44 protein-coding genes and 1 pseudogene (1 of these 45 running past the window's edge) are annotated in these 57671 nt (G+C 71.5%); 18 read left to right on the forward strand and 27 right to left on the reverse strand.

All coding sequences use genetic code 11. From position 1 onward, the window contains the following. Positions 1-167: 167 nt before the first annotated feature. Both ABH940_RS13350 and ABH940_RS13355 read left to right on the forward strand, forming a co-directional pair. On the forward strand, positions 168-1643 hold the full coding sequence (locus ABH940_RS13350) for a hypothetical protein (RefSeq protein ID WP_370070984.1): 1476 nt from the start codon (positions 168-170) through the stop codon (positions 1641-1643). Between the two features lie 10 nt (positions 1644-1653). Further along, positions 1654-3255 carry a hypothetical protein gene (locus ABH940_RS13355; protein ID WP_370070986.1) on the forward strand — a complete coding sequence of 534 codons (1602 nt, stop codon included), beginning with the start codon at positions 1654-1656 and terminating at the stop codon, positions 3253-3255. Here ABH940_RS13355 and ABH940_RS13360 read toward each other — a convergent pair. Both ABH940_RS13360 and trpS read right to left on the reverse strand, forming a co-directional pair. Then, positions 3245-3814, reverse strand: coding sequence for a 2'-5' RNA ligase family protein (locus ABH940_RS13360; RefSeq protein ID WP_370105342.1), 570 nt, complete (start codon positions 3812-3814; stop codon positions 3245-3247). The genes ABH940_RS13355 and ABH940_RS13360 overlap by 11 nt on opposite strands. An 8-nt stretch (positions 3815-3822) precedes the next feature. Then, positions 3823-4845 (reverse strand): tryptophan--tRNA ligase, encoded by a 1023-nt coding sequence (gene trpS / locus ABH940_RS13365; RefSeq protein ID WP_370105343.1) that lies wholly within the window; start codon positions 4843-4845, stop codon positions 3823-3825. A gap of 142 nt (positions 4846-4987) precedes the next feature. Here trpS and ABH940_RS13370 point away from each other — a divergent pair, with 142 nt between their 5' ends. Together ABH940_RS13370 and ABH940_RS13375 are read left to right on the forward strand one after the other, a co-directional pair. Beyond that, the gene (locus tag ABH940_RS13370; RefSeq protein WP_370070992.1) at positions 4988-6469 is read left to right on the forward strand and encodes a glycosyltransferase family 2 protein; all 1482 of its coding nucleotides are present in this window, start codon (positions 4988-4990) and stop codon (positions 6467-6469) included. Positions 6470-6848: 379 nt separating this feature from the next. Further along, positions 6849-9971 (forward strand): BTAD domain-containing putative transcriptional regulator, encoded by a 3123-nt coding sequence (locus ABH940_RS13375; RefSeq protein ID WP_370105344.1) that lies wholly within the window; start codon positions 6849-6851, stop codon positions 9969-9971. 69 nt (positions 9972-10040) lie between these two features. On the opposite strand, the gene ABH940_RS13380 is transcribed toward ABH940_RS13375, so the two are convergent. From ABH940_RS13380 to ABH940_RS13400, 5 genes are all read right to left on the reverse strand, one after another. Continuing rightward, positions 10041-11366 (reverse strand): hemolysin family protein, encoded by a 1326-nt coding sequence (locus tag ABH940_RS13380; protein ID WP_370070996.1) that lies wholly within the window; start codon positions 11364-11366, stop codon positions 10041-10043. A gap of 42 nt (positions 11367-11408) precedes the next feature. Beyond that, a complete protein-coding gene (gene glyA / locus ABH940_RS13385) occupies positions 11409-12662 on the reverse strand; it encodes a serine hydroxymethyltransferase (RefSeq protein ID WP_370070998.1) in 1254 nt (417 codons plus the stop codon). A gap of 210 nt (positions 12663-12872) precedes the next feature. Beyond that, on the reverse strand, positions 12873-13862 hold the full coding sequence (locus tag ABH940_RS13390; RefSeq protein ID WP_370071000.1) for a malate dehydrogenase: 990 nt from the start codon (positions 13860-13862) through the stop codon (positions 12873-12875). 205 nt (positions 13863-14067) lie between these two features. Next, positions 14068-14490 (reverse strand): DUF3017 domain-containing protein, encoded by a 423-nt coding sequence (locus ABH940_RS13395; protein ID WP_370071002.1) that lies wholly within the window; start codon positions 14488-14490, stop codon positions 14068-14070. A 112-nt stretch (positions 14491-14602) separates the two neighbouring features. After that, positions 14603-15481 (reverse strand): bifunctional methylenetetrahydrofolate dehydrogenase/methenyltetrahydrofolate cyclohydrolase, encoded by an 879-nt coding sequence (locus tag ABH940_RS13400; protein ID WP_370105345.1) that lies wholly within the window; start codon positions 15479-15481, stop codon positions 14603-14605. A gap of 255 nt (positions 15482-15736) precedes the next feature. Between ABH940_RS13400 and ABH940_RS13405 the strand changes: the two genes are divergently transcribed. Both ABH940_RS13405 and ABH940_RS13410 read left to right on the forward strand, forming a co-directional pair. Then, on the forward strand, positions 15737-16261 hold the full coding sequence (locus ABH940_RS13405) for a DUF2752 domain-containing protein (RefSeq protein ID WP_370071006.1): 525 nt from the start codon (positions 15737-15739) through the stop codon (positions 16259-16261). 87 nt (positions 16262-16348) lie between these two features. Beyond that, entirely contained in the window at positions 16349-17098 is a 750-nt protein-coding gene (locus ABH940_RS13410; RefSeq protein WP_370105346.1) for an RDD family protein, read from the forward strand. Between the two features lie 86 nt (positions 17099-17184). Here ABH940_RS13410 and purH read toward each other — a convergent pair whose 3' ends face one another. Continuing rightward, complete coding sequence (purH, locus tag ABH940_RS13415) at positions 17185-18768, reverse strand: bifunctional phosphoribosylaminoimidazolecarboxamide formyltransferase/IMP cyclohydrolase (protein WP_370071010.1); 1584 nt, start codon at positions 18766-18768, stop codon at positions 17185-17187. 78 nt (positions 18769-18846) lie between these two features. Further along, the gene (gene purN, locus ABH940_RS13420; RefSeq protein ID WP_370105347.1) at positions 18847-19533 is read right to left on the reverse strand and encodes a phosphoribosylglycinamide formyltransferase; all 687 of its coding nucleotides are present in this window, start codon (positions 19531-19533) and stop codon (positions 18847-18849) included. A 318-nt stretch (positions 19534-19851) separates the two neighbouring features. Here purN and ABH940_RS13425 point away from each other — a divergent pair, with 318 nt between their 5' ends. Beyond that, positions 19852-20820: a hypothetical protein gene (locus ABH940_RS13425; protein WP_370105348.1), complete on the forward strand. Its 969-nt coding sequence runs from the start codon at positions 19852-19854 to the stop codon at positions 20818-20820. On the opposite strand, the gene ABH940_RS13430 is transcribed toward ABH940_RS13425, so the two are convergent. Further along, the gene (locus tag ABH940_RS13430) at positions 20774-22267 is read right to left on the reverse strand and encodes a DUF6350 family protein (RefSeq protein WP_370071016.1); all 1494 of its coding nucleotides are present in this window, start codon (positions 22265-22267) and stop codon (positions 20774-20776) included. The two genes, ABH940_RS13425 and ABH940_RS13430, sit on opposite strands and share 47 nt — an antisense overlap. A gap of 409 nt (positions 22268-22676) precedes the next feature. On the opposite strand from ABH940_RS13430, the gene ABH940_RS13435 reads away from it, so the two are divergent. Beyond that, a complete protein-coding gene (locus ABH940_RS13435) occupies positions 22677-24110 on the forward strand; it encodes a hypothetical protein (RefSeq protein ID WP_370105349.1) in 1434 nt (477 codons plus the stop codon). Positions 24111-24220: 110 nt separating this feature from the next. Here the strand turns inward: ABH940_RS13435 and sucD are convergent, their stop codons facing one another. Next, positions 24221-25102: a succinate--CoA ligase subunit alpha gene (gene sucD / locus ABH940_RS13440; protein WP_370105350.1), complete on the reverse strand. Its 882-nt coding sequence runs from the start codon at positions 25100-25102 to the stop codon at positions 24221-24223. Between the two features lie 17 nt (positions 25103-25119). Next, positions 25120-26295, reverse strand: coding sequence for an ADP-forming succinate--CoA ligase subunit beta (gene sucC / locus ABH940_RS13445; protein WP_370071022.1), 1176 nt, complete (start codon positions 26293-26295; stop codon positions 25120-25122). 508 nt (positions 26296-26803) lie between these two features. Between sucC and ABH940_RS13450 the strand changes: the two genes are divergently transcribed. After that, positions 26804-27427, forward strand: coding sequence for an ATP-binding protein (locus ABH940_RS13450; protein WP_370071024.1), 624 nt, complete (start codon positions 26804-26806; stop codon positions 27425-27427). Between the two features lie 28 nt (positions 27428-27455). Here ABH940_RS13450 and ABH940_RS13455 read toward each other — a convergent pair whose 3' ends face one another. The 3 genes from ABH940_RS13455 to ABH940_RS13465 form a co-directional block, all read right to left on the reverse strand. Further along, the gene (locus tag ABH940_RS13455; RefSeq protein WP_370071059.1) at positions 27456-28577 is read right to left on the reverse strand and encodes a VWA domain-containing protein; all 1122 of its coding nucleotides are present in this window, start codon (positions 28575-28577) and stop codon (positions 27456-27458) included. Between the two features lie 170 nt (positions 28578-28747). Beyond that, complete coding sequence (locus ABH940_RS13460; protein WP_370105351.1) at positions 28748-31255, reverse strand: DUF5682 family protein; 2508 nt, start codon at positions 31253-31255, stop codon at positions 28748-28750. Between the two features lie 10 nt (positions 31256-31265). Next, on the reverse strand, positions 31266-32426 hold the full coding sequence (locus ABH940_RS13465; protein WP_370071028.1) for an AAA family ATPase: 1161 nt from the start codon (positions 32424-32426) through the stop codon (positions 31266-31268). Between the two features lie 262 nt (positions 32427-32688). Here ABH940_RS13465 and ABH940_RS13470 point away from each other — a divergent pair, with 262 nt between their 5' ends. Together ABH940_RS13470 and ABH940_RS13475 are read left to right on the forward strand one after the other, a co-directional pair. Then, positions 32689-33987: an SWIM zinc finger family protein gene (locus ABH940_RS13470; protein ID WP_370071030.1), complete on the forward strand. Its 1299-nt coding sequence runs from the start codon at positions 32689-32691 to the stop codon at positions 33985-33987. Positions 33988-34050: 63 nt separating this feature from the next. After that, positions 34051-35568 (forward strand): DUF5691 domain-containing protein, encoded by a 1518-nt coding sequence (locus ABH940_RS13475; RefSeq protein WP_370105352.1) that lies wholly within the window; start codon positions 34051-34053, stop codon positions 35566-35568. Between the two features lie 59 nt (positions 35569-35627). Here ABH940_RS13475 and ABH940_RS13480 read toward each other — a convergent pair whose 3' ends face one another. Further along, positions 35628-36041, reverse strand: a complete 414-nt coding sequence (locus tag ABH940_RS13480) for a cobalamin B12-binding domain-containing protein (protein WP_370071034.1) — start codon at positions 36039-36041, stop codon at positions 35628-35630. Between the two features lie 482 nt (positions 36042-36523). Between ABH940_RS13480 and ABH940_RS13485 the strand changes: the two genes are divergently transcribed. After that, on the forward strand, positions 36524-37453 hold the full coding sequence (locus ABH940_RS13485) for an esterase/lipase family protein (RefSeq protein ID WP_370071036.1): 930 nt from the start codon (positions 36524-36526) through the stop codon (positions 37451-37453). Positions 37454-37563: 110 nt separating this feature from the next. Beyond that, positions 37564-38628 (forward strand): M23 family metallopeptidase, encoded by a 1065-nt coding sequence (locus tag ABH940_RS13490; protein WP_370105353.1) that lies wholly within the window; start codon positions 37564-37566, stop codon positions 38626-38628. A gap of 22 nt (positions 38629-38650) precedes the next feature. Here ABH940_RS13490 and pcrA read toward each other — a convergent pair whose 3' ends face one another. Together pcrA and ABH940_RS13500 are read right to left on the reverse strand one after the other, a co-directional pair. Next, positions 38651-41278, reverse strand: coding sequence for a DNA helicase PcrA (pcrA, locus tag ABH940_RS13495; RefSeq protein WP_370071040.1), 2628 nt, complete (start codon positions 41276-41278; stop codon positions 38651-38653). A 43-nt stretch (positions 41279-41321) separates the two neighbouring features. After that, entirely contained in the window at positions 41322-41828 is a 507-nt protein-coding gene (locus ABH940_RS13500; protein WP_370071042.1) for a low molecular weight protein-tyrosine-phosphatase, read from the reverse strand. A gap of 91 nt (positions 41829-41919) precedes the next feature. Here ABH940_RS13500 and ABH940_RS13505 point away from each other — a divergent pair. Continuing rightward, a pseudogene (locus tag ABH940_RS13505) lies at positions 41920-42456 on the forward strand (RNA 2'-phosphotransferase); the annotation flags it as partial. A 336-nt stretch (positions 42457-42792) separates the two neighbouring features. After that, a complete protein-coding gene (locus ABH940_RS13510; RefSeq protein ID WP_370068697.1) occupies positions 42793-43827 on the forward strand; it encodes an NlpC/P60 family protein in 1035 nt (344 codons plus the stop codon). A gap of 20 nt (positions 43828-43847) precedes the next feature. Here ABH940_RS13510 and ABH940_RS13515 read toward each other — a convergent pair whose 3' ends face one another. After that, the gene (locus ABH940_RS13515; RefSeq protein WP_370068699.1) at positions 43848-44519 is read right to left on the reverse strand and encodes a LuxR C-terminal-related transcriptional regulator; all 672 of its coding nucleotides are present in this window, start codon (positions 44517-44519) and stop codon (positions 43848-43850) included. Then, the gene (locus ABH940_RS13520) at positions 44516-45946 is read right to left on the reverse strand and encodes a PspC domain-containing protein (RefSeq protein WP_370068701.1); all 1431 of its coding nucleotides are present in this window, start codon (positions 45944-45946) and stop codon (positions 44516-44518) included. Before ABH940_RS13520 ends, ABH940_RS13515 begins: the two co-directional genes overlap by 4 nt. Before the next feature lie 155 nt (positions 45947-46101). Between ABH940_RS13520 and ABH940_RS13525 the strand changes: the two genes are divergently transcribed. Next, entirely contained in the window at positions 46102-47430 is a 1329-nt protein-coding gene (locus ABH940_RS13525) for a PspC domain-containing protein (protein ID WP_370068703.1), read from the forward strand. Further along, the gene (locus ABH940_RS13530; RefSeq protein WP_370068705.1) at positions 47427-47696 is read left to right on the forward strand and encodes a hypothetical protein; all 270 of its coding nucleotides are present in this window, start codon (positions 47427-47429) and stop codon (positions 47694-47696) included. The genes ABH940_RS13525 and ABH940_RS13530 overlap by 4 nt, the downstream gene beginning before the upstream one ends. Here ABH940_RS13530 and ABH940_RS13535 read toward each other — a convergent pair. The 7 genes from ABH940_RS13535 to ABH940_RS13565 all read right to left on the reverse strand — a co-directional run bounded on the left by ABH940_RS13535 (position 47618) and on the right by ABH940_RS13565 (position 56619). Beyond that, on the reverse strand, positions 47618-48136 hold the full coding sequence (locus ABH940_RS13535) for a TQO small subunit DoxD (protein WP_370105354.1): 519 nt from the start codon (positions 48134-48136) through the stop codon (positions 47618-47620). The genes ABH940_RS13530 and ABH940_RS13535 overlap by 79 nt on opposite strands. Positions 48137-48209: 73 nt before the next feature. Beyond that, on the reverse strand, positions 48210-49007 hold the full coding sequence (locus tag ABH940_RS13540; RefSeq protein WP_370068709.1) for a class II aldolase/adducin family protein: 798 nt from the start codon (positions 49005-49007) through the stop codon (positions 48210-48212). A gap of 139 nt (positions 49008-49146) precedes the next feature. Next, on the reverse strand, positions 49147-50742 hold the full coding sequence (guaA, locus tag ABH940_RS13545; RefSeq protein WP_370068711.1) for a glutamine-hydrolyzing GMP synthase: 1596 nt from the start codon (positions 50740-50742) through the stop codon (positions 49147-49149). A 99-nt stretch (positions 50743-50841) separates the two neighbouring features. Beyond that, the gene (locus ABH940_RS13550; protein ID WP_370068713.1) at positions 50842-51213 is read right to left on the reverse strand and encodes a chorismate mutase; all 372 of its coding nucleotides are present in this window, start codon (positions 51211-51213) and stop codon (positions 50842-50844) included. 1083 nt (positions 51214-52296) lie between these two features. Continuing rightward, positions 52297-52962 (reverse strand): TMEM175 family protein, encoded by a 666-nt coding sequence (locus ABH940_RS13555; RefSeq protein WP_370068715.1) that lies wholly within the window; start codon positions 52960-52962, stop codon positions 52297-52299. An 89-nt stretch (positions 52963-53051) separates the two neighbouring features. Then, positions 53052-54875 carry a GMC family oxidoreductase N-terminal domain-containing protein gene (locus ABH940_RS13560; protein WP_370105355.1) on the reverse strand — a complete coding sequence of 608 codons (1824 nt, stop codon included), beginning with the start codon at positions 54873-54875 and terminating at the stop codon, positions 53052-53054. A gap of 121 nt (positions 54876-54996) precedes the next feature. Further along, on the reverse strand, positions 54997-56619 hold the full coding sequence (locus ABH940_RS13565) for a succinic semialdehyde dehydrogenase (RefSeq protein ID WP_370068719.1): 1623 nt from the start codon (positions 56617-56619) through the stop codon (positions 54997-54999). Between the two features lie 204 nt (positions 56620-56823). On the opposite strand from ABH940_RS13565, the gene ABH940_RS13570 reads away from it, so the two are divergent. Continuing rightward, positions 56824-57671: the 5' portion of a hypothetical protein gene (locus ABH940_RS13570; RefSeq protein WP_370105356.1), read on the forward strand. 145 nt of this gene lie beyond the right edge of the window; the window shows 848 of its 993 coding nt (coding positions 1-848); its start codon is at positions 56824-56826; its stop codon lies beyond the right edge, outside the window.

Consider the following 57671-nt stretch of genomic DNA (forward strand, 5'->3'; position numbering starts at 1 on the left):
GCCCGCCCCGCCCCCCCGCGGGTGGCCCCCGGGTGGGTGGAGTTTGGCGGGTGGGGGGCCCCCCCGCCCCCCGCCCCCCCCCCCCCCCGCCCGCGCGCCCCGGGGGCCCGGGGGTCGGGGGGCTGACCGACCGGATCCGACCGTGGGTTGCGCGCATCCCCCCGCGGATGCGGTTCCCGCTGGCCGCGGCCGGGCTCGCTTTCCTCATCTCCCTGGTCTGGTGGGCGGCGTTCTACCCGGGGCTGATGAGCTTCGACAGCTACACGTACACGTGGGAGTCGACGACCGGTCACTGGATAAACGACCACTCGATCCCGTACATCGGCTCCGTCTGGCTGTCGCTCCAGCTGACCGGCACGTACGCACTGCTGACCTTCGGGCAGATCGTGGCGCAGGCCGCGATCACCGGCTACCTCGCCGCCGGGCTGCGGAAGTTCTCCATCCGCAGGCGCTGGATCCTGGGCGCGGTCGCGCTCTGCGGCATCCTGCCGCCGACCGGTGACTTCTTCATCTTCGTGTGGAAGGACGTCCCCTTCGTCCTGGGCGCGATGCTCGCCGCGGCGGCCGTGCTGCACGTGGTCGGCGACGCGCTGAAGCTGCCGCGCGAGGCGCGTCGCGGCTTGGGCCGCGGACTGATCGGCCGACGCGAGGACTGGCTGGGCTTCGGCGGGGCCATCGGCCAGCGCCGTGACTGGCTGGCCTTCGGCGGCGGCATGCTGCTGCTGGTCCTGGCCCGCAACAACGGCTTCCTGACGGTGGTGCTCGTCGCCGTCGTGCTGGTGGCCTGCCTGCCGTGGCTGTGGCGTCGGATCGTGCCGCTGACCGTGATCCCGGTGATCTTCTACTTCTTCCTCACCAGCGTGGTCTACCCGGTGGTCGGGGTGCAGGCGCAGACCAACAACTCGGCCTACACCTTCTTCTACGCCGACGTCGCCTACGGGTACAGCAAGGACCCGTCGATGTTCAGCCAGGCGCAGCTGCAGGCCATGGCCGCGGTGTCGCCGCTGGAGCACTGGAAGTCGGCCGGCGCGCAGTGCTACGACACCGACCCGCTGACGATAGACGGACCGTTCGACATGACCGCCGCGGCGGCCAACCAGACCGAGCTGATGTCCGCCTTCACCACCGTGCTGAAGAAGGCCCCGCAGTACGTCGCCGACGCGCAGTTCTGCCGCTCGCACAACGCCTGGGCGGTCTTCCCCGACTCGCACGGCATCTTCATGGCGCCGGTCAACTACACCGGCCCGTACAAGTCCGCGCTGATCTCGCACCCGGACCTGAAGACGAGCCCGTTCAAGAGCGCGTTCCACGCCGCTCCGCTGTCGAAGACGCTCAACCACCTGGGCTCCTGGTGGTTCGCGGTGTCCCGCGCGCCGCAGCTGCAGTGGATCCTCTGGGGTGGCGCGGTCTGGTGCTACATCTGCTACGCCATCGTGGTCCGGCTGACCCGCCGGGTGTGGCGCAGGGAGGTGCTGGCCGCGGCAGCCGTCATGGCGGGCCTGCAGCTGACGGTGCTCGCCGCGACGCCGGCCCCGCTCTACCGCTACATGGCCGGCCCGACGGTCCTGGGCGTGCTGCTCCTTCCGCTCGCCTTCTCCCGGCTCCGGCGCGACGACCCCGCGACTGACGCCGCGAATGACTGAGGAATCCCCCATGACCCTGTCGCCCGTCCGGGAGCGCTCGACCGGCCCGCAGGCCGCCGGGAGCCTCGGGGCCCTCGCCTCGGTGCGTGCGCGCTACGACGCGCTCGTCGACCGGATACCGCCCAGGCTGCGCATGCCGGTCGGGATCGCCGTCCTGGTCTTCGTCGGCTACCTGCTGTGGTGGGCGGCGTTCTACCCGGGGCTGATGACGTACGACAGCTTCAACTACACCTGGGAGTCGACGACCGGGCACTGGATCGACGACCACTCGATCTTCTACATCTCCTGTGTCTGGCTGTCGCTGAAGATCACCGGTGACTACGCGCTGCTGACCTTCGGTCAGATCGTGGGCGCCGCGCTGTCCATCGGCTACCTGGCGGCGGGGCTGCGCAAGTTCAGGATCCGCACCGGCTGGATCGTGGCCTCGGTGGTGCTGTTGGTGGCGCTGCCGTCCAGCGGCGACTTCGTGGTCTACATCTGGAAGGACGTCCCCTACGTCATCGGGGGCGTGCTCGCCTTCGCCGCGATCACCCACATCGTCGGGGACGCGCTGCGGGTGCCGCGGGCGCTGCGCAAGGACAAGGCGCACCGGACCACCCCGGTCTGGGGCCAGCGCCGCGACTGGCTGCTGATGGGCGCCGGTTTCACGCTCTCCTGCCTGTCCCGGAACAACGGCTTCCTCGCGGTCTTCCTCTCCGGTGCCGTCTTCGTGCTCTGCATGCCGTGGCTGTGGCGTCGGATCGCCATCGCCACGCTGATCCCGATCATGATCTTCGTAGTGCTGGACAAGGGCGTCTACCCGGCGCTCGGCGTGACCCAGCCGACGGACTACGCGGGCAACACCTTCATCTACGCGGACATCGCCTACGCGTACTCGAAGTCGCCGCAGAGCTTCAACGCGGCGGACAAGGCGCTGCTGAGCGAACTCGCCCCGCTGAGCCACTGGAAGAAGGCCGGCGCCGACTGCTACGGCACCGACGCGCTGACCAGCGGCCTGAACAAGACGGCGGCAGCGGCGCACAACTCGCAGCTGATGAGCCTGTTCGTCAAGTCCCTGCAGAAGGCGCCGGACGACTTCATCGACGCCACGATCTGCCGCGGCACCCCTGCCTGGGCGATCAACCCGGCGCAGGACCGCACCTTCATCATGGGCATCCAGTCCTCGCCCAACGGCTACACGTTCATGTACGCCCACCCGGAGCTCTACCAGAGCCCGTACTACGGCTCGATGCACGTCCGGCCGCTGTCGACGAGCCTGCACAAGGCGCTCAACTGGTGGTACAACCTGGGCAAGACGCCCGAGTTGAACTGGATCCTGTGGAACGGCGCCACCTGGTGCTGGATCGCGTACCTGATCCTGGCCCGGCTGACCCGCAAGGTCTGGCGACGCGAGGTGCTGGCGATCGGGGCGGTCTGCGCAGGCATGCAGCTGAACGTCTTCATCGCCACGCCCGGCCCGCTGTTCCGCTACATGGCCACGCCGTTCTTCATCGGCGTGCTGGCGCTGCCGCTGGCGTTCAGCCGGCTCAAGCGTGAGGACGCACCGCAGGAGCAGCAGACGCTGCCCGCTGCGGAGTCGCAGGCCGATTCGCGGGCAGCGCTCAACGCGTAGCGCGCGCCGCCGTCGTGAACGCGAAGGTGCGGACGGGTCGCCAGACCTCGTCCGCACCGAAGCGGTAGAGGCTGAACCCGTCCACCGTGAACTCCGCGTCGAATCCCCGCAGTTCGGCCTGGGCCCGGTCCAGCTCGGCAGGCGGCAGATCGTGGGCCACGGTCACGTGCGGGTGGTAGGGGAACCCCAACTCCCGGGCCAGCGGCCCGGAACGCACCGACGCCTCCAGCGCCCGGCACTCCGCGATGCCCTCGTCCAGTCGGACGTAGACCACCTGCGAGACCGGCCGGAAGGTCTCCGTCCCGTGCAGCCGGACCCGGAACGGCCGGTGCTGCTCCGCCGCCCGCACCAGGTGCCCGTCGATCGCGTCGAGCGCGCCTGTGGGCACGGACGTGGGCGGCAGCAGCGTGATGTGCGTCGGGATCCCGGCCGCGCGCCGATCGCCGTAACCCGTGCGCGCGTTCTGGACCAGCGACGCGTACGGCTCGGGCACAGCCAGCGAGACCCCGATGAGCACGCCCTCGGGGATGCCCTCGGGTATGTGGTGACTGTCGCCCATCCGGCCGCTCAGCTCTGCGCCGGACGCAGGAAGCCGATCCGGTCGTACGTCTCGGCCAGGGTCGGGGAGGCGACCGCACGGGCCTTCTCCGCGCCGCGCGCCAGCACCCGGTCCAGCTCGGCCGGGTCGTCCAGGTAGCCGCGGGTGCGCTCCTGGATCGGGGCGACCCACTCGGAGTAGTAGTCGGCCAGCTCGGTCTTGAGCGCGCCGTACATCTTGCCCTCGAAGTGCTCGACCAGCTCCGGGATCGAACGGCCACTGATGGCCGAGTAGATGGAGAGCAGGTTGGAGACGCCCGGCTTCTCCTTCTCCTCGAAGGCGATGACCGTGTCGGTGTCGGTGACCGCGCTCTTGAACTTCTTGGCGCTGCCCTTGATGTCGTCCAACAGGCTGATCAGGCCCTTGGGCGAGGAGGCCGACTTGCTCATCTTCGCCGACGGGTCCTGCAGGTCGAAGATCTTGGCCGTCTCCTTGGGGATGTAGGCCTTCGGCACCGTGAACGTCTTCCCGTAGCGGCTGTTGAAGCGCTCGGCCAGGTCACGGGTCAGCTCGACGTGCTGACGCTGGTCCTCGCCGACCGGGACCTGGTCGGCCTGGTACAGCAGGATGTCGGCGACCTGCAGGATCGGGTAGGTGAAGAGGCCGACCGTGGTGCCCTCGGAGCCCTGCTTGGCGGACTTGTCCTTGAACTGGGTCATCCGCGACGCCTCGCCGAAGCCGGTGAGGCAGTTCATCACCCAGGCCAGCTGCGCGTGCTCGGGCACGTGCGACTGCACGAAGAGCGTGCACCGCTCCGGGTCGAGCCCGACGCCGAGCAGCTGCGCGACCGAGACGCGGGTGTTCTCCCTCAGCACCGCCGGGTCCTGCGGCACGGTGATCGCGTGGAGGTCGACCACCATGTAGAACGCGTCGTGCGTCTCCTGCAGGTCCACCCACTGGCGCACCGCGCCGAGGTAGTTGCCGAGGTGGAACGAGCCGGACGTGGGCTGGATGCCCGAGAGCACGCGAGGACGGTCGATGGCCATGGCCACATTCTCTCAGGTGCGCACAGGTTCTTTCGCGCGCCCCGAGGACGCGCGCGGGCCGCCGTTCCTTCGAACAACCGCCACCTCCGGCCGACCGCAGCGTTGTTCACCGCGCGGACCAGTAGCGGAGCCCGGGAGGAGCGAGGACGTGACCACTCCCTTGGTGACGGTGATCACACCCGTCCACGACACACGCCCCTATCTGGAGCCGTGGTTCGACTCGCTCCGGGAGCAGACGCTGGACCCCGGCGAGTTGGAGGTGCTGGCCGTGGACGACGCCTCCACCGACGGCAGCCGCGAGGAGCTGCACCGGCTCGCGGCGTCCTGGCCCGAGGTGGTCCGGGTGGTGCCGCTCGAACAGCGCGGCGGTCCCGGCCGGGCCAGGAACGAGGGGCTGCGCCGGGCACGCGGACGCCATCTCTTCTTCCTCGACTCGGACGACCGGCTGGGCCCGGAGGCCCTGCGCCGGATGACGCTGACCGCGGAGCGCTGTGGTTCGGACGTCGTCGTCGGCAGGGTGGCCGGGGTGAACGGCCGCTGGGTCCCCGCGTTCGCCTGCCGCGAGACCGACGACGACGTGCGGTTCCCCGGCGGCGACCTGGCCTGGACGCTGACCCCGTCCAAGCTGTTCCGCACCGAGCTCGTCCACCGCCACGGCATGCGGTTCCGCGAGGACCTGCCCGCGTACAGCGACGGCCCGTTCGTGCTGGAGGCGTTCTTCCGCGCCCGGCGGATCTCGGTCCTGGCCGACTACGACTACTACCACCTGGTGGCCAGGGACGACCGGAGCAACATCACCTACCGGTCCCGGCCCGCCGACCGGCTGCGCGGGATCGCGGCGGGGATCGAGGTCACCGTCCGGTTCGCCGCGCCGGGCGCGATCCGGGACGAGGTCAACGACCGGCATCTGCGCGGCGATCTGGTCAACCTGTTCCGGGCGGACTTCCTGGCGCTGGCCCGCCCCGAGCAGGAGGCACTGGTCGCGTCGGCCGCGGAGCTGGTCCGCGCCCACCTGACCGATCCGATCCGCGCCCGGTGCAGCGAGGCGCAGCGGCTCCGGCTGCACTGCCTGCAACACGGGCTGGTGGGCGAACTGACGGACCTGGTCCGGCACGAGACGGAGACCGGCGGCCTGCCGGAGCCGATGTCGGCGAGCGTGTCCTGGTCGCCGCAGGGCCTGCGGGTCCGGACCTCACGGCCGTTGCCCCAGCTGACCAGCGCTCCGGTGACGTGGGTCCGCGGCCAGGGTCGGGACGGGCAGGGTGGTCGGCGCGGCGGTGGCCGCGGTGGCCGGGGCAGCCGGGGCGGCCAGGTCCGGGCGGGTGACGAGACCGCGCGGGTGGCGACGGACGACGAGACGGTGATCCCGCTGACCTCGCTGCTGCCGCACCAACGCGTCGCCCTGCGCGTCGAGTCGAGCCTTGCCGGTCGGGAGGTGACCGCGGCGCTCACGCCGGAGGCCGGGCTGGGCCAGCGCCGGGTCTGGCACGGCGGACGTCTCTACCGGGTGACGCCCATGCCGGGTCCGCGCGGCGAGTTGGTGGTCTGGGTGGCGGTGATCCGTCCCGGCCGGGTGCTGAAGCTGCGGCTGCGGCAGTTGTCGCGCCGCCACCGCGCGGTCCGGGCCTGACCCGTGTGGGGCGGGGCGGGGCTGGCCTGTGCGGGGAGGGGCCGTGCGGGGAGGGGCCGTGCGGGGAGGGGCCGTGCGGGGAGAGCACGACGAGGAGGACCGCCCCTCCGATGCGGTCCTCCTGCGCGCTGTGGGCCGCCTGACGGGCGTGCTCCCGGTTCCCCCGTCGGCCTCGAACGGCCCTGGGCCGCGCCCGGAAAGGCGCGGGACCGCTCGGAGCGGAGACCGGCGACGGGAACCGGAGGCACTCACCCCGGCTTCAGCCACGATCATCGTCGCTGGGGCCGGTCTCACCGGGCTAACATCCCGATAACACGCTCCTGGAGGGCGACAGACGATCGGCCGGGAGACACGCGTGCGCTTCACCATCCTCGGACGTGTGAGCGTGAGCGACGACTCCCCGGGCGCCGGGCCGCTGGTCCTGGAGCCCGGCATCCCCTGCACCGTGCTGACCGCGTTGTTGCTCAACGCCAACAACAGCACCAGCAGGGAGCAGTTGGCGACCGTCGTCTGGGGCGAGGACCGGCCCGCGACCGCCATCGCCTCGCTCCGCAACCACGTGCTGCGGCTGCGTCGCCGGCTCGGGCCGGAGGCGGGGGCGCGGATCCGTACCGTCGGCGGCGGCTACCTGGTCGACGTCGGTGACGGCGAACTCGACGTGCAGGAGTTCACCGACCGCTGCCGACAGGGCCGTCAGGCGCTGCGCGACGAGGACTGGGCGCGCGCCGCCCAGTTGCTCTCCGGCGCGGTGACACTGTGGGGCGGTGCGCCGTTCGCCGGGCTGCCGCCGACACCGGAGATCGGCGCGCAGGTCCACCACCTGGAGGAGACCCGGCTGCTGGCCCTGGAGAGCCGCCTCGACGCCGACCTGCGGCTCGGTCGTCACCAGGAACTCGTCGCCGAACTCCGCACGCTGGTCGCCGACCATCCGCTGCGCGAGGCGTTCCACAGCCGGCTGATGCTGGCCCTCTACCGGGCCGACCGCCGGGCGGAGGCACTGGAGGTGTTCCACCGGCTGCGCCGCACGCTCGTCGACGAGCTGGGCGTGGAGCCCTCGGCCGCGGCGCGGGACCTGCAGCAGCGCATCCTGGCCGGCGCCGCCGACCTCGCCCCACCTGTTGCGCCGACCGGGCCGACCACACCGACCGCGCTGAGCGCGCTGACCGGGCCGCAGACGGTTCGGGCACCTCGGACCTCGTCGTCGCCCTCCGCCTCACGAAGCGGGCCGCGTCACCAACTCCCGGCCGACACCCGGACGTTCACCGGCCGCTCGGAGGAGCTCGCACAGCTTCTCGACCTCCCCTCCTCGGACATCGACACCGCCGACCCGGCCACCGTCGTGATCTCGGCGATCGACGGGATGGGCGGCATCGGCAAGTCCGCCCTCGCCGTCCACGCCGCACACCGGCTGCGCGACCGGTTCCCCGACGGGCAGTTCTTCCTCGACCTGCACGGCCACACCAAGGGCGTGGACCCGATGGCGCCCGGGGACGCGCTCGAATGGCTACTCAACTCCCTTGGGGTGCCTGCCCCGCAGATACCGGACGAGCTCGACCGGCGCGCCGCCCTCTACCGGGACCGGCTCGCGGGCAGGCGCACGCTGATCCTGCTCGACAACGCGGAGAGCACCGCCCAGGTCCAGCCGCTGCTGCCGGGCGCCGGCGGCTGCCTGGTGCTGGTGACCAGCCGAAGACGGCTGAGCGGTCTCGACGACGCCCACCTGATCACCCTGGGCACGCTGACCACCGCCGAGGCGGTCGTCCTGCTCCGTCGGATCGCGGGCGAGGACCGCATCCCGGCCGACGCCGGGCCAGAGGCGGCGGAGGCTGCGGATTCGCAAGAGGCGGCGGCCGAACTGGTCGCCCTCTGCGGCCATCTCCCGCTGGCGGTCCGGATCGCCGCCGCGCGGCTGCGGCACGAGCGGTCGCTGACCGTCGCCGACCTCACCCGTCAACTCCGCGACGAGCAGGCGCGCTTCGACCATCTGGCCGACGAGGACCGCAGCACGGCCGCGGTCTTCGAGCTCTCCTACGCCGCACTCCCCGAGCCCGAGCAGCGGCTCTTCCGCAGACTGGGACTGATCCCCGGCACCGAGATCGACGCGGTCGCCGCCGCCCGGCTGATCGCCGAGGACAGACGCACCGCCGCACGGCTGCTGGCATCGCTGCTCGACCACAACCTGCTGCTCGAACCGGCTCCCGGCCGCTACCGCTTCCACGACCTGGTCCGGCTCTTCGCCCGCACGCTCGGCGCCACCGAGCCGCTCGCCGTGCAGCAGGAGGCCGTCGGGCAGCTGACCGCGCACTACCTGGACGCGGCGCGCGCCGCCGACCGGCTGCTGGCCCGGACCCCACGTCCGGGCGACCCGGCCTCCACGATCGACGACGGGCCCACCGCACCGCAGCCCGACGACCGCACCAGCGCCCTCGCCTGGATGCGCCGGGAGCGCGACAACCTGGTCGCCTGCGCCACCCACGCCGCCGAACACGGCAGGCCCGCACGGGCGGTGGCGCTGACGGCCGCCATGGCCGCCTTCCTGCACACCGAGGGCCCGTGGGCGCAGGCCGCCGTTCTGCACCGGAACGCCGCCGAGCTGGCCCGGGGCGACGGCGACGGTCTGGCCGAGGCCAACGCGCTGGTGGACCTGGCCCGGGTGCTGCTCACCTCCGGCGAGGTCTCCGGCGCCCGGCGCGAGCTGGAGCAGGCGCTGACGGTCTATCAGCAGGTGGGCGACCGGCTCGGCCGGGCCACCGCGCGGTGGGAGCTGGGCCGGATCGAGCACATGGCCGCCGACTACACCGCCGCGAGCGCGCACCACGAGGCGGCGCTCGCCCTCTACCGCGAGCTAGACGCGCCGACCGGCGTGGCCAGCGCGCTCTACGGTCTGGCGCGCGCCCGCCGTCAGCAGGGCGACCTGACCGCGTCGGCCGCGCTCTGCGCCGAGGCGCTCACGCTGTTCCGGCAGGGCGGCGACACGCTGGGCCAGGCCAACGCCACCTTCGAGGGCGGCCTGGCCCACCGCGAGGCCGAGGGCCGGCCCACGGCGATGCGACTGACCGAACAGGCCCTCGCGCTCTACCGGCAGGCCGGGAGCCCGATGGGCGAGGGCAACGCGCTCAACGAACTCGGTCGGCTCTGCCTGCTCGCCGGGGACCACGACGCCGCCGACGGTCATCTGCGGCAGGGTCTTACGATCTTCCACCGGCTCGACCAGCCCCACGGTCAGGCCATCGCGCTCAACGACCTGGCCCTGGTGCGGGACGCGGTCGGCGACCACGCCTCCGCCGTCGACCTGCTGGAGCAGGCGCTCGACATCTATCTGCAGCTCGGCGCCCGACTGCGTCAGGCCGAGGCCCGACGGCAACTGGGCCGGGCACTCGCCGCGCTCGGCAAGGTCCCCGAGGCCGCCGCCCAACTGCGGCTCTCCGCCGAGCTGTTCGACACCCTCGGCGACCCGGACCGGGCCGCCGAGGTCCGGGCCGAGCTCGCTTCGGTGGGCTGAGCCCGGTTCACAGCACCGACGCCGGTCACTGCGGTGGAGACCGCTCCGGGGTCGACCACTGCGTGGCGACTACTCCGGGGTCCCCTGATCCGACGGGGGCTGCTCGGGCGGGGACTGCTCCGGCGGCGCGGTGACGCGGACCCGGTCCACGCGGCGGCCGTCCAGGCGGGCCACCTCGAGCTGGTAGCCGTCCGCGGTGGTGATCCGGTCGCCGACCAGCGGCAACCGGCCCAGCTCCGCGACCACGTACCCGGCCACGGTCTCGTACGGGCCCTCCGGCAGCTCGACCCCGGTCTCCTCCTCGAAGTCCGGCAGGTTGAGCAGCCCGTCCACCTCGATCGACCCGCTCGCCAACCGCCGTGTGGTGGACAGCTCCTGCGAGTCGTACTCGTCGCGGATCTCGCCGATGACCTCCTCGACCAGGTCCTCCAGCGTGACGATCCCTGCCGTGCCGCCGTACTCGTCGACGACGATGGCCAGGTGGTGGCCCTCGTGCCGCATCTCCGACATCGACGGCAGCACCCGCTTGGTCGCGGGCAGCAGCTTCACCGGCCGGGCGATGTCGCGGACCGTGCCGACCGCGTCCGCCCCGTACAGGTCGCGGACGTGGACGAAGCCCACGACCAGATCGTAGGAGCCGTCCACCACCGGGTAGCGACTGTGCGGGTAGTCCCGCACCTCCTCGCGGACCGCGGCGAGCTCCTGCGAGGCGTCGAGGAAGGTGACCTCGGTGCGCGGCACCATCACCTCGCGCAGCTGCCGCTCCCCCGCCGCGAAGACCTCGCCGATCAGCTGCCGCTCGTCGATGCCGAGTTCGGTGTTGGCGGCCACCAGCCCGCGCAGCTCCTCGGAGCTCATCGCGTTGCGTCCGGCGCTCGGGTCGCCGCCGAGCAGCCGGACCATCAGGTTGGTCGACGCCGACAGCAGCCAGATGACCGGCCGCAGCACCCGCGAGATGGACTCGACCAGCGGCGCGGCCATCAGCACGATCGACTCGGAGCGCTGCAGGCCGATCCGCTTGGGCGTGAGCTCGCCGAGGACCAGGGAGACGTAGGAGATCACCAGGGTCAGGCCGACCAGGGCGAGGGTGTCGGCGAGGCCCTGGCTCACGCCCCAGCCGACGAAGATCGGCGACAGCTTCTTGGCCAGCGTGTCCGCGCCGAACGCCGCCGACAGGAAGCCCATGCAGGTCACACCGACCTGCACCGAGGCCAGGAACCGGTTCGGGTCCGCGGCCAGATGCGCCGCCCGGGTGGCCCGCCGGGTGCCGCGCTCGGCCAGCGCGCGGATCTGGCCCTCCCGCAGGGAGATCAGCGAGATCTCCGCGACATTGAAGATGCCGCCGATCACGATGAAGAGAAGGACCAGCCCGGCGTCGCGCAACGTCTCGCTCACCGGGCCAGTCTAGGGACCCTGCCCGTCCGGTTACCGTTCCGGTTACCGGACGGGCAGCCCGGGCGCGGGGTAGGCGTCCATCAGCGCCTTGACCTCGGCGCGGACCTTGGCGACGGTCTCCTCGTCCCCGGTCTTCGCCGCCGCGACGACGCGGTCGATCCACTCGGCGACCGTGCCCATCTCGGACGCCGGGATGCCGCGCGAGGTCAGCGCCGGGGTACCGATCCGGATGCCGGAGGGGTCGAAGGGCTTGCGGGTGTCGTAGGGGACGGTGTTGTAGTTCACCACGATGCCCGCCCGGTCCAGCGCCTTGGCGGCGACCTTGCCGGGGACGTCCTTGCCGCTGAGGTCGATCAGCAGCAGGTGGTTGTCGGTGCCGCCCGAGACCAGGTCGAAGCCGCGCGCGGCCAACTGCTCGCCCAGCGCCTGCGCGTTGGCGACGACCTGGTGGGCGTAGGCGCGGAACTCAGCGCCCGAGGCCTCCTTGAGCGCGACCGCGATCGCCGCGGTGGTGTGGTTGTGCGGGCCGCCCTGCAGACCGGGGAAGACCGCACGGTCGATCGCCTTGGCGTGCTCCTCGGTGGAGAGCAGCATCGCGCCGCGCGGACCGCGCAGGGTCTTGTGGGTGGTGGTGGAGACGACGTCGGCGTGCCCGGTCGGCGAGGGGTGCACGCCGCCCGCGATCAGTCCGGCGATGTGCGCGACGTCCGCGACCAGGACCGCGCCCACCTCGCGGGCGATCTCGGCGTACCCCGCGAAGTCGATGGTCCGCGGCACGGCGGTGCCGCCGCAGAAGATCACCTTGGGCCGCTCGGCGAGCGCCAGATCCCGCACCTTGTCCAGGTCGACCCGGCCGGTCTCGCGCTCCACGCCGTACTGCACGCCGCGGAACCAGGTCCCGGTGGCCGAGACGCCCCAGCCATGGGTGAGGTGACCGCCCATCGGCAGCGCCATGCCCATCACGGTGTCGCCGGGCTTCAGAAAGGCCAGGTAGACGGCGAGGTTGGCGGGCGAGCCCGAGTACGGCTGGACGTTGGCGTGGTCCATGGCGAACAGCGCCTTGGCCCGCTCGATCGCCAGGGTCTCGACCTGGTCGATGTTTTGCTGGCCCTCGTAGTAGCGCTTGCCGGGGTAGCCCTCGGAGTACTTGTTCTGCAGAACGGTGCCGGTCGCCTCCAGCACCGCGTGCGAGACGTAGTTCTCACTGGGGATCAACCGCAGTGTGTCCGCCTGGAGTTGCTCCTCGGCGACGACGAGTGCGGCGATCTCGGGATCGGTGGCGGCGAGATGGGACACAGGGCGTCCTCCGGGTCCGTTGCTCCGTCACGGCCATCGTGGCGGAGTCCGACCCGGCTGCCCAGGCGTACGGCAGTCCGGCGGTGGTGCGCTGTGCCGCTCCCTCGGGGTTCCCTCCCCGTGCGCCAGTCGCGGCGCGCTCAGGATAGCCGGACGGCCCGGTCGACGAGGCGACCGGGCCGCTCAGTGAGACAGCGGAGAACGCGGCGCTCAGATGAGGCCGAGCTGCTTGACCGCGTCGCGCTCCTCGACGAGCTCCTTGACGGAGGCGTCGATGCGGGCGCGGGAGAACTCGTTGATGTCCAGGCCCTGGACGATCTCGAACTTGCCGTTCTTCGCGGTGACCGGGAAGGAGGAGATGATGCCCTCCGGCACGCCGTAGGAGCCGTCGGAGATGACGCCGGCGGAGGTCCAGTCGCCCTCGGCGGTGCCGTTGGTCCACGTGAAGACGTGGTCGATGGCGGCGTTGGCGGCCGAGGCGGCGGAGGAGGCGCCACGGGCGTCGATGATGGCGGCGCCACGCTTGGCGACGGTCGGGATGAACTCGTCGGCCAGCCACTTCTCGTCGGAGACGGCCTCGGCGGCGTTCTTGCCACCCACCTCGGCGTGGAAGATGTCCGGGTACTGGGTGGCGGAGTGGTTGCCCCAGATGGTCAGCCGCTTGACGTCGTCGACGCCCACGCCGAGCTTCTTGGACAGCTGCGCCACAGCGCGGTTGTGGTCCAGGCGGGTCATCGCGGTGAAGCGGTCGGCCGGGACGTCCGGAGCGTGGTTCTGGGCGATCAGGGCGTTGGTGTTGGCCGGGTTGCCGACAACCAGGATGCGGATGTCGTCCGCGGCGTTGTCGTTGATGGCCTTGCCCTGCGGGCCGAAGATGCCGCCGTTGGCCGAGAGCAGGTCCCCGCGCTCCATGCCCGCGGTGCGCGGACGGGCGCCGACCAGCAGGCCCACGTTGGCGCCGGCGAAGGCGGCGTTCGGGTCGTCGAAGATGTCGATGCCCTTGAGCAGCGGGAAGGCGCAGTCGTCGAGCTCCATCGCGGTGCCCTCGGCGGCCTTGACACCCTGCGGGATCTCCAGCAGGCGCAGCTTGACCGGCACGTCCGCGCCCAGCAGGTGGCCGGAGGCGATACGGAAGAGCAGCGCGTAGCCGATCTGGCCGGCCGCGCCGGTCACGGTGACATTGACGGGGGTGCGGGTCATTTCTACCTTCTCCAGCAGTCGCCGACGCGTCTCTCGACATCGAGAGAACCAGCGTCAGGCTATCGCAACCCGACCGGACGGAGGGCGCGGCGTCACCACGCCCTCGGGAGTCCTTCGTCACGTTTCCGCAGCGCCCATGCCGGACCGGCATCACCCCAGGTCAAAGCGGCATTACCGGGTTCGCGGGAAACCGTGGAACGCGCCGTCAGTCACCACTCGTGCTGTGCACGAAATCGCCCAGGGTGTGCATCAGCGGCAGGTTGATCACGGGATCGGGTTGCGCGGCCAGGGCCAGCACGATGATGAGCACGCCCATCAGACCCATCACCACGATGTCGGTGAACCGGCTGCGCACCGCCAGCATCCCGACCTCCGGCAGCACAGCCCGCAGCACCGCCCCGACCAGCATCCCGACGCCGACCGTGACGATGCCCGCCCGCCACGCGTCCAGCGCGGTGACCAGCAGGCCGACGCCGACGACCGCCAGCACCACCACGATCGGCCACTGCCGCACCGGCACCGGCTTGTCGTTCCCGGCCGCAGCGGAGCCGCCCTCGGGACGGAACGTCCCGGTGGTCTTCACCGGCGGCCTGCGCGGCGCCTTGTGCTTGTGCTCGGCGGCGGCCATGTCACTCACGCCTGCGCGGCCCGAGCCCGGCGCGCTTCCGCCCGACGCGCTTCCGCTTGTTGCTCGCACTTGCCCTCGCCTCCGCTCCGGGCGGGTACCGGCCGCTCGTTCCTCACGCCCGATCCCCACCCTCCACTGCGCCTCGGGCTCGCCGCTCGGCCGCCTCGACCACGTTCTGGAGAAGCATCGCCCGCGTCATCGGCCCGACACCACCCGGGTTCGGGGAGATCCAGCCGGCCACCTCGGCGACCTGCGGGTCGACGTCGCCGGTGTAGACGCCGTCGACACGGCTGACGCCGACGTCGAGGACGGTCGCGCCGGGACGGACGTCCTCGGGCTTGATCAGGTGAGCCACGCCCGCCGCGGCGACGATGATGTCGGCCCGGCGCAGGTGGCCGGCGAGATCACGGGTACCGGTGTGGCAGAGGGTCACCGTCGCGTTCTCGCTCTTTCGGGTGAGCAGCAGACCGATCGAGCGCCCGACCGTGATGCCGCGGCCGACGACGCAGACGTCCGCGCCGTTGATCTCGATCTTGTGCCGGCGCAGCAGCTCGACGATGCCGTACGGGGTGCAGGGCAGCGGGCCGTCGATGCCGAGCACCAGGCGGCCCAGGCTCATCGGGTGCAGGCCGTCGGCGTCCTTGTCCGGGTCGATCAGCTCCAGTACCCGCTTCTCGTCCAGGTGCTTGGGGAGCGGGAGCTGGACGATGTAGCCGGTGCACTCCGGGTTGGCGTTCAGCTCGCGGACGACGTCCTCGACCTGCTCCTGGGTCGCGTCGGCGGGGAGCTCGCGCTGGATGGAGGCGATGCCGACCTGCGCGCAGTCGCGGTGCTTGCCACGGACGTAGGAGTGGCTGCCGGGGTCGTCGCCGACCAGGACGGTGCCGAGGCCGGGGGTGATCCCCTGGGCCTTCAGCGCCTCGACCCTGGTGACGAGCTCGGACTTGATCGCTGCGGCGGTGGCCTTGCCATCGAGAATCTGGGCGGTCATGAGGACATTCTCCAGGATCGCCGAAGCCGGTGTGCACGCCGGTGCTCCCGTTGTTGTACGCAGGACTGGAATGGCGTCTCCCAGTAGCACACGGACCGTGCTGGTCCGGTTGCAAATCTGCCACAACTCCGTGCCCGTCCGCTTTCGAGGTGGACAGCGGACGGGCGGATCGCAACGATGGTCCGGTACGGAACGACGGCGACACGAATTCGGGGGATGAGATGAGTATGTCGAGCGCCTTGCGGTGACCGTCTGATGAGCGTTCATGAGATCGGTCATCAGCCCGTCACGTTTCAGGGGATCAGCCACCAGGACGTCAACCGGCCCGATACGGGCACGGGTACGGGTACGGACATGGCTCGGGGTCTGCGCGCCGCGTGGAAGACCCGCTGGTCCAGGATCACCGCGAGCCGCTGGGGCGGCCCGGTGCGCGTGCTGCTGCGAGGCAGCGGCGCAGGCGTCCTGGCAGTGGCGGCCGCGGAGGTCCACGCGACGCACGACCCCGGCGTGCTCTGCCCGTTCCGCCGGTTCACCGGCATACCGTGCCCGGTCTGCGGCAGCACCACGGTGTTCATGGAATTGGGCGCCGGGCATCCGGTGGCGGCAGTGGCGGCCAATCCGGTCACCGTGCTGATCGGCCTGGGCCTGCTCTTCGCGCCACTCGGCGGTGGAGCATGGTGGTGGCGTCTGCCCGCGCGGAAGAAAAACATCGTCATCTTCTCCGCGCTGGGGGTCTCCTGGCTCTGGCAGTTGCACCGGTACGGCTTTCTGCCCTCCTGAGTGTCATCGGACTCCGATAATCTCGCCGACTGTTCTTCGTTCTTCGTGTTTCACCGTCATCACCACTCCCTGCCCGGAGGCATGAGCATGAGTTACCCGCCCGACCCGAACAACCCTTACGGCCAGCAGCAGCAGAACCCTTACGGCCAGCAGCCGCAGCAGCCGCAGCAGCCGGGCTATGGGTACCCGCAGCAGCAGGCGCCGCAGCAGCAACAGCAGCAGGCCTACGGCTTCCCGCAGCAGCAGCAGCCGCAGGCGGACGCGTACGGCCAGCAGCAGGCGTACGGCTACCAGCAGCAGCCGCAGGCGGGCTACCAGGGCTACGGCACCGACCCGTACGCGGGCTACGCGCCGCAGGGCCAGTACGCCAACTGGGGCCAGCGCGTGGGTGCTTACTTCATCGACGGCCTTATCGCCGGTCTGGTGCCGTTCATCCTCTACATCATCGCCGGGGTGGCTTTCGCCACCTCGTACACCCCGGGCACCGTCGACCCGACCACCGGCGCGTACACCCCCGGCACCACCAGCGGCGGCTCCGCCGGCCTGGCCGTCGTCTTCTACCTGCTGGCCTTCGTCATCGGCCTGGGCGCGACGCTGTGGCTGTGCCACCAGGAAGGCACCACCGGCCAGACGCCCGGCAAGAAGCTCCTGAAGATCCGTCTGGTCCGCGAGTCCGACGGCCAGGTCGTCGGCTTCGGCGCCGCCTTCGTCCGCAAGCTCGCGCACTTCCTCGACGGCCTGGCGTGCTACCTCGGCTTCCTGTGGCCGATCTGGGACGCCAAGTCGCAGACCTTCGCCGACAAGGTCATGAACACCGTCGTCATCACCAGCAACTGACACGGCTGTTGCAACGGGTGAAGGCCCGCAGCTCCGAGGAGGAGCCGCGGGCCTTCGTCATGCCGCCGTTACGGCATCAGCCGTGCTCAGTGGAAGAAGTGCCGCGTACCCGAAAGGTACATGGTGATCCCGGCCTTCTTGGCGGCCTCGGCCACCAGGTCGTCGCGGACCGAACCACCGGGCTGGACCACGGCCTTGACGCCGGCCTCGATCAGCACCTCCAGTCCGTCCGGGAACGGGAAGAAGGCGTCCGACGCGGCGAAGGAACCCTCGGCCCGCTCGCCGGCGCGGGTGACCGCGAGCTTCGCCGAGTCGACGCGGTTGACCTGGCCCATGCCGACGCCGACCGAGGCGCCGTCCTTGGCCAGCAGGATCGCGTTGGACTTGACGGCCCGGCAGGCCCGCCAGGCGAAGGCCAGCTCGGCCAGTTCCGCCTCGGAGAGGGCCTCGCCGCAGGCGAGGGTCCAGGTCGACGGGTCGTCACCGGCCGCGTCGATCCGGTCGGCCTGCTGCAGCAGCACGCCACCGGTCACCGCGCGGGTCTCCACGGTCGGCAGCGCGGGGGTACCGCGCAGCACGCGGATGTTCTTCTTCCGCGCCAGCACCTCGACCGCGCCCGGCTCGAAGTCCGGGGCGAAGACGACCTCGGTGAAGATCGGCGCGATCTGCTCCGCCAGCGCCACCGTCACCGGGCGGTTGACGGCGATGACGCCGCCGAACGCCGAGACCGGGTCGCAGGCGTGCGCCTTGGCGTGGGCCTCGACGACGTCCGCGCCGACGGCGATGCCGCACGGGTTGGCGTGCTTGATGATCGCCACGCACGGCTCGGTGTGGTCGAACGCGGCACGGATCGCGGCGTCCGTGTCGGCGTAGTTGTTGTACGACATCTCCTTGCCGTGCAGCTGCTCGGCGGCGGCGATGCCCTTTCCGCTGCCGTCCACGTAGAGCGCGGCGGCCTGGTGCGGGTTCTCGCCGTAGCGCAGCACGTTCTCGCGCTGCCAGGTCGCGCCGAGGAACTTCGGGAAGCGCTCCTCGTCGGCCGGGGCGTAGCCGTCGGCGAACCAGGAGGCCACCGCCACGTCGTAGGCGGCGGTGTGCGCGAAGGCCTCACCGGCCAGACGCTTGCGGGTGGCCAGGTCGAAACCGCCTCCGGCGACGGCCTTCAGCACGTCCGCGTAGCGGGCGGGCGAGGTGACCACGGCCACCGACGGGTGGTTCTTGGCGGCGGCGCGGACCATCGACGGGCCGCCGATGTCGATCTGCTCGACGCACTCGTCCGGGGTGGCCCCCGACGCGACGGTTGCCTCGAACGGGTAGAGGTTCACGATGACCAGGTCGAACGGCGCGACGCCCAGCTCCTCCAACTGCGCGCGGTGCGACGCGAGGCGCAGGTCGGCCAGGATGCCGGCGTGCACGCGCGGGTGCAGGGTCTTGACGCGACCGTCGAGGCACTCGGGGAAGCCGGTCAGTTCCTCGACCGGGGTGACCGGCACGCCCGCGCCGGAGATCTTCGCCGCGGTCGAGCCGGTGGAGACCAGCTCGACTCCGGCCGCGTGCAGGCCCTGGGCCAGCTCTTCCAGGCCGGTCTTGTCGTAGACGCTGACGAGCGCCCGACGGATGGGACGAACGTTCTCGGAGGTGGGCTGCGGCTGGTTGCTGCCTGAGCTCATTACCGAATCCTTCTGCAATGCCCCGGCGAGATGACCACCCCGCCGGCGCGGTTTATGTGGTGTGGTGCCCGCGTGTGGTTACTCGGCGGCTCCGGCCGAGGGCACCGGGATCAGCACCCGGCGTCCGTCGATCCGGTGGCCCAGTCGGGCCAGCCGTCCCACCGCGTCGACGAGCAGTTTGCGCTCGACGTCCTTGATGCGCTCGTGGAGCGCCTCGCCCTCGTCCAGGTAGTCCGAGTCGGCGACCTCGACCACGCCCTGGGCGATGATCGGTCCGGTGTCCACGCCCTCGTCCACCAGGTGCACGGTGCAGCCGGTGACCTTGACCCCGTACGCCAGCGCTTCACGCACGCCGTGCGCGCCGGGGAAGGAGGGGAGCAGGGCGGGATGGGTGTTGACGATGCGGCCCGCGAAGCGGGTCATGAACGCGCCCCCGAGGATCTTCATGAAGCCTGCGGAGACGACCAGGTCCGGCGTGTGGAAGGCGGTGGCCCCGGTCAGCGCCTCGTCCCAGTCGGTGCGTTCGGGGTAGTCCTTCACCCGGTGCACGAACGTGGGAATGCCCGCCTTCTCGGCGCGCTCCAGACCGGCGATGCCGTCGCGGTCCGCGCCCACAGCGACGATGACGGCGCCGAAGGCCGGGTCGGCGGCGGCGTCGATCAGCGCCTGCAGATTGGTACCCGAACCGGAGACGAGGACGACAAGCCGGGCGGGCGCCGCGGGTGCGGCGAAGTCCAGCGGTGCACTGCCGGGCGCAAGAGCCACTGCTCGGTCCTTCAGGTCGGGCTGACGCCGCCGGAGTCGTACACGGTTCGTCGTGCACGGTTCACGAGGCGTGCGTCGAGCTCATCGGGTGGCAGTCGCGGGGTGTCATCTCGTGACCGGCATCCGCGTCCGCCGAACGGTGTCCGCGGCTTTCCCGCGAACCGGACGGGAACCTCCTGGGCGCGCCATCCGTCAGCAACGATACCGGCAGCTGTACGCGCGCCTGAACCCCGGCCGACGATCACCGGCGTGGATCATCCTGGGGTCGCACGCCACGGATGCTCCGGTAGTGAGAGGGTGTCTTCCGACAGGGAGACCGTGCGAGCAGGAGTTGCGGCGAAGACGATGGGCCACACCGGCGACACCAAACCGACCGGCGAGCAGGCGCGCGACCCGTTCGCGCCGCCGCCCGAGGGCACGCCCGACCGTCCCTGGCAGCCGCGTCTCCCCGCTCCCGCAGCCACCGGGCACGCACACGCCTCCAGCGACGGTGCCGGCACAGGTGCCGGTTCGCAGGGCGACAAGGGTGCGCCGCCGGAGGACGCCCGTCCCCAGGCCCAGCCGGGACACGCGCAGCCGCCGCAGGGACGGCCCGGCCAAGGTCAAGGTCATGGCCAGGGTCAGGGTCAGCCGCCGCAGGACCAGCCGCCGACGCGTGGGCGGGCGCAGGTCCCGCCGCCGCACCCGTGGAGCCCCGGCTACCAGGGCCAGCAGCCGCCGCTGCCGCGCTTCTACCCGCAGCAGCCGCCCCGGTTCGACCCCTCCGACCCGGTCCAGCGCCGCGCGCGTTACGCGCTGCTCAGCGGCATGTGGGGCTTCCTCTTCCTGATCCTCGGCGTGCCGTACCTGACGCTGCTGCTCGGTGCGCTGGCGGTGTACTGGGGCGTCAGCGCACTGCGCGGCACCGCGAAGACGCCGCAGAGCGCCGCCACCACGCCGAACATCTTCCAGTCCCCCGGCGCGGGCAACGCCCTGCCGCCGCAGGCTCCGCAGCAGCCGTCCCAGCCGTCCCAGCCGTCCCAACCGGGATGGTCGGGTCAGGGCGTCGGCCACTCCGGCTACTACCCGATGGCGCCGGTCAAGCCGCAGGCCCCGGCAGCGATCGGCGGCCTGATCGCCGGTGCGGTCAGCCTGGCGCTGGTCGCCGTGGTCTTCGGCGTGCAGCTGTACTACAAGAGCTACTACGACTGCGAGGCGAACGCGCCGACCAAGCAGTCCTACAGCCAGTGCGCGACCTCGGTCACGCCCCGGCCTCCGGCCTGGCTCGTCCAGCTGAACGGCGGCTGATCCAGAACCGGCGAGCCAGACTCGGCTCGCCCGTCCCGGAGGCGGCCCAGCCCTCGGGAACGAGGTCGGCGACGAGGTCCTTCGATTCCGTCCCGAGGTCGGTTCCGGTACCGGTCTCGGACTGCGCGGCTCGCTCGGTCGCACGTACCGCCGCGCGTTCCGCGCGGCCCGACCACCAACGGTGCAGGAACGCCGCGGGCAGGCCGGCACCCGCGGTCCAGCCGAACGCCGCAAGGGCGGTCCACCCGACCGGCGGCCCGACATGCGCGAGCGCGACGTCTCCCAGCGCTCCCCCGGCCCACAGCGCCACGGCCGCCGCGATCCCGGCGGTACAGGCCGACGCGCAGAGCACCGTCATCGCGAGCGCCCATCGGCCCGTCCCGGCTGTCGTGGCCGTCTCGTCGGCCTCGTCGGACTTGTCGGCGTCATCGGACTCGTAGGCCTCATCGGCCTGGTCGCCCGATGAGTTCGCAGGCGCACCCGCGGAGTCGCGGCCGAGCGCCCAGCCGACCACCGCTCCGGCGACGAGGGGCGTCAGCAACGCGATCAACCCGAGCACCGAGCGTCCCGGCCCGGGGACGATCGCCAGCAGCGGGAAGGCGATCGGCGGCAGCGCCTGCGTGCCGGTGGCCGCAGCATGCGCCGAGAGGGTGAATCCCGGTCCCAGTGCCCAGGATGCCCCCCAAACGGCGGCGTTCGGCAGCAGCACGATGCAGAGCAGCAGCAGCCCGACCCGTCCGGGCACGTCCGGCGCGAGCTGCGCGGCGAGCCCGCCGACGGCGCTCAGGTGCACGAGCAGCGCCACGGTCAGCACCAGCGCGCCGCTCCCCAGCAGGGCCAGCGCCCCGGCCGTGCCCGCCCGCAGCACGCGGTCCCGGTAGGGCGCGAGCGCACCGATCCGGGCTTGCGTGGCAGCGAACCGGCCCTCGGGTGCGACCACCGGCCAGATACCGAGCCACTGCCCTCGGGCCCGCAGCGCGGCCCAGGCTGCGGCGATCCCCCACTCCCCGGTCCGGCGCCGCGCACCCGTCATCGCGGCGGGCAGGGCCGTCAGCACCACCCACAGCAGGTCCGGCAGCGGCTCACTCTGCAACGCTCCGGCGAGCCCCAGCAGGGCGACAAGGAGTCCGACGGCCGCGTACCCGGCGACAACGCTGCCGATCCGTCCGGTACGGGCGGCCGCGCGGTGGACGAGCACGACGGCCAGGGCGGTGACGGCCAGCGGCGCGACCCCCAACGTCGCCGACCCGACCGGGTCCTCCCAGCGGAGCGGGCCGCCGTGCCCGAGCAGCCACAGCCCTCCGGCCAGGCGTGGCACGGCAAGCAGACTGTCGTCGGCGTACGGGGTGACCACCCACAGCAGGAACACGGGCACCGCGACCAGTCCCCATCCGGCGACGGCCGCTGCGGCGCCGGCGAGAAGAGCGGGTCGGTCGAAATTCGCCATGGTTCAGCGTGGGACCGAGACACGCCCGATCTGTCACAAAACATGCAGTTGTCACTCTTTGCTCCAACAATTCATATATGCGACTGAGCCTCACCCCGGCCACAGCGATCCTCGAGGTGCCCGCATGACCGCGCCCGCACCGCGCCGCCGCACCAAGAAGCAGGCCCAGGCTGCCCGCCGCTCCGCGGCAGGGGCAGCAGGGGCGGCAGGGCACAAAGCTCAGGCCCCGGACAAGATGACCGAGGTCGGAGCCGACGCTCCGTCAGCTGCCGCCTCCCTGCCCGCCGAAGCACCTGCCAAAGCACCTGCAAAGGCTCCACCGAAGGCATCCGGAGCGCAGCAGAAGTCGGAGACGCGGCCTCAGCCGCCCCCTCCCCCAAGCCTTGTGACAACCCCACAAAACGCGGCTGTGCAGCAGCCGTCCGCACCGACCCTCTCCTCGCTGGCCCCTGCGCCGGGTGCACCGGGACGGCTCGGCTCCGTCGGTCACGCTCCGCCCGCCGCGACCCGCAGTGTCGACTCCGGATCAGGGCCGCAGGTCAACGGCCATGGGAAGGCCAACGGCACCGTCAACGGCAAGGTCAACGGGAAGGTCAACGGGAACAAGTCGCCGCTCGCCGCGCCGAGCGCCCCCACATCACCACCCACGTCGCCACCCGCTCCCCCGCCCATGGCCACGCCAATGCCCACGGCCGAGACGTTCGACGCCCTCTACCGCGACGCCGGGCCGCGCCTGGTGCAGCAGACCTACCTGCTGACCGGCAGTCAGCACCGCGCCGCGCACTGCGTCCGGCGTGCCTTCCAGCAGGCCTGGACGGACTGGCGCATCGTCAGCCTGGACAGTTCGCCGGAGGGCTGGGTGCGCGCCGCGGCCTTCGAGCTGGCCCTGTCGCCGTGGCACCGCGGCGGCCCGCGCATGCAGCACCTGCTGCGCCTGCCGCACCGTCATCTCACCCCGGCTGCCGCTCCCAAGGCGGACCCGAAAGCGGCCGCGCAGGCGGACCCGGAGCAGGCCGGCTCCGACAAGGCGCTGATGAAGGCCCTGATGCGGCTGCCCCGCCCGCAGCGACGGGCCCTGGTCCTGCACGACGTGATAGGGCTCGACTGGGCGCAGACCGCCGCCGAGGTCGAGGGCAGCACCCCGGTCACCTTCGGCCGCGTGGCGCGGGGCCGCCGCGCGCTCGCGGAGGCCGTGCCGGGCGTGGTGGGGTCGGACCCGGAGCAGAGCGGCTTCGGCCGTCGCCTGGGCGCGCGGCTGCGCAGGACCGCCGAACGCGGCTGTGCGGGTATGGAACCGCTGACCGCACCCGGTGTCACCCGCACCCGGGCCCGGCTCCACGACCACGGCCTCACCCTGGCGTCCGGCGTGCTGACGTTGGCGACGGCGGGCGGCTTGGCGGCCTCGCTGTTGTGGGGCACTCCGATGCACCCGGCGGAGCGGCCGATCATCGTCCACCCCAACCCGAACGCCACCCAACTCGCCCTCTACTCCCCGGCCCAGGCGCAGCCGAAGCACCTGCCGCACCAGAGGCTGCCGTCGATCCCCGTCGACTGGGCCGAACGCGCCCGCTACGAGGCCGCCCTGGCCAAGCAGAAGAAGCAGCAGGCAGCCGACGCCGCCAACTCCAAGGGGAAGCAGGCCGGCCCGACCACGCAGTCCAGCCCGACCGCCCAGCCGACGACGGGCGCCGGGACGAGCACAGGGACGAGCGCCGACCAGAACAGCACGCCGGCTCTCTGCCGGATCTTCTCCCTTCCCTGTGACCGCCCCGGTCATTCAGGGCACTCCGGCCACGGCGGCCACCAGAAGAAGTCCTCCTCCACCAAGAAATCCCACCACTGACCACTGACAACTGACGGCTGACAACGCGAAGCCGCCCTGCCGGAGGGATCTCCGGCAGGGCGGCTTCGCGTGCGCGTTGCGTGCGTCAGGCAGTCAGGCGGTCAACCGTCTCAGCCGATCAGCTCGCGGGCCAGGCGGGCGGTCTCGGACGGCGTCTTGCCGACCTTGACACCGGCGGCCTCGAGGGCCTCCTTCTTCGCCTGGGCCGTGCCGGAGGAGCCGGAGACGATGGCGCCGGCGTGGCCCATGGTCTTGCCCTCGGGCGCGGTGAAGCCCGCCACGTAGCCGACGACCGGCTTGGTGATGTGCTCCTTGATGTACGCGGCCGCGCGCTCCTCGGCGTCGCCACCGATCTCACCGATCATCACGATGATGTCGGTGTCGGGGTCGTCCTGGAACGCCTGAAGGGCGTCGATGTGGGTGGTGCCGATGACCGGGTCGCCACCGATGCCGACGGCCGAAGAGAAGCCGATGTCGGACAGCTCGTACATCATCTGGTACGTCAGGGTGCCGGACTTGGACACCAGACCGATGCGGCCGGCCTTGGTGATGTCGGCCGGGATGATGCCCGCGTTGGACAGTCCGGGGCTGATCAGACCGGGGCAGTTCGGGCCGATGATGCGGGTCTTGTTGCCCTTCTGGTTGTTGTACGCCCAGAAGTTGGCGGTGTCGTGGACCGGCACGCCCTCGGTGATCACGACGGCCAGCGGGATCTCGGCGTCGATGGCCTCGATGACCGCGGCCTTGGTGAACGCCGGCGGAACGAAGATCACGGAGACGTTGGCGCCGGTGGCCGCGATGGCCTCCTTGACGGTGCCGAAGACGGGCACCTCGGTGCCGTCGACGTCAACGGTGGTGCCGGCCTTGCGCGGGTTCACGCCGCCGACGATGTCGGTACCCGAGGCGAGCATGCGGCGGGTGTGCTTCATGCCCTCGGAGCCGGTCATGCCCTGGACGATGACCTTGCTGTCCTTGGTGAGGAAGATAGCCATTCTCGGTTCCCCAGCCCTTACTTCGCAGCCGCGAGCTCAGCGGCCTTGTCGGCCGCGCCGTCCATGGTGTCCACCTGCTGCACGAGCGGGTGGTTCGCGTCGGTCAGGATCTTGCGACCCAGCTCGGCGTTGTTGCCGTCCAGGCGGACGACCAGCGGCTTGGTGACGGCCTCGCCCTTGCTGGAGAGCAGCTCCAGAGCCTGGACGATGCCGTTGGCGACCGCGTCGCACGCGGTGATGCCACCGAAGACGTTGACGAAGACGGACTTGACGTCCGGGTCGCCCAGGATGATCTCCAGGCCGTTCGCCATGACCTCGGCGGAGGCGCCACCGCCGATGTCGAGGAAGTTGGCGGGCTTGACGCCGCCGTGGTTCTCACCGGCGTAGGCGACGACGTCCAGGGTGCTCATGACGAGACCCGCGCCGTTGCCGATGATGCCGACCTCGCCCTCGAGCTTGACGTAGTTGAGGCCCTTCTCCTTGGCCTTCGCCTCGAGCGGGTTGGCGGCGGCCTTGTCCTCCAGCGCCTCGTGCTCCGGCTGGCGGAAGCCGGCGTTCTCGTCCAGGGAGACCTTGCCGTCAAGCGCGATGATCTTGCCCTCGCCGGTCTTGACCAGCGGGTTGACCTCGACCAGCAGGGCGTCCTCGGCGATGAAGACGGTCCACAGCTTCTGCAGGACCTCGGCGACCTGGTCGGCGATCTCGGCCGGGAACTTGGCCGCGGCGACGATCTCGGCGGCCTTGGCCGGGGTGCAACCCTCGACAGCGTCGACGGCGACCTTGGCCAGCGCCTCGGGGTTCTCCTCGGCGACGACCTCGATCTCCACGCCGCCCTGGACGGAGGCCATGGCCAGGAAGGTCCGGTTGGTCCGGTCGAGGAGGAAGGAGACGTAGTACTCCTCCTTGATGTCCGCCGTCTGGGCGAGCATCACCTTGTGGACGGTGTGGCCCTTGATGTCCATCCCGAGGATGGCCTTGGCCTTCTCCACGGCGTCCGCCGGGTCGGCGGCGAGCTTGACGCCGCCGGCCTTACCACGGCCACCGACCTTCACCTGAGCCTTGACGACCGCGCGGCCGCCCAGGCGCTCGGCGACCGCAGCAGCGGCCTCCGGGGTCTCGATGACTTCACCGTCCAGCACCGGTACACCGTGCTTGGCGAAGAGGTCCCTCGCCTGGTATTCGAACAGGTCCACGCGCGTCCGTCCTTGTGATCGCGACTGCTTGTCTTCCCAGCGTGCCGCACACGACCGATGTCGGGCGGGGGCGCGGGGGCCCTGGCAGGGGTCCTGGCGTCAGCGCCTTCGCTACGGGGAGCACACGGCGGCGTGGCACGCGGCATGTCCGTCTCGCAGGTTATCGCCGTCCGGGGTGCGGGGTTCACCTGGGAGGCTCCACAGACCGGTGATAACCATCACAACGGGGGTACGGGCGGCGCGGCGCGCGACTCCGCTGTTCGGTCCTGCCCGCCGGCGCGGCTCCGCGCGGCGTCCGATTCGGCGTCGGTCCGGCGTCTGTTCCGGCGTCCGGTCCGACGTCGGCTCGGCGTCCTTCAGGGTGTGCGCTTCTGATTCACTCCGGCCGTTCGGTGGACATCCATGGAAGGACCCTTGCGCCGGGAACCCGGCAGGTATAACGGATACATCACAGAGCGTGGTGAACTCCCGCCACCCGTGTCCGAAGTGCCCGAGAAGCGGACGCCCGATGCACAGCACTCACAGTCCCGGCGCGGCCGCAGACGCGCTTTCCGCCGGTGCACTCTCCGACGGTGCGCTCTCCGAGGGTGCGCTCCCCGACGGCGGAGACAGCCGCGACGGAGGCCTCGACAGCGGCTGCGACGAGGGCGGCGGTGAGGGCTGCGACGACGGTCCAGGACACAGAGCCCACGCGTCCGAGCTCGGCGCGGCCCGTTCCAGCTGGCCCATGGACCGCCAGGCAGCAGCCACCTTCGCCGCCGTCGCCGCGTCGGTCGCCCGGGCCCGGTTCTTCGTCCGGATCACCGCCGCCATGTGGCGACTCGCTCCGGACACGCTGGCCGACACCGAGCTGTGCATGTCCGAGCTGGTGGGCAACGCCGTCCGGCACACCAGCAGCGAACGCCTGCACTGCCGGCTGTGGAGCGCCCGGGGGATGCTCTTCGTCGAGGTGGACGACGAGGACCTGCGCGACGTCCCCCGGGTCGCCCGCGCGGGCGAGGACGACGAGGCCGGACGCGGCATGCTGCTGATCGACACCTTCAGCACCGCCTGGGGCGCCGTCCCCCGCCCCGGCGCGAGCGGAGAGACGGTCGGCAAGACGGTCTGGGCGGCACTTCCTCTGCCGCGCTGAGCCATGTGGGTGAAAGCCCCGCTTCCGCTCACTCGGCGGGTATCGGCAGCGGCTGCTTCTGCAGTGCCGCCGCCATGACCTCCGGAAAGAGGTCCGGCGTGCAGGCGAACGCCGGTGCACCGAGTGCGGCCAGGGCTCCGGCGTGCTCGCGGTCGTAGGCGGGCGCGCCCTCGTCGCTGAGCGCCAGCAGCGCGATGAACTGCACCCCGGCGGCCTTCATCGCCGCCACCCGCTTCAGCATCTCCGTCCGGATGCCGCCCTCGTACAGGTCGCTGATCAGGACCACCACGGTGTCGGCGGGCCGGGTGATCTTCGACTGGCAGTAGGCCAGCGCCCGGTTGATGTCCGTGCCGCCGCCCAGGCGGACGCCGAAGAGCACGTCCACCGGGTCGGCCAGTTCCTCGGTCAGGTCGACGACGGAGGTGTCGAAGACGACCAGCCGGGTGCTGAGCGAGTGCATCGACGCCAGCACGGCGCCGAAGACGGACGAGTGGACCACCGAGGCGGCCATCGATCCGGACTGGTCGATGCAGAGGATGACGTCCTTCTTCACCGCCCGCTGCGCCCGCGCATAGCCGACCAGACGCTCGGGCACGACGGTGCGCTGCTCCGGCAGGTAGTTGGCGAGGTTGGCCCGGATGGTGCGGTTCCAGTCGATGTCGTGGTGGCGTGGCCGGTGGGTGCGGGCGCTGCGGTCCAGCGCGCCGCCGACCACCGAGCGGGTGCGCGTGGCGATCCGGCGTTCGAGGTCCGCGACGACCTTGCGGACCACCGCGCGGGCGGTCTCCCGCGTGGTCTCCGGCAGCGCCTTGCCGAGCGAGATCAGTGTGGCGACCAGGTGCACGTCCGGTTCGACCGCCTCCAGCATCTCCGGCTCCATCAACAACCGGGCCAGGCCCAGGCGTTCGATGGCGTCCTGCTGCATCAGCTGGACCACGCTGGTCGGGAAGTAGCTGCGGATGTCGCCCAGCCAGCGCGCCACCTGCGGGGCGGAGCCGCCCAGCCCGGCGCTGCGCGTGCCCGACCCGGAGCCCTCGGGCCGCTGCTGGTAGAGCGCCGCGAGGGTCCGGTCCATCGCGGCGTCCCGCCCGGCGAGCGCCCGCCCGGTCCCGTCCGCGTCCCCGCCGAGGGCCAGCCGCCAACGACGCAGTCGCTCGTCGTGATCGTCGTGCTCCTCGTGAGCGCCGTGCTCCTCGTGAGCGCCGTGCTCCTCGTGAGCGCCGTGCTCCTCGTGAGCGCCGTGCTCCTCGTGAGCGCCGTGCTCCTCGTGAGCGCCGTGATCGCCGGTGCCCCGAGCGTCATGTGTCGTCTGTTGCCGCGTCACTTCGTCTCTCCCGTCCCCGTCCCCAGAATCAACTGGACCGTGGCCAGAGCGGGCGCGGCCCGCTCGGCGTCGAACCCGACCGCGAAGCCGAGCGGCGCGTCCATCGGGCGGTCGCGCCCTGACATGCCGTCACGCACCCGCTCGCCGACGCTGCGTCGGACACCGGCCTCCAGCCGGGCAAAGGTGCGGCGCAGCAGCGGAAGCACGTCCGGGAACACGTCCTCCGGGATCGCGGCGATCCAGGCGTCGAGCAGCGCGAGCAGGCGCTGGTCGTGCACCAGCAACATCCCGCCGCCGGCGAGGAAGCCGTCGACCCACGCCGCACCCTCGGCGGGCGGGACCCCAGGCGTCAGCACCAGCCCGAGCAGCCGGGCCGTCTCGTCCTCCGCCAACCGGCCGTCGTCCAGCAGCAGTCGGGTGGCCCGGCCACGAACGACTCCGGCGGCGAGCTCACGCCGCACCAGGCCGCGCAGGCAGGCGACCCACTGCTCCGACACGTCCGGTGTTGTTGGCTGACGCCGCGCGGTGGGCGCGGTGGACGCGGTCGGCTCGGCCTCCTGGGTCTGCTCAGTCAACTCGGTCAGCTCGGTCAGCTCGGCGGCGGGTTCCGTCTCCGAGAGCGTCGTCGCAAGCAGGCCGATCGCGCTGTGGGTGGCCGTGATCCGGTCGGCCAGCGCGGCTGCCGCCACCGGCTCGAGCGACGTGGCCGCGGCGGGCAGCCCCACGCATATGCGCACGGCCAGGGAGGTCGCCAGCTCGCTCAGCAGCCCGGCTCCGGTGGACCGGACGTCGCCGTAGCGCAGGGAGCGCACCAGCGCCGGGAGGGCGTCGGCAAGATGGTCCACGTCGGTGTCGAGCGCCGCACGGTCCGCCAGGCAGCGCAGCACCACCGGAAGGGCCTCCGGCAGCGCGGCGAGCAGGCAGCGCTCCGCCAGCGCGGTCACCTCCCCGAGCCGACCGGCCTCCACCGCCTGCGCCGAGGCACGCGCCGAGGCAGCCGCCTCGACGGTCGTGCCCCACACGCCCGCCTCGGCGACCTTGACCGCCAACTCCGGCTCCCAGGCCAGCTCCCAACTCTCCCGGAAGGTCCCGGTGGAGCGGGTCTGGGAACGGGCGGGGACCGCCCAGTCGATGCCGAGCAGCGTCAGCCGGTGAAGCAGCCGACTGCGTGCCGCGTCCAACTCACGCCGCAGATCCAGGTCGAGGGACCGGACCCGGGCCTCGGGTTTGAGCCGGAGCTCGCGCTGAAGCCGGGTCAGGTCCCGCTGCAGCGGCACGGCTGGTGCTCCCTCCGGCACCTCGCCGAGCGCGTCGCCGACGACCAGCCGGTCCTCGATCAACCGCAGCGGCACGTCCGAGCCGTCGCACAGCACCGCGCGGACCGCGTCGACCGTCTCCGCCAGCCCGGCCAGCGGCCGACCGCGGACGACGGCCAAGGTCTCCGCCAGCCGCACCGCCTCGATCACGTGCGCCGAGGAGACGGCGTGGTCCTCCTCGCGCAGCAGCACCGCGACCTTGGTCAGCCAACGCTCCACGACCCGCTGGCCGTTCGCCTCGAACAGGTGCTGGTACCAGCCCGGGGAGGCGATCCCCGCCCCGTAGCCGGTGGCCTGCGAGAGCCGACGATGCGTCCACGGCACCCAGGTCAGCTCGACCTTGACCTTGGGCAGGCCGCGCAGCAGCGCGTTGTCGGCGGCGGCCGTCGACGCCTTGGGCTCGAGCGCGGGCACGTGCCAGGCGCCGCAGACGACGGCTATCCGCTGGTGCCCGGCCTTGGCCGCGACCCGGATCTGCTTGCGCATGTGCGCCTCGCGGCGCGCGTCCCCGGGCGTGACCGGAACCCCGGCCCGCAGCTCCCCCATCGCCTCGGCGAGAGCGCGGAACGGCGCCAGGGCGTCGACGGGCGGCGCGTCGGCGTTCCCGTCAGCGCTCACGTCGATGCTTCCGTCAGTGCTTCCGTCTGCGCCCCCGGACGAGGCCATGCGTGCCGGGTGGGTGTGCTCGACGACGTCGTCCCACCAGCGCTCGGCATCCTCCTGCCCGGCAGCGCGCGCGAGTTCGGCGATCGGGTCCAGGAGCGGCGTCGCCACGGACGTCTCGACCGGATCGCCGTTCTCGGCCCGCTCAGCCTTCTCGTCCTTCGCGTTCTTCTCATCCTTCTCGTCCTCGTCGTCGCTGGTGGCGAGGGCGAAGGTGTGCGCCGCCGGCAGGTCGACGAAGCGCACCGGGATTCCGCCGTCGAGGGCGTGCCGCAGCGCGACCCACTCTGGCGAGAACGCGGCGAACGGCCAGAACGCCGCCCGCGACGGCTGGTCCACGACGTGCGCGAGCAGCGCGACCGGCGGCGTCATCTCCTTGCTTGCGGCCAGCGGCAACAACGCGTCGGCCTCGGGCGGCCCCTCGATCAGCACCACGTCCGGCCGGAACTGGGCCAGCGCCGCGCCCACGGCCCGTGCCGAGCCGGGACCGTGATGGCGGATGCCCAACAGGGCGGTCTCCGTCAACGCCGCCTCCTCAGCGCGCAACCGCGTCGCGGCAGCTGCGGTAGAAGTCCTTCCAGTCCGCGCGCTCTCGCACGACGGACTCCAGGTACTCCTGCCAGATCAGCTGATCCGTCGCCGGATCGCGGACCACCGCGCCGAGGATGCCCGCGGCCACGTCCCCCGCGCGCAGTTGACCGTCACCGAAGTGCGCCGCCAGCGCGAGCCCGTTGGTGACCACGGATATGGCCTCGGCCGTGGAGAGCGTGCCGGAGGGGGACTTGAGCTTGGTCCGCCCGTCGGCGGTGACGCCGTCGCGCAGCTCCCTGAAGACCGTGACCACGCGCTGGATCTCGGCCAACGCGGTCGGCGTCTCCGGGAGTTCGAGCGAGCGGCCGAGCTCGGTGACGCGGCGGGCGACGATGTCCACCTCGTCGTCGAACGAGGCGGGCAACGGCAGCACCACCGTGTTGAAGCGCCGTCGCAGGGCGGAGGACAGCTCGTTGACGCCGCGGTCGCGGTCGTTGGCGGTGGCGATCAGGTTGAAGCCGCGGACGGCCTGCACCTCGTCGCCCAGCTCGGGGATCGGCAGCGTCTTCTCGGAGAGGATGGTGATCAACGTGTCCTGCACGTCGGCCGGGATGCGGGTGAGCTCCTCGACCCGGGCCGTCATGCCCTCCGCCATGGCGCGCAGCACCGGACTCGGGACCAGGGCCTCCCGGCTGGGGCCCTCCGCGAGCAGCCGGGCGTAGTTCCAGCCGTAGCGGATCGCCTCCTCCGGCGTGCCCGCGGTGCCCTGGACCAACAGCGTGGAGTCTCCGCTGACCGCGGCGGCCAGATGCTCGGACACCCACGTCTTGGCCGTGCCCGGCACACCGAGCAGCAGCAGCGCCCGGTCGGTGGCGAGGGTGGTCACCGCGACCTCGACGATCCGACGTGGACCGACGTACTTCGGCGTGATCACCGTGCCGTCCGGCAGCGTGCCGCCGAGCAGGTAGGTGGCCACCGCCCAGGGCGAGAGCCGCCAGCGCGCCGGACGCGGCCGGTCGTCCGCGGCGGCGAGCGCCGCGAGCTCGGCCGCGTACGCCGTCTCGGCATGCGGCCGGAGCACGGCCGGAGCCTCGGCCGGGGTGTCGAGCACAGGGTCGGACACGGGGTCGGGCACGGGGACGGAGGGTGTGGTGGACGTGGACATAGGTCTCCTCAGGGAGGAAGGCACCAGGGCATCGTCGGCGGACCGCCGGAACGCGGTCGGAAACGCAGTCAGAAACACGGTCGGCAGCACAGTCGAAAACGCAGAGTCGGCAGGTCGACAGGGCATTCACGGCCCGGTCGTCGCCTGCGAGAACCACTCTGCACGGTGGGTCTGACAATTCGTCGGGCCACCGCCCCGAACGAGTGAACGACGCCTTACGCAGCAGCCCGATGTGTCAGTGGTGGGCTCTAACGTCACGGACATGAACGATCGCTGGACTACCGATCACGTTCTCTCCCTCTCCCCTGACGCCCCCTCGGCCAAGGCCGCCGCCAAGCTCGCCAAAGCGGAGCCCTGGTCCGACACGGGCGCGTCCGCCGCCGCCGTGTGGGGCGCTTGCAAGGGCAGCGGGTCGCGGCCCTACCAAACGGTGGTCGCGTTGGACGGCCCCGCCTACCACTGCTCCTGCCCGAGCCGGAAGTTCCCTTGCAAACACGCGCTGGCGCTGTTGCTGCTCTGGTCCGGCGACGCCCTGTCCGACGCCGAAGCATCGGAGTGGGCCGCCTCCTGGCTGACCTCCCGTCAGCAGCGGGCCGAGCGCGCTACGGAGCGCGCCACCGCGTCCGCGCCAAAGGACGACACCGCGGCGGTCGCCCGCCGGGCCGGGCGTGAGGCACGCGTTGCCGTCGGTACGGCCGAGCTCCAGGCCCGCCTCACGGACCAGCTCGGCACCGGGCTCGCCGAGGCGCCCGGCCAGGGCTACCGCTTCTGGGAGGGCGTCGCAGCGCGCATGGTCGATGCCCAGGCCCCCGGCCTGGCCACCCGTGCACGGGAGTTGGGCGCGCTGCCGGCATCCGGACCGGACTGGCCCTCCCGCCTGCTGGAGGAGTACGGCCTGCTGCACCTGCTGGCCTCGGGCTACCAGCGGGTCGGCGAGTTGCCCGAACCCCTGGCGGCGACAGTCCGTTCCCGCGTCGGCTTCACCGTCGACAGCGCCGAGGTACTGCGCGGCCCGCTGGTCCGCGACCGGTGGCTGGTCCTCGGCTCCCGCGACAGCGCCGACGAGCGCCTCACCACGCGCCGGCTCTGGCTCCGGGGTGAGGAGTCGGGCCACACCGCGCTGCTGCTCTCCTTCGGCCGCCCAGGCGTGGCGCCGGAGTTGGCGCTCCCGACCGGCCTGGCACTCGACGCCGAGCTGGCCTTCCACCCGGCTGCCCGCCCGCTGCGCGCCGCCCTCGGCGCCCGCCACGCCGCTCCCGCCGCCGCGCCGCGGCCCTCCGGCGTGACCGTCGATGCCGCGCTGGACACCTACGCGGCGGCGCTCGGTGACGACCCGTGGCTGACCTGCTGGCCGGTCGTCGTCTCGGACGTCGTCCCGGTGCCCACGGAGACGGGCTGGAGCCTGGTCGACGGCACGGGCGCGATACCGCTGCGCTCCGGCTCGCTCTGGCGGCTCGTCGCCGCGTCCCAGGGCCGTCCAGTCACCCTTTTCGGCGAGTGCGGCTGCCGCGGCTTCGATGCGGTCACCGCCTGGACCGACGAGGGATCCCTTCTGCTGTGAGCGCGGGCAATTCACCTACGTTCATCGGCTGCCCCGCACCCCGCCCCGGCAGAAAGGCCTCACGTGACGCCCACGACGCCTGCACCTCCCGCAACCGCCTGGTCCGACCTCGTCGAGGACGCCCTCCTCGGCACCAACCGCCGCAGTCGGCCCGACCTGCTCGACCGTGCCGCCGCGCTCACCGTGGCACGCCGGGCCGGTCTGCGTCCGGCGCCCGCACCCGAGATACCGGCCGCCGCGCCACCGGACACCCGCACGCCGCTGCCTCCGGCCGCCGCACGACGACTCGCGTCCCTGCTGGCGGACGGCTCAGCCGGGGAACTGCTGCCGCAGTGGCTCGCCGCCACCCGGCTGCGCGGCTACGCGCCGCCTTCGTCACTGCTCCCACAACTGCTCGACACCGCACGCCAGCGGAGCGAAATCCGCCCGGACGCCGTTGCCGTCGCCGGTCCCGTCGGGCGCTGGCTGGCCGGGCTCAACCCCGAGTGGCGCTTCGTGCTGCGCGTGCCCGTGGAGGGCCCCGAGGTCAACGACACGACAGTCGATCCGACAAACAGTCAGTCCCTTTGGCAGGAGGGTCTCTTCGCCGAGCGTGTCACCTACCTGACCCGACTCCGGAGGCGCGATCCCGCGGCCGGGCTGGCGTTGCTCCGGACGACGTGGCGCAGCGAACGTGCGGAGGACCGGCTGCTCTTCCTGGACGCACTGCAGGAGGGCCTCGGTCCGGACGACGAGGCCTTTCTGGAGGCCGCTCTCGCAGACCGCGCCAAGAACGTCCGGGCGACGGCGGCCGAGCTGCTCTCCACGCTGCCTGGGTCCGCTCTGGCCGGGCGGATGGCCCAGCGCGCGCGGCAGGCGGTCTTCCTGCAGGGCCAGGACCTGGTCGTCGAGCCGCCCACCGGCTGCGATGCCGCGATGCAGCGAGACGGCATAGCCGCCGGTTCGCCGACCGGCCGTGGTGACCGGGCATTCTGGCTTGGCGAGATCGTCGCGGCGACCCCGCTCCGTCTCTGGACCGAGCTGATCGGCCCGCCGGAGGAGGTCCTGGCGCTCTCGCCCACCCCGGAGTGGGCCCGCGAGCTGTTCGACGCCTGGGCCCGGGCCGCGGTCCGCCAGCACGACGCCGCATGGGCGAGCGCGCTGCTCACCATCCACGCCGCCCATGGGGCAACGGGCACGCCGGCCCGCCTGGTCGCCGTACTGCCGCCCGACGAGCGGGCGGAGTGGACGGCGGGTTTCCTGTCCGTACAGGGGTTGGCCGACGCGTTCCAGCTGCTGGTCACCTGCCCGGGTCCGTGGCCGGAGCTGCTGTCCACGACGGTGCTGGACGCACTCGCCGAGGCCGCGAACGGCGGCGCCTACCCGTGGAGCCACAGCGGCGTGCTCGGCGTCGCCGAGCGCTCGTTGCCGGTCGCCGCGGCCGCTCGCGTCGACGAGCTGGCCGCGACCGGTTCAGCAGCGTGGGCGGAGGTCTTCACCCGGCTCGCCGGCACGTTGCGCACCCGCAATGCGATGCTCACCGAACTGGGCAGCCGCGAACCGGACAGCCGCGAACCGGGCGGCGTCAAGCTCGCCGGCTGACCTTCAGGTTCGACGGGTGACCTTCCGCGCCCGGAGCCGGACGGTCCGCCGCCCGAGGATCAGGCCGCGGCGCCCGCACGCAGGTTGCTCTCGACCCAGCTCACCACGTCGCGCGTCGGCGTGCCGGGGGTGAAGATCTCGGCCACGCCGAGCTCCTTGAGCTGCGGGATGTCGGCGTCAGGGATGATGCCGCCGCCGAAGACCACGATGTCGGCTGCGTCGCGCTCGCGGAGCAGCTCAACGATCTTGGCGCAGAGCGTCATGTGCGCGCCGGAGAGGATCGACAGGCCGATCCCGTCCGCGTCCTCCTGGATCGCGGTGTCGACGATCTGCTCCGGGGTCTGGTGCAGCCCGGTGTAGATCACCTCCATGCCGGCGTCGCGCAACGCACGGGCGATCACCTTGGCGCCACGGTCGTGACCGTCGAGACCGGGCTTCGCCACCACCACGCGGATAGGGCCGGACACGCCCATCTTTGCCTCCTGCGTCCTTGCAGTTGCTGCGTTGACCGACGTTGCCATCCGGTGTCGGCATCCGGTGTCGGAACGTTATCCCCGGCCGGGGCCGGACGCCGTTTCGCAGACCCGAGCGAGGGGAGAATCACAATGATCCACCGTTCGTCCTGATCCATCGTTCATCGACGAGTTCACTGCGCGTTGGAGCCATACCCCACCTCGGCGACGCCCACCCGTCGTCAGCCGCCTGTGATCCACCACCAAGGCGGCCATCAGGGTGGCGGGGGCATCGAGGCGCAGCGGGGAGCCGCAAGCCGTCACGCAGCCACCGCTGTGCTGCCGCCCGCTCGGCGCGCCCTCGACACACGTTCGGCCGCGACTCCGGCGCCGCACGAGGTTGGTGCGGCACGGTCGCCGCCGCGTCGCGTCGTGGGACTCGAGCCTGCTCGCCCGTCCACGCCGGACGCTTCCCGGATCCGACCCGCGGGGAGGTCGTGGCTGTGAGCATCGTGTCGGAGCGCACCGGCGCCTGGGCGCGCGAGATCTGCGGGACCGGGCTGGGCATCGGGCTGGGTGTCGGCTTGGAAGGCGTCGCACTGGCCGGCCATCTGCTGCTCTACCCCGGTGGGTTCCTCCAGCCGGAGCCGTGGCCGCCGGAGCGCCCGCAGCACTGCGGCCACCTGCGCCGCAGTCAGTCCGTCGCGGAGAGCAGGCTCGGCCAGGACCGGGCCGACGGGATCGGTGGGGCCGGGGGCGGGGTCGGCGGTGACGGGGAGGCGCTCGGAGGCGCCCACGCCCCCGTCCTGTTGCTGCACGGCCTCTTCGACAACCGGGCGGTCTTCACGCTGCTCCGCCACAACCTGCACGTCCACGGTTGGGACCACGTGCACGCGTTGAACTACAACCCGCTGACGCTCGACATCCCGCGCGCCGCCGCACTCTTCGGCCACCAGGTCGAACAGGCCCGCTGGATCTACGGCGGCGAACGGATCGCCGTCGTCGGCCACAGCCTCGGCGGACTGATCGCGCGTTACTACGTACAACGCCTCGGTGGGAGCGAACACGTGCACACCCTGGTGACCCTCGGCACGCCCCACCAGGGCACGGTGGCGGCGCATGCACTCCGCGCCTTTCCGATCGTGCGTCAACTACTGCCGGGCAGCGAGGTGATATCCGAACTCGGCGCGCCTGCGCCCGAATGTTCGACGCGCTTTCTCTGCTTCTGGGGCGGCCTGGACGCGCTGATCCTTCCGCACCAACACGCCCGACTCGACCACCCCGACCTCGCCACGGAGAACGTGCTGGTCCGCACCGCCGGACACCTGTCGCTGCCGGTGCACTGGGAGGTACTCACGCGTGTGCGCGAGGCGTTGACGGACGCCCAGAAATCGACACCAGTACGACGAGTGAACAGTCGTCAGATCGCCTGATCGTAAGACGGCTACCTGGGGGGACAATTCAGGAGTTCTCTTGTTTCCGGTGCGATACCGGGGATACAGTCACGGACACTTTCCCGCTGTCGAGGTGGATTGGGATTCCCGTGACCACTGATACCAGTTGGTACGGCCAGGAAACCCTGGTCCTTCCCGACCACGGTCGGCCGTACCCGGAGCAGTGGGCCTACGACACATACGACGCATATGCGTACGCGCACCCCTACACGGATCCCTACTGCCCGGCCCACCAGGCGTACCACCAGGAGCCCTGTCAGGCGCACTTCGGGTGTCCGGAGTACCAACGGCCCCAGCCCGCGTACTCGGCGGCCTTCGCGGACCACCCGACCACCACGGCGGTCGCCTACGTCGACGCCACCATCGTCGACCTCCCGGCCGACGCTTCCGTCGACGTTCCTGTCGCAGCCCCCCTCACGCCGCCGCCCGCCGCACCACCCGTCGTCGGCGGGCGGGCCGCCGCCAGAGGGGCGCGACGGAAGGCGGCCCGGCGCCGGTCCGCGGTGCTGACCATCGTCGCGCCGTCCGCGGCGGTTCTGGGAGTTGCCGGTGCAGCCGCCGCCACGATGGGCCCCCTGAGCGCCCACCACCACGTCACAACGACCGCCATCTCGGCCCCCGACGCCGCCCAGGCGCAGGCGAAGACGCTGACCAGCACCGAGACGCGGGACGCCGCCGAACGCACCAGCCGCGACGAAGCCCGCACCGCCCTGCAACTGCGGGTCGCCGCAGCCAAGAAGGCCGCCGCCGAGGCGCCGCGCTTCGTGCTCCCGATCGCCTACCACACCGGCCTCAGCGCGCTGTTCGGCCAGGCCGGGACGCACTGGATGCAGTTGCACACCGGCATCGACTTCCCGGTGCCGGTCGGCACTCCCGTCCACGCGGTGACCGGAGGGGCCGTCAGCACCGAGTGGAACCCCTTCTACGGCAACATGTCCAAGGTGACCGCGCCGGACGGCACGATCACCTGGTACTGCCACCTCAGCGCCTACCGGCTGCACAGCGGCCCGGTGAAGGTCGGCGAGGTGATCGCCTACTCCGGCGACACCGGCAACTCCACCGGACCGCACCTCCACTTCGAGGTGCACCCGACCGGCGGCCCGGCCGTGGACCCACTGCCCTGGCTGCTGGCCCGCGGCCTGGACCCGCGCTGAGGCGGGCCCGACTACTCAGCGCTCAGAGCTTCTCGACCGGTGCGTAGCGCAGCAGCAGTTGCTTCGTGCCCTCCGCGCCGAAGTCGATGGTGGCCTTCGCGTCGTCCGCCGGGCCCGACACCGCCATCACCGTGCCCAGTCCGAAGCGGTCGTGGGTGACCCGGTCGCCGACGGCCAGGCTGACCATCGGACGGTCCTTCATCCGTCCCGCGTTCTTGCCCCAGCCCGCCGCCGGCGTGGAGCGTCGGCCACCCGCCGTACCCGTGCCGGCCGAGCGGCCACCGAATCCACCGCCGGAGCCGCCCGAGCCGCCGGACTTCAGCGACGGCACTGCCGCCGCGGCGGTCCGCTTCTCGTCCACCAGGGTCGGCGGGATCTCCTCCAGGAACCGCGACGCCGGGTTGTACGACGGCTGACCCCAGGCGCTGCGCAGCACCGCTCGGGAGAGGTAGAGCCGCTCCCGGGCCCGGGTCAGGCCGACGTAGGCGAGGCGGCGCTCCTCCTCCAGCTCCTTGGTGTTGTTCATCGCCCGCATGTGCGGGAAGACGCCGTCCTCCATGCCGGTCAGGAAGACGACCGGGAACTCCAGGCCCTTGGCGGTGTGCAGCGTCATCAGCGTGATGACGCCCCGCCCTTCACCGTCTTCGTCAGGGATCTGGTCGGAGTCGGCCACCAGCGCGACCCGCTCCAGGAAGCCGGGCAGACCCGTCTGGACGGGCTCCCCGTCCGGGCCCTCGACCGGCTCCTCCTGCTCGAACTCCAGCGCCACGGCCGCGAGTTCCTGCAGGTTCTCGACACGCGTCTCGTCCTGAGGGTCCGTCGACGCCTGGAGCTCGGCCAGGTATCCGGTCTCCTCCAGCACCGCCTCCAGCACGGCGGCGGGCCCCGCACCCGATTCGACCACACCGCGCAACTTGGCCATCAGGTCGTTGAACTTCTTCACCGCATTGGCGGAGCGCGCGGCCATGCCGTACGCCTCGTCCACCCGCAACAGCGCCTGCGGGAAGGAGATCCGTTCGCGCGAGGCCAGCGCCTCGATCATCGCCTCGGCACGCTCGCCGATCCCGCGCTTGGGCACGTTGATGATCCGGCGTAGCGGCACCGAGTCCTCGGGATTGGCCAGCACCCGCAGGTAGGCCAGGACGTCACGCACCTCACGGCGCTCGTAGAAGCGGACGCCGCCGACAACCTTGTAGGGCAGGCCGACGCGGATGAAGACCTCTTCGAAGACACGCGACTGCGCGTTGGTGCGATAGAAGACCGCGACGTCACCGGGCTTGGCGTCGCCCGCGTCGCTGAGCCGGTCGATCTCGTCCGCGATGAACTGCGCCTCGCCGTGCTCGTCGTCGGCGACGTAGGAGGTGATCCGGGTGCCCTCGACGCCTGCCGTCCACAGGTTCTTCTTGCGGCGGTTGCTGTTGCGCTCGATGACAGCGTTGGCAGCGCTCAGAATCGTCTGCGTGGAGCGGTAGTTCTGCTCCAGCAGGATCGTGGTGGCGTTCGGGTAGTCCTCCTCGAAGTCGAGGATGTTGCGGATCGTCGCGCCGCGGAAAGCGTAGATCGACTGGTCCGCGTCACCGACCACGCAGAGCTCGGCGGGCGGGATCTCGGCCAGGGCAGCCTGGGCCGGGTTCACGAACTCGCCGTCCACCGTCTTCTTCGGCGCCTGGCCGCTGGCGCCGCCCGTCAGCTCGCGCACCAGCATGTACTGGGCGTGGTTGGTGTCCTGGTACTCGTCGACCAGGATGTGCCGGAACCGGCGGCGGTAGTGCTCGGCGGCGTCGGGGAACGCCTGGAGCAGGTTGACCGTGGTCATGATGATGTCGTCGAAGTCGAGCGCGTTGGCCTCGCGCAGCCGCCGCTGGTAGAGCGCGTAGGCCTCGGCCAGCTTGCGCTCCATCGGGTTGTCGGCCTGGCCGGCGTAGGTCTCCTCGTCGATGAGCTCGTTCTTGAGGTTGGAGACCTTGGCGGTGAAGGACTTCGGCGGGAACTGCTTCGGGTCCAGGTCGAGGTCGCGGCAGACCAGCGCCATCAGGCGCTGCGAGTCCGCCGCGTCGTAGATCGAGAAGCTGGAGGTGAACCCGAGCCGCTTGCTCTCGCGCCGCAGGATCCGGACGCAGGCGCTGTGGAAGGTGGAGACCCACATCGCCTTGGCGCGCGGCCCGACCAGGGCCTCGACGCGCTCGCGCATCTCGCCCGCGGCCTTGTTGGTGAAGGTGATCGCCAGGATCTCGCCCGGCTGCACGCCGCGTGCGGCCAGCAGGTAGGCGATCCGGTGCGTGAGCACCCGCGTCTTGCCGGAGCCGGCACCGGCCACGATGAGCAGCGGCGAGCCCGCGTGCTCGACCGCCTCGCGCTGCTGCGGGTTCATGCCGTCGAGCAGCGTCTCCGGGTCCCGGACCGGATGCGGCGCGCCGTTGCGGTAGTACGCCCCGGGCACCGGCTCGGCCGGGTCGAAGGACTGGAAGAGCCCGCTCGGGATCTCCTCCTCGTACGGCGCGTCGTACGAGGCCTCGTGCGGAGCCTCGAACGAGGCGTCGAACGGGGCCTCGCCGTATGCCGCGTGGTCGTACGGCGGCTCGCCCGCCGAAGGCGCCGGGGCAGGGGTGTCCAGGCCGGGCAGGGGGATGTCGTCAAAGAGGCTGCTCATCACCCACGAGTCTAGGACGCCCCACGGACACCCCGGGACGGCTTCAGCGCACCATGCTCCTGACTTCGGCGAGCAGGCCGTCACAGCCCGCCTCGCAGAGCCCGAGCACCTCCTCGAAGCCGGCCAGACCGCCGTAGTAGGGGTCGGGGACGTCAAGATCGTCGCCGTCGGGCGTGTGCCGGGAGGCGTCGAAGGAGCGCAGCAGCCGGATCTTCGCCGCCTCCTCCGAGGTCCGGGCGAGGCGGCGCAGGGCCCGCTCGTGCCCCCGGTCGAGCGCGACGACCAGGTCGTGCGTGGCGAACCACTCCGGGCGGAACTGCCGGGCCACGTGGTCGCTGCCGTATCCGGCCGCACGCAGCACCCGGACGGCACGCTCGTCGGCCGGGTCGCCGACGTGCCAGGAGCCGGTGCCCGCACTGTCGACCAGGATCCCGCACGCCAACCCCGCCTCGGCCACGCGTGCGCGCATCACCTGCTCGGCCATCGGCGAGCGGCAGATGTTCCCGGTGCAGACGAAGCAGATGCGCATCACCCGACCATGATCGGCCATGTACGCTCGGCACGCTCGACAGGGGCGCCGGCGGCGAGTACGGCCGAAACGTGCGCGACGCGGGCCGGGATCTCGCCCTACCGTCGGCGCCATGGACGACAACCGAAGAATGATCAGGACATCGAAGTTCCTCTCCCGGGTTCTCCGGCACGATCCGGGCAGCATCGGCATCCGCCTGGACCCGGCCGGATGGGTGGACGTCGCGCAGCTCCTCGCAGCGGCCGCTGCGCATGGCCGCCGGATCAGCCGGGTCGAGTTGGACAGGGTGGTCGCGGAGAACGACAAGCAGCGGTTTGCATTCAGCCCGGACGGGGGCCGGATCCGGGCCAGCCAGGGCCACACGGTGCCGGTGGACCTCGGCTACCAGGAGGCCGCGCCACCGGCGCGGCTCTTCCACGGAACGCACCCCGGCGCGCTGGACGCCATCTGGCGGGAGGGGCTGCGTCCGATGCAGCGGCATGCCGTGCACCTGTCGCCGGACATCGCCACGGCGACCCGGGTGGGCGGCCGACGCGGACGGCCGGTGGTGCTGAGCGTGGACGCGGCCGGGATGGCGGCAGCCGGGTTCGTCTTCCGGGTCAGCGCCAACGGGGTCTGGCTGACGGACCACGTCCCGCCGCAGTTCCTCGGCCAGGTCGCGCCGGACCAGGTCAGGGCGGACCAGGTCAGCGCAGACCAGGTCAGGGCGGACCAGGTCAGGGCGGACCAGGTCAGGGCGGACCAGGTCAGGGCGGACGAAGAACACTCAGAACACTAGCGAGGCAAAGTCCGATCGTCGGACTGATCCGACTGATCGCCTGACCAGTCGTCATACGGTCGAAAGACACACGCCATCGACCACGACCGGACGATCGGAGCCGCTCCTTCCGTCGTCTTCCGACCAGCCTCGTCAACCACACGGTGCCCACCACTCCCAGCGGGCTAGCGTCGCGCTCCAACCACCTCGGGAGAAGGGAACGCCCTCGTGGCGTCACACCAGAAGCATCGAAAACCCCGGACCTCACCGCTGGCCGGACCGGCTGTCCGCACCGCCGCCACGCTGGTGACGGCCGCAGCCGCCTCCGTGGTGGCGCTGACCCAGCCGGGCCACGCGGACCCGAAGCCGACCCCGAACCAGGTCAAGGCCCAAGTGGGCGAGCTCTACCAGCAGGCCGAGCAGGCCACCCAGCAGTACGACGGCGCAGTCGCCGCGGCCCAGCAACTGCAGGCCCAGGCCGGGCAGTGGGAACAGGAGGCCGCCCGCACCGACAGCCGGCTCAACCGACTGACCAGCGGGCTCGATCAGATGGCCGCCACGCAGTACCGCAACGGCGCCATGGACCCGCAGCTGCAACTGCTGCTCTCCGCCGACCCCGAGGACTACCTCCAGCGCGCCGGCGACCTCTCCCAGGCCCTCGCCTCGCAGTCGGACCTGCTGCAGCAACTCGCCACCGAATCACGGACGCTCCGCTCGGAGCGCGCCGCCGCCGACTCCAGGCTCGCGGCCCTGAAGGCCGAGGAGACCCGGCTGGCCGCGGCCAAGGCCCAGATCCAGGAGAAGCTCGGCGCCGCCCAGGCCCTGCTCAACACCCTGACTGCCGCATCACTCGCCACCGTCACCCAGACCGGCGGCACCACGACCACCCCGCCCGGCCTCGCCGACATCCCCGCCTCGGGCCGGGCCGCAGCTGCCGTGGCCTTCGCCCGGGCGCAGTTGGGCAAGCCCTACGTCTGGGGCGCGACCGGACCGAACTCCTACGACTGCTCGGGCCTGGTCCAAGCCGCCTGGGCCGCAGCGGGTGTGGCGCTGCCGCGCACCACCTACGAGCAGATCGACACGGGGACGCGGATCCCCGTCAGCGACCTCCAGCCCGGCGACCTGGTCTTCTACTACTCCGGCGTCAGCCATGTGGGCATGTATGTCGGCGGCGGCGAGATCATCCACGCTCCGCACCCCGGCGCGGCCGTGGAGTACGCGCCGGTCGACGAGATGCCCATCGTCGGCGCCGTCCGGCCCTGACCGCGCCCTCCGACCGCGCCTCAGACGAGCCGACGTGCCGTGGCCCACCGGGTGAGTTCGTGACGGTTGCTCAACTGCAGCTTGCGCAGCACCGCCGAGACATGGCTCTCCACCGTCTTCACCGAGATGTAGAGCTGCTTGGCGATCTCCTTGTACGCGTACCCGCGCGCGATCAGGCGGAGCACCTCGCGCTCGCGCTGCGTCAGCCGGTCCAGGTCCTCGTCGACCGGCGGGGTGTCGGTGGCCGCGAACGCGTCCAGCACGAAGCCGGCGAGCCTGGGCGAGAAGACCGCATCGCCCTCGCGGACCCGGAAGATGGCGTCGACCAGATCGGTGCCCGTGATCGTCTTGGTGACGTAACCCCGCGCGCCGCCGCGGATCACGCCGATGACGTCCTCCGCCGCGTCGGAGACCGACAACGCCAGGAACTTGACGCCCTCGAGCGATGCGCAGCGCCGCAGCACCTCCACCCCACCGCCGCCGGGGAGGTGAACATCGAGCAGCACCACGTCCGGCATGGTCGAGGTGACCACCGTGACGGCCTGATCGACATCGGCGGCCTCGCCCACCACGTCGACGTTGGTCCGCTCGGTCTGGCCGATCTCCGCCCGGACACCCGTGCGGAACATCCGGTGGTCGTCCACCAGGACCACTCGCGCCTGAGGTCGTTCCGCGTTCGTGTTCGCGCTCATCCGTTCGTCGCCCTCTCCATCTCCAGCTCAACCTCCGTGCCGCCCGCAGGGGCCGGGCGCACCCGGGCGTGGCCGCCGTTGCGCTGCATCCGCCCGATGATCGAGCCGCGCACGCCCATCCGGTCCTCCGGCACCGCGTCCAGATCGAACCCGGGACCGCGGTCACGAACGAACACCCACACCGTACTGCCCTCGACCTCGGCGTAGACCGAGACCGGTTCACCGCCACCGTACTTGGCGGCGTTGACCATGGCCTCCCGTGCGGCCTGGAGCTGGGCGCCGAGCCGTTCGTCCATGGGCGCGTCGCCGACGCAGATGACCTCGACGGGGACGCCGTGCAGGTCCTCCACGTCGGCGGCGACCTTGCGGACCGACTCGGCCAGGGTGTCCGGGGTGTCGTCGTCCGCCGGATCGCCGGAGCGGTAGAGCCACTGGCGCAGGTCGCGCTCCTGGGCCCGGGCCAGCCGGGCGACCTCCTTCGGGTTGTCGGCGTGGCGGAGGATGAGGGTCAGTGTGTGCAGCACGGAGTCGTGGATATGGGCGGCGACCTCGGCCCGCTCCTGGGCGCGGATGCGCTCGCGGCGTTCGGTTGCCAGGTCCTGCCACATCCGCAGCAGATAGGGGCCGGCCAACAGCAGCACCCCGGCCAGCACGACCAGCACGGCCTGCATGACCTTGCCGAACTCGGCCAGCGAGCCGGAGACGACGAGGAAGCTGACCACACCGGCGGCGACCAGGACGACGCCCGCCCCCAGCCGCAGCGTCAGCGCGCCGCCGCTGCTGTCGTCCAGCGAGAACCAGCGTGCCCAGCGGGCGTCGTCGACCTGCCGCCAGACCAGGGCGACACCGGCTCCGGAGATCAGCACCGGCCAGAAGTACGGGTCGTCCTGGCCGGCCGTGAGCACGTTGATCAGCACCAGCACACCCGCCAGCACGGCGACCAGCGCGAGCAGCCGACCCCGGTCGTTGTCGGCCTGGGGCCGCCCGGACGCCGCGCCGCCCTCCTCCGCCGCCGGGCCCCCGGCGGCGGAGTCCCCCTGGAACAACTGCTGGAGCGAGCGTCTGGCCCGGCCGATCACGCCCCGCGACCGCCCGGCCCGGACGGACTCACCCGTCTCGCCTGCCTCGCCCGCCTCGGCTGCCCCGGCGGGCCGACCCGGCCCCCCGGCAACGGCCCGACCCATCGGCACCACGAACCAGAACGCGGCGTACAGCACCAGGCCCAGCCCCTGACCCAGTGTCAGCACCACGAACGCGGCGCGGACCCAGAGCACCGGGATGCCCAGGTGCGCGGCGAGCCCGCTGGCCACGCCGCCGACCACGCGCCCCTCGGGACGGCGGTACAGCTTGCGGACCGGCGTGCCGGGCTGGCCGACTGCGTCGGGCCGGGCGTCCGGGCGGTCGGAGATGAGGTCGCTGCTTGCCACGGTTCGATCGTCACACGGCACGGGTGAGAAAAGCATCAGGGTCGACCCCGATGGTCGCCCTGGTTCCGGAGTCGGGCTGTGTCAGGGTTGATCTCAGGGTTCGACCAGGGAGATGACGGATGGGCACGGGCGCTGACGACCAGCAGGATGGGGGCATGGATCCCACGACCAGCATCCCGCCCCCGCCGGACGGCGACGCCGCACCCGGTGCCGACCAGGAGCCCGCGAGCTCCCGGCCGCCGCTGGAACGCAGTGCCAGCCACCGCGTGGTCACGGGCGTCTGCGGCGGCCTCGGCCGTCGGCTGGACATCGATCCGCTGGTCTTCCGCGTGGTGATCGCGGTGCTCTGTCTGTGGGGCGGCGTCGGCCTCTTCATCTACGGGGTCGCCTGGCTGATGATCCCCATGGAGGGCACCGGCAAGAACGAGCTGCAACGCCTGATGTCCGGCCGGGTCGACGGGCAGTCCCTCAGCGCCGTGCTGGTCACCGTCCTCGGCACCGGCATCTTCTTCTCCTACATGGGCGCCAAGGACCACGTCTTCCCACTGCTGCTGATCGCCGCGCTGGCCTTCGCCGCCCTCCGCTACGACCCCAAGCGCCACCAGTTTCCGCCGCGCGAGCAGGCTCCCCCGGTTGTCCCGGAGCCGGCTCCGGCCACCCCGAACTGGTGGCAGCGGACGGACACACTGCTGAAGACCACCACGACTCCGCCCCCGGGTGAACCGGTCTCCCTGGCGAAGCCGCCGCATCCCCCGACGGACGCCGTCCCCGGTGAGCTGTTGACGGAACCCACCGAGCCGCTCGCTCCGCTGCCGCCCTTCGAGTCCTTCGAACCCTTCGAGTCTGCCGGGGGCGCGGCCGAGCCGGAGCGGCGACGCCGGGTGCGCGGGCCCTGGGGGCTGGCCGTCCTGGTGCTGGCAGCCGGCACCGCAGGAGCCGTCTACGCGGCCCAGGCCCCGCACCATGTCAACGCCCTCGCCGTCACGGCCTCGGCGCTCGTGGTGGTCGGTCTCGGGCTGGTGCTCAGCGGCCTGTTGCGGCGGCGCGCGATCGGCCTCGCCTTCGTCGCCCTGTTGCTCTCCGGCGCCACCGCCGTGGTCGGCGCAGCCCCCTGGCAGCACTGGAGCCATACGACCTGGGCCCCCGCCTCGGCGGCCCAGTTGCAGACGACCTACGACCTCCGCGCGGGCGCGGCCACCCTCGACCTGCGCAACGTCCAGCCGGCGCCGGGTCAGACGGTCACCACCCATGTCAGCCTCGGCGCGGGAACGCTCAAGGTGCTCCTTCCGGGCGGCTCCGTCGCCCCCGAGGTCAGGCTCAACGCCCAGACCGGGGCGGGTGAGCTGAAGCTGCCGGACGGCCGCCAGTTCTCCGGCGTCGGCAGTTCCCGCAGCGTCGATCTGAACCAGGGCGACGCCGCCGCCCACGGCACTGTGACGGTCGAGCTCCAGGTCGGTGCCGGCCAGGTGGAGGTGCTCCAATGAACAGGCGCAGCAAGGCTCCTGGCGGTGGGCGGCGCGTGCAGCTCTACCCGCTGCTGAGCGGTCTCGTCTTCGTCACCGTCGCCGTGCTCTACCTGCTGCAGGCCGGGGGCGTGCTGCGGGTGAACGGGCGAGTCCTGCTTCCCGTCGAGCTGATCGCCCTCGGGGTTGCGGGTCTACTCGCGGCCGTCTACACCCGAGCGCCGCGCGGCGCGGCGGCCCGACGCGCGGCAAGCTTCGGCCAGAGCACGGAGTCCAGCGAGAGATAGGGCGTCCCCGCCAGCACCAACGGGAGCCACGCCATCAGATAGATGAGGTCGTTGCCCAGGAAGTAGGGCGACGTCTGCCAGCTCACGGTGAGAAAGAGCGTCAGGTTCAGCAGCGCCCCGCCGACGGCGGCCACCCGGCCGAGCAGGCCGACCAGGGTGCCGACGCCCACCGCGAGCTCGCCGATGGCGAAAGCGAGCGCGAACGCGGTGGGCGCGTGGAGCGCCAGGCTCAACAGCGGCCCGATCGGGCTCGAGGCCCTGAGCGCCCGCGTCATCGACGCGAACGACTGCGCGTCGGAGAGACCGCCCAGATAGTTCGGGTCGGTGAACTTGTAGCAAGCCGCATAGATGAAGGTGACCCCGAGAAACACCCGCAGGGGCAGTAGCGCATAGGTGGTGCCCCATTGCTTCATCCGCTCACGCGAAAGCGCTCCGCCCATGGCTGCTGCTCCTCAGCGTCTCCTCGGTTCCCCGACCAGTACGCCGCGGTGAACCTGCGGGTTCAGCCTAGGATCAGTCTTCGTCGTACGCACCGGCCAACGCGTCCGAGTGCCCCGCGACCAACGGCTGGTAGTTGATCCAGGCGACGAGGTCGTTGCCGATTTGGTCCCGGGTGAGCACGGCGCTCTCGTGCCCGATCTGCACCGGCTTGCCGGCGCCCTGGGCCAGCAGCTGTACCTGGCAGGAGCGCTCCATGGTGATGAACCACCAGGCGGCCGCGTCGACCGAGTCACCGACGGTCAGCAGACCGTGGTTGCGCAGGATCACCGCCTTGTGCGGGCCGAGGGCGGCACCGATCCGGCGTCCCTCCTCCCGGTCCAGCACGACGCCGGTGTAGTCGTCGAAGAGCGCGTGGTCCTGGTAGAACGCGCAGACGTCCTGGGTGATCGGGTCGAGCAGCTGCCCCAGCGCGGAGAAGGCGCGGCCGTGGGTGGAGTGACTGTGCGCGGCGGCGACCACGTCCGGGCGGGCGGCGTGCACCTCGGAGTGGATAGCGAAGGCAGCCTGGTTGACGTGGTGACGGCCCTGCACGACCTGTCCCTCGTGGTTGACCAGCAGCAGGTCGCCGGCGTTGATCTGCTTGAAGGACATGCCGAAGGGGTTGACCCAGAAGTGGTCGGTCCATTCGGGGTCGCGGGCGGTGATGTGTCCGGCAACCCCCTCCTCGAACCCGAACTTCCCGAAGAGCCGCAGCGCGGTCACCAGCCGCGCCTTGCGATAGGCCCGCTCGGCCTCGACGGTCTCGAACTTCGGTGGCAGCGCGAACTGAAGGCTGTCCATGGGGACGGGCTGCGGGGGTGGGTTCGTCATGCTCGGAAGCTACCGCGCGGTAGCGGCGCTTACCAGAGGCAGACGAGCAACCACGCACACACCAGGGGCGCGAGGCTCTGCCGATGTGCGGCAGAGCGTCGCGCCCCTGGGTGGTGCACCTACCGGTGAGAGCGAAGGCTCACTCCCACTCGATCGTCCCCGGCGGCTTGCTGGTCACGTCGACCACGACGCGGTTGACGTCGCGGACCTCGTTGGTGATCCGCGTCGAGATCTTCTCCAGGACCTCGTACGGCAGGCGGGACCAGTCCGCCGTCATCGCGTCCTCGGACGAGACCGGGCGCAGCACGATCGGGTGACCGTAGGTGCGGCCGTCGCCCTGGACGCCGACCGAGCGGACGTCGGCCAGCAGCACCACCGGGCACTGCCAGATCTCCCGGTCCAGGCCCGCGGCCGTGAGCTCCGCGCGGGCGATCGCGTCGGCGTCGCGCAGCAGGTCCAGGCGGTCCTTGGTGACCTCGCCGACGATGCGGATGCCGAGGCCCGGGCCCGGGAAGGGCTGACGCTGGACGATCTCCTCCGGCAGGCCGAGCTCCTGGCCGACCATCCGGACCTCGTCCTTGAACAGCTTGCGCAGCGGCTCGATCAGCTGGAACTCGAGGTCCTCGGGCAGCCCGCCGACGTTGTGGTGTGACTTGATGTTCGCGGTGCCCTCGCCGCCGCCGGACTCGACGACGTCCGGGTAGAGCGTGCCCTGGACCAGGAACTCGACCGGCTCGCCGGACGCGCCCGCCTCGGCGATGATCTCGACCTGGGCCTGCTCGAAGACGCGGATGAACTCGCGTCCGATGATCTTGCGCTTCTCCTCCGGGTCGCTGACCCCGGCGAGCGCGCTGAGGAAGCGCTCCTCCGCGTCGACGACCTTGAGCTTGACGCCGGTGGCCGCGACGAAGTCCTTCTCGACCTGCTCCGTCTCGCCCTTGCGCATCAGGCCGTGGTCGACGTACACGCAGGTGAGCTGGTCGCCGATGGCGCGCTGGACGAGCGCCGCCGCGACTGCGGAGTCGACACCGCCGGAGAGACCACAGATCGCGCGCTTGGTGCCGACCTGGGCGCGGATCGCCGCGACCTGCTCCTCGACCACGCTCGAAGTGGTCCACGTCGGGGCCAGGCCCGCGCCGCGGTAGAGGAAGTGCTCGAGCACCTGCTGGCCGTGCGTGGAGTGCATCACCTCGGGGTGGTACTGCACGCCGTAGAGCCGCTTGGCGTCGTTCTCGAACGCGGCCACCGGGACGACGCTCGTGGACGCGCTGACGGTGAAGCCCTCCGGCGCCGCGGAGCAGGCGTCACCGTGCGACATCCAGACGGACTGCTCGGCCGGGGTGCCCTCGAAGAGGGTGGAACCGGTCTGCGAGACCGCCAGCGGAGTGCGGCCGTACTCGCGCGCGCCGCTGTTGTCGACGACGCCGCCCAGCGTGGTGGCCATCAACTGGAAGCCGTAGCACATGCCGAAGACCGGCACGCCGGCCTCGAACAGCGCCCTGTCGACCGTAGGCGCGCCCTCCTCGTAGACGGAGGAGGGTCCGCCGGAAAGGATGATCGCCTTGGGGTTCTTGGCGAGCATCTCCGAGACCGGCATGGTGTGGGGCACGATCTCGCTGTACACGCGGGCCTCGCGGACGCGACGCGCGATGAGCTGGGCGTACTGCGCACCGAAGTCGACGACGAGAACGGTGTCGACGGCGGTGTCCGCAGGGTCGGGGGTCGCTGATGCCACAGGGCGGCCTTCCGGCGGGTGGTATGGGGAGTCGATCCCCATTCTAACGGGCGGAAGGACCGACCCCCGACCCACACCACCTGCCGGGCCGCAGCGGGTTCAGACCCGCCCGCGGCACAGTTCCAGCAGCAGCATCGCGATGTCGGTGCCCGGACGGCCCAGCCGCTCGCGGTAGCGCTCCAGGATCTCCATCTCGCGGGTGAGCGAGAGCCTCGGCCCGCCGGTCGCGATCCGGGCCTGCTGCACCTCCGCGGAGAAGGCGATCCGGCTCTGGACCAGGGCCAGGATCTCCGCGTCGAGCGCGTCGATGCGACCGCGCGCCTCGGCGATGACCGTCGCCGCACTCTCCCGAGAGAGCGCGGTCGTTGCGGCGGGCGCCTCGGCCGGCGTCACGGCCGTCGGGGTCTCGTCGGTCGGGGTCGCCGCCACGGGGGCCGGGATCGCGGGGGCCGGGGTCGGGCTCTGGGTCATGTTCGCGCTCCTCTGTCTCTTCTGTCTCTGGCCGTCTCTGCGGTCAGTCGGGACGTCGGAGGGGCCGGGGAGCCAGTGGCCCGGGAAACGAAAAGACGCCCCTGGGCCATCGGCCCGGGGCGCCCTCAAGGTCTGCGTCAGTTCAGACGGCATCACCATGGCGACCGGAGCCTCCGGTGCCATAGGTAAAGAAGTAGGCCATCTGGAACATGTCGACATGGTAGCGCGTGACCCGCCGCCAGGAGAATCGTTGTCCCCCATGACCGTACGGGGTGCAGCGTCCCCGCCAGGGACGGCTCCAGCTCCCTTCCGGGGGCGATCGTGCGGCGAGCAGGACCACGCGTGGTGTGACACCCAGTCCGTGGACGCGATGAGGCGTGCGCCGTGAGGCATGCGCCGTGGGACCTCGCGGCCACGCTGTGACCGGACAGCAGGGGACAGCGGCCCGGTTGCGACTGCGGAGAAAGGGGTGGTCGGCCTCGGGGACGCCCTGGGCCGACCGCCCCCGATCCCGCCGTTCAAAGGCGGCACCGAGGGGACGTCGACGCGGCTCAAGGGCGCCAGAGGGGGTGGCGTTGCGCCACCCGGCGCGCGTCATGCGCTGCACTACCGCTGCCGATCCTTGCGGAGCGTGACGAAAAACGAGTCGCCCAAAGTATGTCGAACTGGTTGCGCCAAGCGGGCCATATCCCCCACGATGCTGGTGAGGGGGTGGACCGTACGTACCTGGGACTGTCGGCAGACTGCTGGCCCCAAGGGCGTGGAGTGGCCGACTACCAGCCGCCATGCGTGACGTTGAGTAGTCGATCAGGCTCTCGCGAAGCGCGGCAGGCGCACGGGAAACGCGCGCGCCCCTTGTCACGCGACAGCCGCTCCCCTCAGCACCGACCAACCGACCGACGGCGCCCTCCCCCGGCGTCGTTGCCACAGCACCGGCGCAGCCCTGGCGCCGTGTGCTGCAGCAAGGGGCCCCGCCTTCCCCCGCGGGGCCCCTTGCCCATCCCTACGCGCCATCCCCGACGCCCCAGCCCTCCGACCACACACACCAGGCCCCCGCCCCAGGCGACGGCCGGGCCCGTCGGCTCAGACGGAGATGACCGCCTCGTCGTCCGGCGGCATGTCCGCGCGCAGCGGGATCGGCAGCTGGTTGAAGGCGTAGTAGAGAGCCATCGCCCCGTGCAGCACCATCGTCACCATCGGCGCGACGAACGAGAGACCCAACAGGATCGGGTAGACGACCGACCCGGCCGCGAAGCGGCGGCGGGTGGCGCGGGCCGCGACGACGTCGACCCGGGAGTCGAAGAGGTGTCCGGTCCGGGTGAGCCACCACCACAGCGTCTGGAAGGTCAGCGAGTGGGCGACCATGAAGCCGCTGAAGACGGCGACCGCCACCGTGCGCGCGCCGGGTGTGTTGAGCCAGTCGGAGACCAGCGCGGTCGGGAACGGCAGCGCCGCAACCACGAGCAGGAGCAGCAGGTTGAGTACCAGCAGGCCGCGGTCGACCCGGGCCACGTAGCCGAAGACCGTGTGGTGGTTGATCCACATGATCCCGATGACCAGGAAGCTCACCACGTAGGCGTCATAGGCGGGCCAGAGGTGTCCCAACTGCGACCACGCCGCCCCGCTGCTGGTGATGCGCGTGGGGTTGTTCACCGTCAACTGCAGCACCAGCAGCGTGATCGCGATCGCGAAGACCCCGTCGCTGAACGCCTCGACCCGCCCTGACTCGTTCCTTCCCGCACTGTCCACGCGGTGCAACCTACCGGAGCGGGTCGTGGTGAACGGCCCGTTCGCAGCGACGGCGGCAGCGCAACTCCCCCTTGGCTACTCCTCCTTGGCTACTTCCCCTTGCGCGGCGGGATCTGAGGCACCGCCAGCAACGGGAGCCGCAGCGCGCCGAACGCCGAGTCGGGGACGGCGGGACGCTGCGGGGCGACCGGCTCGACGCGGCGGTAGGCCTCGTCCTGGGCCGGACGCGAGTCGGCCTCGCCCTTGTTCGGCCAGAAGGCCATGGCCCGCTCGGCCTGCGCGGTGATCGTCAGGGAGGGGTTGACGCCCAGGTTCGCCGAGACGGTCGAGCCGTCGGCGACGGTGATGCCCGGGTAGCCGTAGAGGCGCTGGTACGGGTCGACGACGCCGTGCTCGGGCGAGTCGCCGATGACGCAGCCACCGAGGAAGTGCGCGGTCAGCGTCCGGCCCATCAGGTCGCCGACGTTGGTGCCGGGGAAGCCGCCGATCTCGTTCGCGATCGCGCCCGCGGCCTGTTCGGCGGCCGGGATGAACTTCGGGTTGGGAGCTCCGTGGCCCTGACCGGAGCTCAGCTGGCCCTTCAGCGGCCCGCTCTTCCGCCGGGTGACGTTGATCGAGTTGTCCAGCGACTGCATGACCAGCCCGATGATGGTCCGCTCCGACCAGCGGCGCTTGTTCATCGCCCGCACGACCAGGTCCGGCCGCTTGAGCGAGAGGCCGACCGCGCGCAGCAGCCGTGGCGCCCGCCCCTCGCCGGGGACCTGAATGGTCGTCATCAGGCTCATCGCGTTGGAGCCCTTGCCGTAGCGGACCGGCTCGATGTGGGTGTGCTCGTCGGGGTGCACCGAGGAGGTGATCGCGACGCCCTTGGTGAAGTCGACGCGCTTGCCGTAGCGCTTGTCATTGGTCATCGCACCGACCAGGGCCTCGGAGTTGGTGCGGGTCAGCCGGCCGAGGCGGTCCGAGATCTGCGGCAGCACGCCCTCGTCGCGCAGCCGGTGCAGCAGCTTCTGGGTGCCGTAGGTGCCCGCCGAGACGACGATCTTCTGCGCCCGGATGGTGCGGAAGCCGTTCTTGGCCGGGTTCTTCGACCGCGAGTCGGTGCGGCGCGTGTCGACGGCGTAGCCCTCGCCGTCGACCCGGATCGCGGTGACCGTGGTCATCGGGAGGATCTCCGCGCCGTTCTTCTCGGCGAGGTAGAGGTAGTTCTCGGTGAGCGTGTTCTTGGCGCCGTGACGGCAGCCGGTCATGCACTCGCCGCACTCGGTGCACGCCTTGCGGCGCGGTCCGGCTCCGCCGAAGTACGGGTCCTCGACCGAGTCGCCCGGCTTCGCCTTGGCGCCCGCGCCGCCGCAGTCCTGGCCGTCGCCGAAGAAGACGCCGACCGGGGCCATGTGGAAGGTGTCGCCGTAGCCGAGCCTCTCGGCGGCGTCGCGCAGGTGCACGTCGGACGGTGTGACGGTGGGGTTGGTACGGACGCCGAGCATGCGCTGCGCCTGGTCGTAGTAGGGCGCGAGCTCGTCCGACCAGTCGGTGATGTCCTTCCACTGCGGGTCCTGGAAGAACGGCTTCGGCGGAACGTACAGCGTGTTGGCGTAGTTGAGCGACCCGCCGCCGACGCCCGCGCCGCCCAGCACCATCACGTCGTCGAGGACGTGGAAGCGCTGGATGCCGTAGAGGCCGAGGGCGGGCGCCCAGATGTAGTTCTTGGTGTCCCAGGAGGTCTTCGGCAACGTCTCGGCGGTGAACCGGCGACCGGCCTCCAGCACCGCGACCTTGTAACCCTTCTCGGTCAGCCGCAGCGCCGAGACCGATCCGCCGAAGCCGGAGCCGACGATCACGACGTCGTAGTCGTAGCCCTGCTCCGCGACCGGCTGCTCCGGCGCTCCGTCCGCCTGCACCTCGGAACTCATCTGACGCGCCCTGCCTTCCGCCGACTCCGCCGGTTCTACTGACTGACTGAACTGCCTGACTTGACTGACTGACGTGACTGACTGCTCGTTCGTTCTGCCTGCCGCCCGAAAGGGCGTCAGGTCACTTGAACCGCAAGGCCTTGAGCGTGCCGAGGGCCTTGCCCATGAGCTTCGCGTAGCCCTCGTCGTCCATCCCGAAGGACGGCGTCATCTGGATCAGGCGCTGCACCGCGACGGTCTGCACCTCGGTGTACTTCCAGATGCCTTCCGCGCCGTGGCGGCGGCCGATGCCGGAGTCGCCCATGCCGCCCATCGGTGCCGCGACGCTCGCATACGCGGGCGCGTAGCCCTCGTTGACGTTGACCGTGCCGGTGTGCAGCCGGGCCGCGATCGAGCGGGCGCGACGCAGATCCTTGCTCCAGACACTGGAGTTGAGGCCGTAGCTGGTGCCGTTGGCCCGGTTGATCGCGTCGTCCTCGTCGTCGAAGCGGTAGATCGAGACGACCGGCCCGAAGGTCTCCTCGCCGCAGACCGCGCTCTCGTCGGTTACGCCCTCGAGGATCGTCGGCTCGTAGAAGAGCGGGCCGACGTCCGGCCGCGGCTTGCCGCCGGCCAGCACCGTGACGCCGTTCTTGACGGCCTCCTCGATGTGGCGGGTGACCGTGTCGAGCTGGCGCTGGGAGACCAGGGAGCCCATGTCGGCGCCCCAGGAAAGGCTGTTGCCGAGCTTGAGCGCCTTGGTGCGGGCGACGAACTTCGCAAGGAAGGCGTCGGCGATCGACGAGGCGATGTACATCCGCTCGATGGAGATGCACAGCTGCCCGGCCGAGGAGAAGCAGGCACGGACCGCCCCCTCGGCGGCCTTGTCCAGATCCGCGTCGGCAAGGACCAGCATCGCGTTCTTGCCGCCCAGCTCCATCGACGCGCCGATCAGGCGCGCGGCGGCGCGGGTCGCGACGTCGCGGCCGGTGCGAGTGGAGCCGGTGAAGGAGACGTAGTCGGCGTGGGCGACCACCTCGGGGCCGACGACGGGGCCGTCGCCGATGACGATCTGCCAGAGCTCGCCCGGCAGACCGGCCTCGATCATCAGCTCGCGGGCGCGCAACGCGGTGAGCGCGGTCTGCGTGTCCGGCTTGGTGACGACCGCGTTACCCGCGACGAAAGCGGGGACGGCGTCTCCGGTGAACAGCGCCAGCGGGTAGTTCCACGGCGAGATCTGCCCGATGACGCCCTTGGGCTGACGCAGCTCCAGCACCTGCGTGAGCATCGGGAAGACGCCGCCGCGACGGCGCGGCTTGAGGTACCTGGCGCCCGCCCGGCCGTAGTGGCGCGCCTCGATCGCGGAGGCGAGCACCTCCTCGAAGGCGTGGGCGCGGGCCTTGCCGGTCTCCACCTGGATCAGGTCGAGCAGCTCGTCCTTGTGCTGCAGCACCAGGTCGTGGAAGCGCAGCAGGACCGCGGCACGCTCGCGGACCGGCTTCCTGACCCAGTCCTTCTGCGCGGCACGGGCGCGGACGAAGGCCGAGGCCACGTCGGCGGGCGAGGACTCGGGGATCTCCGCGAGCACGTCGCCCGTGAACGGGCAGCGCGAGGTGGCGATGGTCGGCTCGGCCCCGGTCACCACCGCGCCGACCAGCCGCTTGACCAGCTCCTCCGGCACCGCGTCGGCGACGCTCCGCGCGCCGGGAGTGGCTACCGGATTGCCTGCGACGGCAGTGCTGCTGTCGGTGCTGATGTCAGTCATGGCGGAAGCGTAGGCGTTTTCCGCCGGTTGCGATACCCATCAGTAACAGAAATATGTCTGCGACCGAGCAATCTTTCGAACGTCCGCATACGGGCCGTTCGCATACGAGGCGGGCCTCTGCGGGCTCGCGCGCGCTCCCCTCGACCGCCCCGTGGCGCACCCCGGTGAGTTAGCATGCCCGCGACCAACGAGAGGGGCGGGGCGATGTCGCTCTTTCAGCCGCGCGATCGCGACTCCGAGCCGACAGCCAACTACGGCGGGTACGGCGACGGCTACGGCGGCTATCCGCCCGCAGGTGGCGGCGGCTTCCCGCCCGGCGGAAGCGGCGGCTTCCCCCCTTCCGGAGGCGGCGGCTTCCCCCCTGGTGCCAGCTTCCCCCCTGGTGCCGGCTTCCCCCCTGGTGCCGGCTTCTCCCCTGGCGGAGGTGACGGACGGCCGGACTGGCAGGCGATGGCCGAGGCCAACGAGACCCAGCAGAATCGCAAGCGCCGCCTCGCGGTGATCGGCGGAGTGCTCGGGGTCGCGCTGGTGGGCGGCGTCGTGGCGGCCGTGGCCACGGTCGGCGGCTCCTCGTCGGCGAACGCGAGCGGGTCGAACGGCTCCGCGAACTCGGGCGCGAGCGGCTCGGCCTCGGTGTCGGCGGCCGCGTCGACCGGCGCGTCGATGTCGGCCAGGCCCTCCGCCCCCGCGTCGGCCAAGCCGACCGTCAAGGCGCAGCCGCCCGCCTGGCCGCCGCTCAACGCGGGCGCGGTGCTCTACGCGCAGAAGCTCAGCGTCGGCAAGCAGGTCTACGTCCGGAAACTGACGGACGAGAAGAGCCCGTGCTGGGAGGCCAGCACCGGGCACCTCGGCAACGCTCTCGCGCCCAACCGTTGCAGCCAGATGCTCCGCGCCACCTGGGTGTCGGGCAACCAGGCGGTCAGCGTCGGCGTGGCCGTCTTCCCGGACGCAGCGGCGGCGCAGGCTGCCAACGCGGCCTACGTGGGCCACATCGAGCCGCTGCGCGGGGCCGGCATACCGAACTTCTGCCAGGACAAGACCCCCTGCGCCCT

The sequence above is a fragment of the Streptacidiphilus sp. BW17 genome, assembly GCF_041262485.1.
Classification (GTDB): domain Bacteria; phylum Actinomycetota; class Actinomycetes; order Streptomycetales; family Streptomycetaceae; genus Streptacidiphilus.

What these genes read in the sequence shown, in the direction of transcription:
- ABH940_RS13350 (WP_370070984.1), top strand. Translation starts at nt 168, where the DNA reads ATGCGGTTCCCGCTGGCCGCGGCCGGGCTCGCTTTCCTCATCTCCCTG.
- ABH940_RS13355 (WP_370070986.1), top strand. Translation starts at nt 1,654, where the DNA reads ATGACCCTGTCGCCCGTCCGGGAGCGCTCGACCGGCCCGCAGGCCGCC.
- ABH940_RS13360 (WP_370105342.1), bottom strand. Translation starts at nt 3,814, where the DNA reads ATGGGCGACAGTCACCACATACCCGAGGGCATCCCCGAGGGCGTGCTC.
- ABH940_RS13390 (WP_370071000.1), bottom strand. Translation starts at nt 13,862, where the DNA reads ATGACCCGCACCCCCGTCAATGTCACCGTGACCGGCGCGGCCGGCCAG.
- ABH940_RS13395 (WP_370071002.1), bottom strand. Translation starts at nt 14,490, where the DNA reads ATGGCCGCCGCCGAGCACAAGCACAAGGCGCCGCGCAGGCCGCCGGTG.
- ABH940_RS13400 (WP_370105345.1), bottom strand. Translation starts at nt 15,481, where the DNA reads ATGACCGCCCAGATTCTCGATGGCAAGGCCACCGCCGCAGCGATCAAG.
- ABH940_RS13405 (WP_370071006.1), top strand. Translation starts at nt 15,737, where the DNA reads ATGAGCGTTCATGAGATCGGTCATCAGCCCGTCACGTTTCAGGGGATC.
- ABH940_RS13410 (WP_370105346.1), top strand. Translation starts at nt 16,349, where the DNA reads ATGAGTTACCCGCCCGACCCGAACAACCCTTACGGCCAGCAGCAGCAG.
- purH (WP_370071010.1), bottom strand. Translation starts at nt 18,768, where the DNA reads ATGAGCTCAGGCAGCAACCAGCCGCAGCCCACCTCCGAGAACGTTCGT.
- ABH940_RS13430 (WP_370071016.1), bottom strand. Translation starts at nt 22,267, where the DNA reads ATGGCGAATTTCGACCGACCCGCTCTTCTCGCCGGCGCCGCAGCGGCC.
- sucD (WP_370105350.1), bottom strand. Translation starts at nt 25,102, where the DNA reads ATGGCTATCTTCCTCACCAAGGACAGCAAGGTCATCGTCCAGGGCATG.
- ABH940_RS13450 (WP_370071024.1), top strand. Translation starts at nt 26,804, where the DNA reads ATGCACAGCACTCACAGTCCCGGCGCGGCCGCAGACGCGCTTTCCGCC.
- ABH940_RS13465 (WP_370071028.1), bottom strand. Translation starts at nt 32,426, where the DNA reads ATGTCCACGTCCACCACACCCTCCGTCCCCGTGCCCGACCCCGTGTCC.
- ABH940_RS13470 (WP_370071030.1), top strand. Translation starts at nt 32,689, where the DNA reads ATGAACGATCGCTGGACTACCGATCACGTTCTCTCCCTCTCCCCTGAC.
- ABH940_RS13480 (WP_370071034.1), bottom strand. Translation starts at nt 36,041, where the DNA reads ATGGGCGTGTCCGGCCCTATCCGCGTGGTGGTGGCGAAGCCCGGTCTC.
- pcrA (WP_370071040.1), bottom strand. Translation starts at nt 41,278, where the DNA reads ATGAGCAGCCTCTTTGACGACATCCCCCTGCCCGGCCTGGACACCCCT.
- ABH940_RS13500 (WP_370071042.1), bottom strand. Translation starts at nt 41,828, where the DNA reads ATGGCCGATCATGGTCGGGTGATGCGCATCTGCTTCGTCTGCACCGGG.
- ABH940_RS13515 (WP_370068699.1), bottom strand. Translation starts at nt 44,519, where the DNA reads ATGAGCGCGAACACGAACGCGGAACGACCTCAGGCGCGAGTGGTCCTG.
- ABH940_RS13525 (WP_370068703.1), top strand. Translation starts at nt 46,102, where the DNA reads ATGGATCCCACGACCAGCATCCCGCCCCCGCCGGACGGCGACGCCGCA.
- ABH940_RS13530 (WP_370068705.1), top strand. Translation starts at nt 47,427, where the DNA reads ATGAACAGGCGCAGCAAGGCTCCTGGCGGTGGGCGGCGCGTGCAGCTC.
- ABH940_RS13535 (WP_370105354.1), bottom strand. Translation starts at nt 48,136, where the DNA reads ATGGGCGGAGCGCTTTCGCGTGAGCGGATGAAGCAATGGGGCACCACC.
- ABH940_RS13540 (WP_370068709.1), bottom strand. Translation starts at nt 49,007, where the DNA reads ATGACGAACCCACCCCCGCAGCCCGTCCCCATGGACAGCCTTCAGTTC.
- ABH940_RS13550 (WP_370068713.1), bottom strand. Translation starts at nt 51,213, where the DNA reads ATGACCCAGAGCCCGACCCCGGCCCCCGCGATCCCGGCCCCCGTGGCG.
- ABH940_RS13560 (WP_370105355.1), bottom strand. Translation starts at nt 54,875, where the DNA reads ATGAGTTCCGAGGTGCAGGCGGACGGAGCGCCGGAGCAGCCGGTCGCG.
- ABH940_RS13565 (WP_370068719.1), bottom strand. Translation starts at nt 56,619, where the DNA reads ATGACTGACATCAGCACCGACAGCAGCACTGCCGTCGCAGGCAATCCG.